A 57,671-nucleotide genomic window follows, 5' to 3' on the forward strand; every position below is an offset into this window, starting at 1 on the left:
TTTTCCTTGCCCTTACATGAACATCGCTTTGTTTCCAAAGCGGGTGCAAATATAAAACGAGTTTTGCTCTCCAACCAAATAAAATTTAAAGAAATTTTAATTTAATTTTTAAAAGCTTTCACAACTCTTAAACCCTATCAGTAGTACTATCAATGAACCCACACCCTCGTTTTGAAAGCGGCTGCAAACATACAACTACTTCTTGTTTCCAACCAAATTAAAATCATTAAAATTTTAATTTATTTTTTGAAGCAATTTCCGCTCGTAAGCCTCGTCATTAGTACTGTCAGTGAACATCCGCTTCCTCTGAAAGCGGCTGCAAATATACAGCTGTTTTTTAATTGCAGCCAAACTATTTGGGAAGAAAATTTAAGGAAATTTTAAAGTTTTTGATAACCGGCTGATCATCAATAATAAGCATCCAAAATTATCTGCTTCTTTTTCTCTGGGATACCTCTTTATTCCACTTATCACTCAACTCAAGGTATTCAAAATCCAGTGCAGACGCCTGTCTTTCTAAAATATTATCCCTGAAAGACCTTTGTAATATATCCTCAATAAGGAAGTCTTCCTGATTAGATTCCGGGTGATATTCTTCCTTAATAGATATGTCAAACATACTGGCAGTGGTATTATACCAGAAAGCTCTCCAACCACTCTTAAGCTCCTTTACCAGATCAAAGGCGGTAGTACCGGTTTGACGGTGGATCAATTTTACCAGGATCTGCCCTTCAGTTCGGGTAAGTTTCTTTAACTCTTCAGCAAATTCCTTTTCAATATAATTCTGAACCATTTTAGTATATCGCTTCCGGTCCCGTCTCGTTTTGATATCATCCAGTCTTGAATTTAATGACATCAACCTTTCCGAAGCAAGTTTTGCATAAGGATACACCTTTCTGGTCTTTCTCCTTAATATAAGGTATCGCCTTCTGTCCAGATCACTATCGAACTTAAGCTTCCTTAATAATACCACTTCCTCCAGATCGATCACTTCCCGGGGAATGGAATCTCCGGAGATGATCATATAGTACTTCTCAATGGTATCATTATATATAGTATCTCCAGAACGCTCGCCACGATTTGTCTGTGCCAGCGCCGGAACATTCCAAAGGATTATAAAAATGAATATATATCTTATCACGCTTTTCTTTATTTCTTATTCAGAAAGATATTTTACCAAAATCATTCCAAAATTAATCAATCGTTGGTTGCCCTCCATCTAAAACTTTTTAAATTCGTGGAAATTATGTTTTACAATGAAGAAAACTGAAATTCTAAACGAAGACTCCCTTAACTTTCTGGAACGTTACCTTAATAATGCAGCCCCAACCGGTTATGAGGCAGAAGGCCAGAAGTTATGGATGGAATATTTAAAACCTTATGTAGACGAATTTATTACCGATACTTATGGGACAGCAGTTGGAGTGATTAATCCCGATGCTAAATATAAGGTAGTAATAGAAGGACATGCTGACGAAATTTCATGGTATGTAAATTATATTTCAGACGAGGGTCTTATATATGTAGTGCGAAATGGAGGAAGTGATCACCAGATCGCCGCGTCCAAGCGAGTGAACATCCATACCAAAAACGGGATTGTAAAAGGAGTTTTTGGATGGCCGGCAATTCACACCCGAAATAAAGAGAAAGAACAATCTCCTAAAATGGACAATATCTGTATTGATGTTGGGTGTTCAAATAAAGAAGAAGTTGAGAAACTTGGAGTTCACGTTGGATGTGTGATCACTTATCCAGATGAATTCTTCATTCTTAATAAAGACAAGTTTGTTTGCCGCGCCCTTGATAACAGGATTGGTGGATTTATGATCGCGCAGGTTGCAAGACTACTTAAGGAGAAAGGTGAAAAATTACCATTCGGACTTTATGTAACCAATTCGGTTCAGGAAGAAATAGGTTTACGTGGCGCTGAAATGATCACGCACAGGATCAAACCAGATGTGGCTATAGTTACAGATGTAACCCATGACACCACTACTCCAATGATCGAAAAGAAAACCAATGGGCTGAATAAAATTGGAGACGGACCGGTTATTTCGTACGCTCCCGCTGTTCAAAATAAACTAAGAGAGCTTATAATTGATACCGCCGAGGAGAAAAAGATCCCGTTCCAGAGACTTGCCTGCTCCAGATTCACCGGAACCGATACCGATGCTTTTGCCTATAGTAATGGCGGAGTTCCTTCGGCATTGATTTCTTTACCTTTAAGGTATATGCATACTACCGTAGAAATGGTGCATAAGAATGATGTGGAAAACGTGATCAAATTGATCTATGAATCTTTACTAAAAATTAAAGAAGGAGATACTTTTAGTTACTTCGACTAAACTGAACATCCTATAATTATTTCTTAAACTCCCTAAATTCAGGGAGTTTTTCTGTTTTAAGGGCTTAAGTTTCACATATCTTTAAATGAAGCCGATGTTTTTTCAGCTTATATTTAAAATAAAAATTCTATGACCCTTTCGCCAGATGATGTAGAAACCATTATTGCTGAACCTCAGGAAGCAGTTAAACTTGCCAATTTGAGATATGTTTCAGAAAATCATTTATCCATTCAGCGAAAAAAGATAGGCCGCGGCTTTGCTTATTACCAGAAGGGTGAAAAAATCACAGATGCGGATACTTTAAAACGGATCAAATCTCTGGTGATCCCTCCGGCTTGGAAAGATGTTTGGATCACTCATTTAAAAAATGGTCATTTACAGGCGGTGGGGCGCGATGAAAAATCCCGCAAGCAATATATCTATCATCCAACCTGGTCCAATATCCGCAATCAAACAAAATTCTTTAAAATGACTTCCTTTGGAAAAATCCTTCCGAAGATTAGAAAGCAGGTAGATTCCGATCTTAATCTAGAGGGGATGCCTAAAAGGAAAGTTCTTGCACTTATCATCAGGTTAATGGAAGAAACACATATAAGGATCGGGAATTCGTATTATGCAAAAAACAATAAAACATACGGACTTTCCACTTTCCGAACCAAACATGTAAAAACGATTGAAGACGGTCTCAAGTTCGAATTTGTTGGTAAGAAAGGAAAAGAACACTCCATTACCGTGGAAGATCAGGGCCTGGTAGAATTGATCAATCAATGTGAAGAGATCCCGGGATGGGAACTTTTTAAATTCTATAATGAGAATGGTGAAAAACAAACCATCGATAGCGGTATGATCAACGAGTATATCCATGAGATAAGTGGCAGTATGTACTCAGCTAAAGATTTCAGAACCTGGTCTGCCACCAAGATATTTTTCGAAACCTTGCATGAAATTGGGTATACCGAAGATGATAAACAGCGAAAGAAGAATATTCTGGATGCTTACGATGCGGCAGCGGAAGGACTGGGAAATACACGCTCTGTTTGTAGAAGTTATTATGTACATCCCAAGATCATTGAAACCTATGATTCCGGAGAGATAAAGCCCTACTTTAAAAAAATTAAGAAGGATGCGGAGCCGGATTATGTAAGACTTTCTGAAACCGAAAAAGCAATTCATAAACTAATTAGTGATTACGAGATCAAAATTGAAGATTGAGATCGGTCGAAAATTGTCTTTTTTCAGATAACTTTGAAATATGACAAATTCCATTGCCAACAGAATAGCCGATTTTTTAAGCCACTTCCCTCCTTTTTCCCTGCTGAAGAATACTGAACGGGAAAAAATTGCCAATGAAGTTCGCGTATTATATTTCCCACCGGGGAAACCCGTCTTTTTAAAAGATGAAAAAGTACATAACCATTTTTATATAGTTCAAAAAGGTGCTGTAGATCTTCAAAAAGTAAATCAGGGCCAGGAACCTGAAACTATCGACAAATGTGATGAAGGTGATGTTTTTGGATTACGCCCCTTATTTGCAAAGGAAAATTATCAGATCAATGCAATTACAGACGAAGAAAGTGTGATCTACGCTATTCCTTCAGAAATTTTCAAACCCTATGCTATCAGTAACCCGCAGGTTGGGAATTTCTTAATGGAAAGTTTTGCATCGAATACCCGGAACCCATACTCCAACGAACACAGAGGTAAATTATTTACAGAAGAAGATGATATAAGCTTAAAAAGAGAAGCCCTTTTTGAATTACAGCCTATCCCCATTATTAAAAAAATAATCACGGTCACTCCCGAGACCAGCATACAGCAGGCAGCTTTGTTGATGTATAAGAGGAAAGTAGGATCTGTAATTGTTGTAGAAAATGAGTTACCGGTAGGAATAGTGACCGATGTGGATTTTCGGGAACAGGTAGCGACAGGCAAAATTTCGGTCCAAAGTCCTATTCAGGAAATAATGAGATCTCCGGTAATTTGCTATTCCAAAGGACTAACCATTGCCCAGGCACAGTTAACCATGATGAAGCATAATATCAACCATATATGCATCACCAAAGACGGGACGCCAAATACAAAAGTAAAAGGGATCGTTTCTGAACATGACATTATAGTTTCTCAGGGGAATAATCCGGCGGTTTTAATGAAGGCCATTAACAGAGCCAGCAGCACAAATAAGCTGAAGAAGATACGCAGCAAGATCATGTTGTTACTCGATGGTTATTTAAAGAGCAACATTCCACTAGGCCATATCTCCAACATCATTTTTGAACTGAATGACGCTACAATCAAACGAACCATCACCAGATGTATTGAAAAAATGAATAGTCCGGTGCCGGTAGAATTTACCTGGATGTCGCTGGGAAGCCAGGGACGAAAAGAGCAATTGTTACATACAGATCAGGATAACGCATTGGTATTTCAAGATGTTCCGGAAGACCAGCTGGAAGAAACCAGAGCTTATTTTTTAAAACTTGCCACGAAGGTAACCAAGCGACTGAATATAATAGGTTATAAATTCTGCCCTGCCGAGATGATGGCCAGGAATCCTAAATATTGCCTTTCGGAATCTGAATGGAAAGATCAGTTCTCGAATTGGGTAACCGCTTCAGGAAATGATGAAATATTGCTTTGCCAGATCTTTTTCGATTTTGACATTACCTATGGAAACGTCAGGCTAACGAATGCTATTTCCAATCACATCTTTGATATTTTAAAAGGAAACAAGAACTTCCTTAATCGGTTGGCGGCGCAAGCCCTCCGGAATCCATCACCTCTTGGGTTCTTCAGGCGATTTTTGGTAGAACAGGATGGCGAAAAGAAAGATCTTTTCGATATCAAAAAAAGAGGAATTATGCCTCTCACGGATGCTGCGCGTTTATTGATCCTGGAACATAGGGTAAAGAACATTAGTAATACTGCTGAAAGATTTGAGAAACTTGCTCGGCTGGAACCGAATAATCAGGAATTATATCTTGCCTGCGCCTATTCATCCAAAGCACTTATAAAATTCAGAACCCGGCAGGGGATTAAAAATAAAGACAACGGAAGGTTTATAAATCTGGGAGATCTTGGAAAAGAAGACAAGATCAAATTAAAGCGATGTTTTAAAACGATCAAAGAAGTGCAGGAGCTTATAAAAATAAGATACGAAACCACTTATTATTTATGATTAAGAACTGGTTTAAGAAAGGTAAAACATCCCGGGAACTTCCTGAGTTCTGGAATACCTATGCTGAAAAGTTTGAAAAGGATCTACCGGAAAATATTTCTGAAATTAAATTCGTGGTATTTGATACTGAAACCACAGGTTTTGATCATGATAAGGATCGCATTTTAAGTATAGGAGCCGTTATTATTCGGAAAAATGCCATTGACATTAAAGAAAATTTTGAAATCTTCCTGGAACAGACAACGTTTAACCCGGACACGGTTAAAATTCACGGCCTTATAAAGAACGAAAAGTTCGAAAAAGTTACCGAAATGGAAGCTCTGCAACAATTCCTTGGCTATATTGAAAATTCGGTACTGGTTGCTCATCATGCGGGATTCGATAAAAAAATGATCAACAAAGCTCTGGAAAGAAATGGGTTGCCTCGCTTGAAAAACAGGTTTCTTGATACAGCAATCATGTATAATAAGACACGCATCTTCACCAATTTTATAGATCAAAATAAAGTGTTTGGCCTCGATGAGATCGCTGAAGATTATAATATTGAATTAACTGACAGGCATACAGCATCGGGTGACGCATTTATAACCGCTCTCATCTTTTTAAAACTATTAGGAAAGATCAATTACAACAAGGTTTCCACCCAAAAATTACTCAAGTATAAATACTAAAAAAGCCCTTTAAAAAGGGCTTTTTATTATAAAGTATACAGGAGATTAGCCGTTGAGAGTATCGTAGTACTTCAACATCTTCACCACATCTTTTTCGGTTTTGATCTTATTATCATCAAAATATTTTTTCATCTCCCTGGATTTGAAAAAATCTTCAAGATCTTTCTCTTTCAGTCTTGTTTCTTTCAACATTTCTCCGTCAACAGAGAGATAATAGACCATCTCCACATCAATATCTGCAGGTTTATCTTTATCATATCCCGTTTTTGCCTTTTGAGGAGGAGTAACCTCTACCGTAGGCTGACCAAGGAACAATGATTTTTTACCTTTATAGAATTCAGCGAAATAAGCTTCAATGTTTCCGTTGTTGGTCTTAAGGTTATCTATGAAATAAGTGTAATCTCCAAAATTATAGGTAATGGTTTTAAGTTTGGGAAGCATGAATTCCTCATTCTTATTCTCCAATGGTTTAATTACAACCACATCTTCCAAAGCATTATAACGCATTAAAACATCCAGAGATCTGCCTTTATCATCATTAATTACACCTACGATAAAGTCTTTTTCATAATAAGGTGAACCAGTGAAAGTATCCGGTTCCTTCTCTTTCGTAAAGATAACCATCCCTCCATCGCTCATAAAGTTATTTGCTCTTTGTGCATTAACGCCAACGAATGCAAAAAGAAGCATTCCTAAAATTGTCTTTTTTAACATGTTTACTATTTTAATATAAATTTTATCAAATATGATGCCGAAGGTATCAATTATTTAATGAGCCATTAATGATATCGTCTACTACTTCGGGATTTAACAAAGTAGATGTATCTCCTAAATTGGAAGTATCATTGGAAGCGATCTTTCTAAGAATACGACGCATTATCTTCCCACTTCGGGTTTTTGGTAAACCTTCCACGAACTGTAGTTTATCCGGTTTTGCAATTGGACCTATTTTATCTGAAATCTGCTGCCTGATCTCATTTCTAAGATTATCCTGGTTTCTGCCTTCGCCGGTCTCTTTTAATATCACAAAGCCATACAGGGCATTACCCTTAACTTCGTGTGGAAATCCTACTACGGCAGATTCGGCTACGGCTGGATGTTCGTTGATTGCATCTTCTATAGGGGCCGTTCCAAGGTTATGACCTGAAACTATAATTACATCATCCACCCTTCCGGTGATACGGTAATAACCTACTTCATCTCTTAAAGCACCGTCTCCTGTAAAATATTTATCCTTAAATGCTGAAAAATAAGTATCTCTGTATCTATCATGATCACCCCAGATGGTTCTGGCCATGGAAGGCCATGGGAATTTTATACATAATCTTCCATCTACCTGATTCCCTTTAATTTCTTCTCCATTCTCATCCATAAGCACCGGCAGAATTCCGGGAAATGGCAAGGTGGCAAAAGTTGGCTTTGTTGGGGTAGCAAATGGAATTGGAGAAATCATGATCCCTCCGGTTTCAGTTTGCCACCAGGTATCCACTATAGGACTCTTATTTTTACCAATATTATTATCATACCAGTGCCATGCCTCTTCATTTATTGGCTCTCCAACGGTTCCGAGTACTTTTAGAGAGGACAGATCATATTTATCCACAAACTCGAGATTTTTCTTTGCCAGAGCCCTAATGGCTGTCGGTGCCGTATAAAACTGATTTACTTTATGCTTTTCCACGATCTCCCAGAACCTGCCAAAATCGGGGTAAGAAGGAACGCCTTCGAACATAACGGTAGTTGCGCCATTTAGCAAAGGACCGTAAACTATATAGGAGTGGCCGGTGATCCAGCCAATATCTGCCGTACACCAGTAAACATCATCATTCTGATAATTAAAAATATTTTTAAAGGTATAGGCTGAATAGACCATATAACCGGCGGTAGTATGCAGCATTCCCTTGGGTTTCCCGGTAGAACCTGAAGTGTATAATATGAATAACGGATCTTCTGCATCCATAATTTCAGGAGTACATTTATCTAAAGCTTTATCAAGCAAAGGTTGCAACCATTTGTCCCTTCCTTCTTTCATTTGGATATCGCTGCCAACTCTTTTTGCAACAAGTACCGTCTCTACATCCGGACAATCTTCCATTGCCTTGTCAACAATCCCCTTGAGATCTATGATTTTATCTCCGCGATAAGATCCGTCTGAGGTAATGACCATTTTACAGTCGGCATCATTGGTTCGGGTAGCCAGCGCTGTAGCTGAGAATCCTGCGAATACTACCGAGTGAATGGCTCCTATTCTGGCACAGGCCAATACAGCATAAGCCAACTCCGGAATCATAGGCAGGTAAATACAAACCCGATCCCCTTTTGCAATGCCGTTATCCTTTAAAACATTGGCAAATTTGCTAACCTGTTGATGCAGTTCTTCATAGCTTATCTTTAAAGTTTCTTCTTTGGGATCGTTAGGCTCCCAGATAATAGCAGTTTTTTTCCCATGTGCCAGTAAATGCCTGTCTATACAATTCTCTGTAATATTCAGTTTTGCATTTTCAAACCATTTTACTTCAGGCTTGGAAAAATCCCAGCTAAGTACATTATCCCATTTTTGTCGCCAGGTAAAATGTTCTTCGGCTATCTCCTGCCAAAAATTTTCAGGTTCCCGAACAGACTTTCTATATACCTGAAAATATTCTTCCAGGTTTTTAATGTGATAATTACTCATTGGATAAAGTGGTTTGAATTAAAAAAACCAAACCGGGGGGAACCGGTTTGGTTTCTAAAATTATTAAATCAAAGGCATTCAAAAAAAGAATTACCATTAAAATTAGCTTCTATTTTAGATAAGCTTCCACATTTTTTTGAATACGTGTTTCAATACTAGAAACATCTGCCTTTATAAATTTATCGCCGGTGATATTCTCATATAATTCAATATATCTTTCAGATACAGATTCGATATACTCATCGCTCATTTCCGGAACAGTCTGGCCTTCCAGCCCCTGAAAATTATTTGAGATCAACCATTGACGTACAAATTCCTTTGAAAGCTGTTTTTGAGCTTCACCTTTCTCCTGCCTTTCTTCATAGCCATTTTTATAAAAATACCTTGAAGAATCAGGAGTATGAATTTCATCTATCAAAACGATCTCGCCCTCACTGGTCTTCCCAAATTCGTATTTGGTATCCACGAGAATAAGGTCCTGCGCTGCTGCGATCTCGGTTCCCCGCTGAAATAGTTTTCTGGTATACTCTTCCAACTGCAGATAATCTTCTTTAGAAACTATTCCTTTTGCAATAATATCCTCTCTGGAAATATCTTCGTCGTGGTCGCCATGTTCGGCCTTAGTAGCAGGAGTAATAATAGGTTCAGGAAATTTGTCATTTTCCTTCAAACCTTCCGGCATTTTCACTCCGCATAATTCCCTTTTTCCAGCCTGGTATTCTCTAGCTGCGTGACCGGACATATAGCCTCTTATTACCATTTCTACTTTAAATGGTTCGCATTTTTTCCCTATCGCCACATTGGGATCTGGCGTTGCTACCAGCCAATTTGGGACAATATCGGCTGTTTTTTCCATCATTTTGGTAGCGATCTGGTTTAGGATCTGCCCTTTAAACGGAATTCCCTTTGGCATAACCACGTCAAAGGCAGATAGCCTGTCTGTAGCGATCATTAGCAGTCGGTCATCTTCCAGAGAATAAACATCCCTAACTTTTCCTTTATAAACCTGTTGTTGTCCAGGGAAATTGAAATCGGTTTTTATGATAGTATTACTCATAAAGAGTTTTTGCTATTTATATTAATCGTTGTGTTCTATAGTTTTGTACGCTGCGATAATTTTCTTCACGAGCTTATGGCGAATTACATCTTTATCATCAAGGTAGACTGTACCTACCCCCTTCACATCTTTAAGAACAAGCAGTGCTTCCTTTAATCCGGAAATCACCCTTCTTGGAAGATCTATCTGGCCAGGGTCACCGGTGATCATGAATTTAGCGCTCTTACCCATACGGGTTAAGAACATCTTCATTTGAGCATGGGTAGTATTCTGAGCCTCATCGAGAATTACAAAGGCATGATCTAAAGTACGTCCACGCATAAAAGCTAAAGGTGCGATCTGGATCACTCCTTTTTCTATAAAGAGCTCTAATTTCTCGTGGGGGATCATATCCCTTAATGCATCGTATAAAGGTTGCATGTAAGGATCCAGTTTTTCTTTAAGGTCTCCCGGAAGAAATCCAAGATTTTCACCTGCTTCCACAGCTGGTCGTGTAAGGATGATCCTTTTTACCTGCTTCTCTTTTAAGGCTTTTACCGCCAGGGCAACTCCGGTATAGGTTTTACCGGTACCTGCAGGTCCAATCGCAAATACAAGATCATTTTTTTTAGACAGCTCCACGAGTTTACGCTGGTTTACCGTTTGAGCTTTAATCACTTTACCACTAACACCATGCACTATGGTCTCACCACTTTCTTTTGAACTTTGATAATCCTGTTCGCTCTCACTGGTTAAAACCCTTTCGATGGCATTTTCATCGAGTTTATTATACTTTCCAAAATGATCCATCAACATCGAAAATCGTTTATCAAATTCTTCCAGCATTTCCTCATCCCCAAAGACACGTATATTATTACCCCTGGCGACGATCTTTAACTTGGGAAAGTACTTTTTTAAGAGTTCAATGTGTTCATTTTGCTGCCCGAAAAATTCACGTGGGCTAATTTCTGAGAGTTCAATAAGAAGTTCGTTCAAGTGCTATAGTTTTAGATGAAGCATTGTATTATTTTCAGTGAATATAAATTTGTCCTTCGTATTTCAATGTTCTAATTTTGAAACCGAATTGAAGGTACTTTTTACCCTCGTACTCCGGCGAATCACTAAAATTAAATTTATATTCGCCTTCTATACAAACTTAAGGAAAATAACGAGTTTCAGATAAAAAAATATTAACAATCGCCTATGGCTATCATTACTTTAACGACCGATTTTGGGGAGAAAGATTATTTCGCTGGGGCGGTTAAAGGAGCTATCTATAGTGAACTAAGCGATATAAAAATTGTTGATATTTCGCATTCTGTTTCGCCATTTCATATAAGTGAAGCTGCATACATCATCAAAAATGCCTATAAAAGTTTTCCAAAAGGCAGTATTCATATTATTGGAATAGATTCAGAACTTACGCCGGAGAACAAACATCTGGCTGTAAGGCTGGATGACCATTACTTCATATGTGCCAATAACGGGATACTTTCTTTGCTGGCTTCAGAAATACGGCCGGAGAAGATCGTTGAGATCAATATCCATGATAAGATCCAGTCTAACTTCCCCGTACTTGATGTTTTTGTAAAAGTTGCCTGCCATATTTCCCGTGGCGGTACTCTGGAAGTGATAGGTAAAAGCGTTAGTGAAATCAAACACCTTAAACAGTTTGAACCACTTATAAATTCTGAAAAAGATCAGATCCTGGGCCATGTTATCTATATCGATAACTACGGAAATGTGATCACTAATATTTCCCGAAAATTATTCGAAACGGTGGGTAAAGGAAGAGAGTTTAAAATTAGTGCCCGTAGGCTGAGTTTCTCTGAAATTTATGAGACCTACAGTCACGCCATCAATTTCAATATAGAAAAGGAAAAACGAAAAGAAGAAGACGGGAAGAAACTTGCCGTATTCAATTCAGCAGGATACATAGAGCTGGCCATGTATAAAAGCAATCCAAGCTCTGTTGGTGGAGCCGCAAGTCTTTTTGGCCTTGAATATCTTGATACCGTCACCATAAACTTTCAATAGATGTTTGTAAGAATCGTAAAAATGGGCTTTCAGGAGGATAAGATCGAAGAGTTCCTGGCCAATTTTGAAGAAAATAAAGAAAAGATCAGGAATTTTGAGGGATGTAAATTCCTTGAACTTTACCGGGATAAAGACAATACCACCCGTTTTTTCACGTATAGTTACTGGGAAGATGAAAACAGCCTGGAAAATTATCGAAATTCAGATCTGTTTAAAGGCGTTTGGGCGAAAACCAAAGTTCTTTTTAACGAAAAACCCGAAGCCTGGAGCGTGGATAAACTGGCTACTCTGGAGTAGTTGGAATTGAGGTGTGAGAAGGGAGTATTAAGATCTTTGAATTTTATAAGATTTCTCCCGTTGGTCCAAATGAATTTAAAAACCTAAGGTAATCCAGAACCAGACAACCTATTCTTGATAACTGATAATTGATAATTGAAACAATGCTTGCAATACTGAATAAAGAAATTCAATCCTTTTTTTCCGGGCTAACCGGTTATCTGGTGATAGGTCTTTTTTTACTCACCTGCGGTTTGTTCCTGTTTGTTTTTGACGGCAGTTATAACATCCTGGACAGCGGTTTTGCCGATCTGAAACCTTTTTTCAGCCTTGCTCCCTGGATCTTTATTTTTCTGATTCCTGCAATTTCCATGCGAACCTTTGCCGATGAAATAAAAATGGGTACCATGGAATTACTGCTTACCAAACCAATAGGACTTCACAAGCTTGTTCTGGGGAAATATCTGGGAGTTTTGGCCCTGATTATTCTGGCCATTATACCAAGTCTTCTATACATCTGGACTATTGGCACACTTGGCCGGCCGGAATGGAATCTGGATATGGGCGCCACTATAGGTTCGTATCTTGGTTTGCTTTTTCTGGGTGGTTGCTATGCGGCCATTGGCATTTTTGCTTCCAGCCTTTCTTCCAACCAGATCGTGGCTTTTCTTTTAGGGGTGTTTTTGTGTTTTATAACCTATTATGGATTTGAAGCCTTCAGCCAGACCAATATTTTTGGGAATTCCGGTTATATACTGGAATCCTTCGGAATAAGTTTCCATTACCAGAGTATTAGTCGCGGAGTATTGGATTCCCGGGATCTAATTTATTTTTTGAGTGTGATCTTCCTTTTTCTGAAACTAACTGAAGTAAAACTTTCAGTCTCAAATACCAGAAGATAATGACAGGGAAAAACTTCAAATCGGTTCTTATCATACTTCTGATCCTTATCGGGGTAAATTACCTGGCATCAGAATTTTACACCAGACTGGATCTCACGCAGGACAAACGTTACAGCCTCTCTCCTGCCGCCCTTGATATTATTAAAGACATCGAACAACCGGTGATTATAGATGTTTTTCTGGAAGGTAATTTCCCTTCAGAATTCCGCCGACTTCGCAATGAGACCAGACAAATGCTGGAGGAATTTTCAGCATATAACCGTAATATACAATTCAACTTTACAGATCCTCTGGCTGAAGGTGATGATGCCAATGCCATTGCTGAAGAATTCTATAAACTAGGCATGACGCCGGCGCGACTTAATGTCAAGGAAAATGGAAAAAACAGCGAAAGCATCATTTTTCCCTGGGCCATTGCTAATTTTAAGGACAAGACGGTAAAAATTCCTTTACTCAAGAATCAAATTGGTGCGACAGATGAGGAAAGAGTGAATGCTTCTGTGCAACAATTGGAATATGCCTTTGCAGATGGGTTGAGCAAATTGATCTATCCCCGTGAAAAAAAGATCGCCGTGATGCGTGGCAATGGAGAATTGCCTGATGCCCGGATAGCCGATTTTATTAAAACCATTCAGGAGTACTATTTTATGGCTCCTTTTACCCTGGATTCTGTTGCGACCAACCCGGGTAAAACTCTGAAAGACCTAACTCAATACGATCTCATCATAGAACCTAAACCCACCGAAGCATTTACTGAAAAAGAGAAATATGTGCTTGATCAATATTTAATGCAGGGAGGTAAAATGTTATGGCTGGCCGAGATGACCAATATGGAAACCGATAGCCTGTTTAACAAAAATGGAACGGCTATCGCCCTGCCTCGTGATCTTAATCTGGGAGATTATTTCTTTTCTTATGGGGTAAGGATCAATCCGGCTATTGTAAACGACCTGTATTCTGCCCCCATTATTTTAGCCAGTGGGACGGGCAACGACACCAGGTTTAACCCTTATCCATGGTTTTATAGTCCGCTTACAAGTTCACCCAATGATCATCCAATCATCAATAATATCGAGGCCGTAAAATTCGAGTATGCCAACCCCATCGACCTATTGAAAAATGAGGTTGAAAAAACCGTACTATTAAGCAGCTCACCTCGCTCCAGAGTAGAGGGTGTGCCGTTTATGATCGGGTTGGATATGGTGGGTAAAAAACCTGATTTAGAAACTTACAATGCCGGGGAAAAGCCATTGGCTGTGCTTTTGGAAGGGAATTTTAAATCTGTTTACAAGAACAGAATAAAACCTTTCCAGTTCGATAAGCATCGCGACCAAAGTACTGAAACCCAAATGCTGGTAGTGGCCGACGGGGATATTATTAAAAACGATCTTCAGGGTGGGAAACCACTGGAACTTGGCTTTCAGCGATACACCGGAAACACTTATGGAAACAAGGAATTTTTACTGAATGCGGTTAATTATCTGCTTGACGATAAAGGCCTGATAGATCTACGTTCCAAGGAAATAAACCTGGCATTTCTTGATAAGGAAAAAACGGCTGAGACCCGGGAAAAGTGGCAAATGATCAACATTGCGGGACCACTGCTTGTATTAGGTTTGTTTTGGATTGGGTATAATTACTACCGCAGGAAGAAGTATATAAAATAAGCTTATCTAAACCGGCAAGACTTCAACCGGGATCACATATTAACAATAAACAGCTTTACGCAATTCACAAGTATTTGATAACATGATAATTACATATTATTATCTACATTTTTCTGTTAATAAAAACTACCTCAACAGCCCTGTATTTTTGACTTATTCAAATATATTTGTAACTGATTCAAAATAAATCAATAAAAGCCGATGAAATTTATTGTATCCAGCAATTACCTGCTGAAACAGCTACAAATACTTGGAGGGGTTATCAATAATAGCAACACGCTACCTATACTGGACAATTTCCTTTTCGATCTTAAAAATGACGAACTAACCGTTTCTGCTTCAGACCTTGAAACTACAATGTCTGCCAAACTTAAAGTCGAATCTGATTCTGAAGGTAAAATTGCCGTTCCTGCGAAACTACTTTTAGAAACTTTAAAGACCTTTCCGGAGCAGCCACTTACTTTTGTAGTTGAAGATAACAATACGATCGAATTGAGTTCCAACCACGGTAAATATGCCCTGGCATATGCTGATGGTGAAGAATTTCCAAATCCGGTTGAACTTGAGGATCCAAGCAGTACCATCGTGGAAGCTGACATCCTTTCTTCTGCAATTTCTAAAACGATATTTGCTTCCGGGAATGATGATCTTAGACCGGTGATGAGTGGAGTTTTCTTCCAATTCAAGGAAGACGGACTTACTTTCGTTGCTACCGATGCTCATAAACTGGTAAAATATTCCAGAGAAGACATCCAGGCAAACGACACTGCAGAATTTATCATGCCTAAGAAGCCTTTAAATCTTTTAAAAGGAATTCTTGCCGGTAGCGAATCTGAAGTTCTAATAGAATACAACGATTCCAACGCAAAATTCACCTTTGACGAGACTCAGCTTATCTGCAGACTTATCGATGGGAAATACCCTAATTATGAAGCGGTAATTCCAAAAGAGAATCCTAATAAACTTACGATCGAAAGAAATCAATTCCTTAGTTCTGTAAGAAGGGTTTCTATTTTCTCAAATAAAACCACGCACCAGGTAAGACTTAAAATCGCCGGAGCCGAGCTTAATATTTCTGCAGAAGATGTGGATTACAGCAATAAGGCAGAAGAGCGTTTAACCTGTTCTTATCAGGGAGACGATATGCAAATTGGTTTCAACTCGCGTTTCCTTATTGAAATGCTGGGTAACCTGACGGCTGATGAAGTAATGCTTGAAATGAGCTTACCAAACAGAGCAGGGATACTTACTCCGGTTGATGGACTTGACCAGGGAGAAAAGATCACCATGCTGGTTATGCCGGTAATGCTGAACAACTAAGAAACTTAGATATCTATAAAAAAGCCTCTGCATTTGCAGAGGCTTTTTCGTTTTTTAAAGATCTGAATCTATTTAAAGAACTGGATGGTCAGTGGATAATATGGGATCTCATCATTACTTACTTTAATCGCATTCAGGATAGGTAAAACAAGTGCAAGTAGTCCAATCAAAACAAGTAACAATATTCCCAGTCCAAAGAGAATGATCAATGGGATACTAAGGATGGAATATAGAAACAGGCTTATCTGGAAATTGATGATCATTTTCCCATGCATGTCCATTCCTGCGACCTTATCTTTTTGGGTAAGCCATAATACCAGCGGAACTATAAAACCTCCAATCCCGGTAACCAGGTCGAGTAACTGACTTAGATGGGTCATGACCAATAACTGTTTATCTTCTCTCATTTTTAAAATTTTGATGGTTAGGTTCTATATTAAAGACGAAGCTTTTACAGGTTTGTTACAAGACGGGACGAAGCTGGGAATTCTTTTATAAATTTGCGGCATGAAATTGAATGATACCATAGTAGCACTTGCAACGCCTTCAGGAGCTGGTGCGATCGCAGTTATACGAGTTTCGGGACCACAGGCAATTGAGATTGTTGCTCCGCTTTTTAAGGCTAAAAGTAAAAAGCTTTTGGAGGAACAGGCTACGCATACTATCCATCTTGGGAATATCATGGATGGGGAAAGAACGCTGGACGAAGTGCTTGTTTCAGTATTTAGAGCGCCTAAATCCTATACCGGTGAGGAGACGATCGAGATCTCCTGCCACGGTTCTCCATTCATCCAACAGGAGATCATTCAATTAATGATAAGAAAAGGCTGCCGTTCTGCGGAAGCCGGTGAATTTACCCTTCGTGCATTCCTTAACGCGAAAATGGATCTTAGTCAGGCTGAAGCTGTAGCCGACCTTATCAATTCTGAAAATGCCGCGTCTCACCAGATGGCCATGCAACAGATGCGTGGTGGTTTTTCCAACGAGATCCAGAAGTTACGCGAGGAATTGCTGAATTTTGCTTCGCTTATAGAACTGGAGCTGGACTTTGCTGAAGAAGACGTGGAATTCGCTAACCGGGATCAGTTTCGGGAACTGGTTGCAAGAATACAAACCGTCCTGAAAAGGCTGATAGATTCCTTTGCTACCGGAAATGTGTTGAAGAATGGTATTCCCGTGGCGATTGTGGGAGAACCGAACGTGGGTAAATCCACGCTGCTTAATTCCTTATTAAATGAGGAGCGCGCAATAGTATCAGATATTGCCGGGACTACGCGAGATACCATCGAAGATGAAATGAGCATTGGAGGTGTTGGATTCAGATTTATCGATACCGCCGGGATAAGGGAAACCAAGGATGTTGTGGAAAGCATCGGGATCAAGAAAACATTTGAAAAAATTGGACAGGCGCAGGTGGTGGTTTATCTGGTAGACAGTTCTCAGATCGCCGTGAACCGGGAACGCATGCAGGAAGTGAGAATAGAGATCGAGAAGATCAAAAACAAATTCCCGCAAAAACCACTTCTGATCATCGCCAATAAGACCGACCGACTTGCTCCGGAAGAAGTCGATATTTTAAAAGCAAAACTTGAGGATATTTCCAGCCATGCAGAAAGGGCCGAATTTCTGCTATTATCTGCCAAGACAAATTCAGGCGTTGAAGAATTAAAACTCAGACTCCTCGAATTTGTAAATACAGGTGCACTTCGTAACAGTGATACTATAGTGACTAACTCCAGACATTATGCAGCACTTCTAAAAGCTCTGGAAGAGATCAACAAGGTAGAAGACGGTTTGAATGCCGATCTATCAGGAGACCTACTGGCAATAGATATTCGCCAGGCTTTGCATCATTTTGGAGAGATCACCGGAGAGATCACTAATGATGATCTTTTAGGGAATATTTTTGCGAATTTTTGTATTGGGAAGTAAGAAATGACCATAATTTAAAGTTTCTACCATTTCCTTAAAATACCCTATGAGCACGAATATTCGAATTATCCAAAAATCGCCACTAACGCATTAGTTAACAAGATTCCCCAACAACCATAACCAAAAATTGTATTAAAATTTTTATACCTTTTCCCCATGAAAATCATAGTATTTATAATGTCTTTTTTCAGCACAATTTTTGGAGCATTCGCCCAGACTGATAATGTAATAGAACTGCTTTCGCCGGCTGAATTCAAGTCCTGTACCAATCTTAAGGAGGTACAATTAATTGATGTTCGCACTTCACAGGAGTTTAATAATGGTTTTATAAATAATGCTACTAATCTGGATATTTATCAAAAACAGGCATTTTTAGAAGGTCTTGAATATTTTGATAAAGAAGAGCCCATTTATGTATACTGTCAGGTGGGAGGCCGAAGCAGAAGTGCAGCTCAAATTTTAAAGAAAGTTGGCTTTAAAAAGATCTATGACCTAAAAGGGGGTTACCAGAATTACCAGAGATAAAAACACCGGCACATTTTCACAATTCCGAATAGCCAACAACTTACTGCAATGATCCGGGTTTAAAACCTTCATTTAAGATATATCTTCTCTATTTTTTTAGAACATCCTGAATATCTTCAGATTTTTTGAACATCGCATTGGCAAACGGACATAAAGGTAAAATCTTGAGATCCTTCGGCCGGGCCATCTCCACAATCTCATAAAGCATTTTTTTTCCAATACCTTTCCCTTTAAATTTAGGTTCAACCTCGGTGTGGTCTATTATAATAAAATCATCATTTGCGATAGAATAAGTCATCACACCTGCTTTTTTCTCACCTGTTTTAGCCATCGCCTGGCCTTTATTGTCTCTTTCCTTTAAGGTAATTTCCATATAGTGTTGGGTTTATATTTTATTATTGGTTTAAAGTCAAACTACTAAGGATTTCTATTGTCTGTTTGTTGTATGTCTCTGCGAATGTTGGATAAAATAGTTTCGGTATAATTTAATTACAATTTGAAATATTATAGCTTTTTCGTTCAACAAATCATTTAAAATTTGATAAAAGTGTGTATTTTGGTAGATTATACTAAATCACAAAGCGGAGATTAAAAACTATTATGGGTAGACCTTCCACAAAACCGAAAGATCTTAGAGACGGTTATTATATCGAAGTAAGAAATAAAAACAAGAATTCAGGTGTGAAAATTCGTAGGGATACCGTGGAGCAGCTTAAACTTGCTATAGAGGAGTATAAGAACAGTAAAGATGTAATTGTTCTGGGCAAATCCACTAATGGTAAATTCACCCCAATTCCGGGTCTTTAATTCTATTTTTGTATTGGTAGCTGACTGATATTTCCATAAAAAAGAAGCTTGAGAGCGGGTAAAAGAACCTTTCTTTTTTTAAGCGGATTCTTCTGCTATTGGGTAGATTTCTATCAGCATCGAAGCTTTACCTCAGATTTACCATATAACGATGCTATCATTGATAGCAGTCGTACATTTAGAAGTTGAAGATTACCGCATTTTCACTTTTTCTGAAGAATTCATGGAACACAAGTGAATTTATTAAATTGAATGGTGATTAAGAGTTTTAATAATTCTCCTTCAAAATTTCTCTCCACTTGCCGGTTTCGGCATATTCCTTCAGCGTTTTGTTTCGTCCTTTGAGGAAGTTTGTCATATACGACTCCAGAAACAATTTATTTGCCACCCATCCCAGAATACCAAGCGGAGCTTCAAATTTAAAAAAATCTCTCATTAGGGTTCCATCGTTCGTTAGTTCGAAATAATGTTCATGCCGAATACTCTTAAAAGCTCCTTTTACCATTTCATCTACAAAAAAATATGGCCGGTCAAATTCTGTAACCTTTGTGGTAAGGCTTTGTTTGACCCCTAAATGTTTTCCGCTATAAGTAACAGTTTCACCTAAGCGAATCAATCCGCTAGTTCTTCCTGCAACCGCTTTTTCGCTGGAAGAGGTCACCGCTTCCGATTGAAAGTCGATACTTCGGGCCAGGTCAAATACTATTTCCTGCTTTGCTTTTATTATGGTATCTAACTGAATTACGGGCATATGATTTCATTTTAATTGTCCCCACAATTTAGGTAATTCAGTGAAATATTAGACATGCTTAACAAGGTGGAAGGTTAATCAATATTATTAACAGCTGTGAAATATGTCCTGAAATAAAACGAGCAAAAAACCGCCAGCAAGAACTGGAGGTTTTTTTTAAACTTAATTTGATAACTGACTAGTTATAATTGAATATAATTGACTTATCCGTTTTGTTTATAATAGCAAAAGAATATGGTTGAGTTTCTCCTTCGGTTTCTTCAATGTCATAAATTTTTTCAAAAGTGTTTATTGTAATATAATCTTCGGTTTCTACCATATCTTTAAATATAATAGCTATATCCTCTTCATATATAATTTCGCCAATTATCCCTACTATCATTTTTTCGTCAAAATTAACCTCTTCTATGTAATCCCCCAGAATATTAATATCACCATTGGTTGCTTCTTTCAGGTTTTCAAGGTCTGAATTTGATCTTAGAATATATGTTCCTGCCAAGTCTCCATACATTTTAAATGTAAAATTTCCCATACCTGCCCATTGGTATCTAACTTTTTTAATTTCGGGTTCTTTTGCGCATGAGGTGGTGAATAGTACTAACAGTAATAATAAGCTGGTAAAGGAATTTTTCATTTTTATTATTTAATATTTTTTGAGTAAAATTCAATATAATTAAAATCTAACACGTAATCTTAATATCGATATGGATCTGCTTAATAGAATTTAAATTTGCAGAACAGCACAGGTCCAGTAAACTATCAAAACTTCCTTAGAATACCCTCAATATTTCTTTTAAAAACATCCCAATTCTACTATATTCCCACCCGATTTAAAATTGAAGATCATGCCAGAGAATAATGTGACCGTTTATTTAGAAAACGTATTGAAGAACATGCCTTTAGATTGGTTGAAACTTACAACCCATCGACTGGATATTTATAATGAAGACCTGGCGAAAACCGAATTTCTGGAACGGTTTGAAAATTTATATAACACCAATAATTCTGAAAAGTCGGCACTTGGTGAATTACCTACAGCTTTTGATTATATCAGATTAGGGCACCCACTATCCACAGTATTGGAATGGGGAATTGCTAAGCTGAATGGTTTTAAACCAGATAACGTGATCAGTTTTTCATCTAAAACGACTCCCGTTTTAGCAGTTTTGAGAAAGAATTTACTTGAGGATAGAAATACGCAGATCGCATATACCGGTGAATTACCGGATTGTTTTGATTTTGAAACTTTAAAACATGTTTACGGCTATAATTTCGAGTTAAAGCAGGTGAAAAATGTAGCGGACATTTCCAGCTTCAGCGGCAGTACAGTTTTTATATCACAACAGGATGATCTGAGTGAAATAAAGCTTGCTTCAAATATAGATTTTCTGGTTAGTCTGCAGGGCGAACTGGGCAGCGTTATCGTAGTTAACGGAACTGAAAATGAGAATTACATTTCCGAAATTCAGCATGTAAGAAGGCGTGAAACCATCGCCATGACACCGGCCGATTGTTTTTCTGCGTTGAAACAATTATTGGGCAAGTCGGTTTCGACAGAGGCTAGCAATTTTGAAGCTAACAGAGAAAGTGTGGAGAAGTCGGTTCACGAGATCACCGCAACAGAATCTAAAGTGGTTCTTGGTTCCTGCGGACTTTCGGTTCAATATGCCATTATGATGGGGCTTATTGATGAGGCTCTTGAAAAACACCCGGGAAAAGAAATAAAGATCATTGTTCCTCCAAACTGCTATGGCGGCACCAATGATCAGGCGAGACGGGTTGCGGCATGTTTGGAAAATGTAGAGATCCTGGATCTTCCTGTGGATGGGAATAATAATATGGTTCAGAGCACAGATAAAGTACTGCAACAGGTTGCAAATGCAGATGCCGTTCCATTTATAATCGCAGAAATTCCTACCAACCCCAGAGTTGAAGTTCCCGATCTTGAAAAACTTAGGGAAGCTTTAAATAAAGAACGAAAAACTGCTTCCGGAGAGGTGGCGATAGATCCTGTATTCATTCTGGATCAAACCTTTTGCCCGAACGTACAATTTTGCGGAGAAGATGGGATCCTCTCCTTTATTCGAACTATTTCCTATGTGAGTGGCTCGAAATTTCCAAGTGGAGGGAAATGTACTGCCGGGTACGCCGTGGCCAACAAAAAGGCGGAATCCCTGATGCACAATATCGAAAAGCATATAAAACTTTGCGATAATGAAGCTACTGCCCTTCAGGTAGAAATACTTGCGGAGCAGCTGCCATCCATGAATCAGAGGATCAAAGATGCCTATAAAAATACCCGTGAGTTTGTAAACTTTATAAGAGAGGTTTTACCGGAAGCTAAGATCAATTTTGTTTCAGAAGAACTGGCGAATGAAGGCTTTACTCCTTCGGTATTTTCATTGGATCTACCTACCAAAGGAAATACTGATAAAGAGCGGGAGATCTATAAAAGAGCATTGAATCAGAAGCTTATAGATATGATGATCACTGAGATTCCCAATGAAAGTAAGTATTGTGTGAGTTATGGCCAGTTAAAAGGCTGTTACTGGACGATCCCGGCAACCTCAACACAAGGTACCACCAAGGAAGAGGACAAGGATTATATAGCCCGGGTATCGGTTTCACCAGATCTGGATATGGAACTGCATAAAAGGGTATTTTCAGATTTTGTAGCGCAGATCTAAGTACATCCTATAGTATTTTAAAAAGACGGCAGTCCTTCCTGGGATTGCCGTCTTTTTTTGATATTTATCTCTCACGCCAATTATTCCAGAACCATCCCCACTCCTATTTTTTCTAATAAATAAGGATTGTGATCGATGATAAGAATATCATTAGCTTCACTAAGCTTTTTAAGGATCGCATATAAAAGATCAATATCGGCAAAATGCAAGCCGGTGCTTGGTTCATCTAAAATATAAAGCGCATCTGTAATTTGGTCCTGCAGCCAGTTAAGTAATAATAAGCGCTGCTTTTCTCCTGAAGACAATGATTGTACCGGCTGGTCCAGGCTTAAATGAGCTAAGCCAATCTCTTCTAACTGACTCAAAAACTCAAGAGTTTTAGAGGGAGCATTTTTCTCTCCTAACCATTCCTTAAATTCCTTCAAATTCAGGGCAAGAACCTCAGCGATATTTTTGGAATCAACTCTACGAGCCAGGATATGCTTCTGATAACGTTGCCCGTTACAGGCTTCACAGATTTCGATCGCATTGGCCGCTACATCCAGGCTGGTTTCCAGATAACCCCTGCCTTTGCAATTAGGACACTGACTTGTTTTTGTCTTATATGAAAAGTCACGAGGCTTAAGTCCCGTTTCAGCAGCAAAAAACTTGCTTATTTCTTTCAGCAGATCCAGATACGAGACTAATAAAGTATTTGAATGCGAACGAAGTTTTTTAGACTCAAAATAATACGCGCCCGAATATCGTTTGGGAAATTCAATGCTTTCGCAATTAACAGGATTTCCCGTGTTTATACCTGGCATCAGGATCTTCTTTACCAAAGTGGTTTTTCCAATTCCAGACTTACCCCTAATGGCCGTGATCCCACCAACCGGGATATCCAGTGATTCTTTTACTAAGGTATGTTTGGCCAAATTTCTGATGGCAATAGTCTTATCTCCCCCTTTTAACTTTACCGGATTGGACGCCGATTTAAGGAAAGGATGACTGTCGGATTGTTTTAAAAATTTCTGAGGTGTGCCCTGATAAGTGATATTCCCACCCAGTTTTCCCGCTTGAGGTCCCATTTCGATCAGCTCATCTGCCGCCAGAATGATCTCCTTGTTGTGCTCGATCACCATAACGGTGTTATCCTTTTCAATGAGTTCTTTTAGGATATTGATCAAATCTGGAATATTGTCATTGGATAATCCTGCGGAAGGTTCATCCAGCAGATAGGTAATCCCTTTTAAGGGAGAGTTCAACTGTTTGATAAGTGCTACCCGTTGATTTTCTCCTCCGGAAAGAGTGGTAGAGTTTCGATTAAGTTGCAGATGATCTATATGTAGCTGCTTCGCCCGCTTAATAGTGTTCATTAAATAAGGCTGGATCTTAGAGATAAGTTTTTGATCTATTTCCTCTTTATGATCGGAAGTTAGCCAGTGTTCCAGGGCATTGAAATCCATGGATTTTATTTCATGAATGGATTTTCCACCTATCTTAAATTCTAATCGTTCGGGCTTTAAGCCACTTCCCTCACAATGACTACATTCTGCTGGGGAAAAGAGAGACTTCAGCTTTTCAATATTCTTATTTTTCCGGGTCTTAAAATATTCGTCTTTTAAATAATGGAAAAGTCCTTTCCATTGCATTTTTATTTCCTGAGTACCTTTCCTGGTTTTGGTTTTGAATCGCCAGTTGGTTTTCCACAGCGTATCGTCTGCGCCATTGAACAGAATATCTTTTTGTTTAGCTGTCAACTCCTTAAAAGCAGTTTCCAGACTAAACCCGTAGGCGGCACCCAACTCCTTTACGATCGCCATATACTGACTACCTGCCTGCCCATAATAAGCCAGAGCTTTGTTGTGCTCAAACAAACCATTAGCAATACTTTTATCCTGATCGAGCACTATTTTATCCAGATCTGGAAGCAAATCCTCACCCAGACCATCACAAACAGCACATTTCCCCAACTCATGATTATTAGAAAAATGACTGGCAGATAATTCTTTTTCTTCATACTGCGCTTTTCTGGAGAAGGCAAAACGCAGGATCTTATCTAACCCCGTTTGCTTGGAAATATCTGAACGCCCGGTAAAACTCTTTTCTTTTCGGGTAATGCAAATTGTTGGACTAAGGCCTTCAATGTGATCTACCTCCATTTGAAAATTCACTCCTACCCTGGATTGCTGATAAGCAGAAAATTGTTTGGTCATTTCCTGTTGTCCATAAGCATTCAGCGTATCTATTATCAAAGAAGATTTTCCTGAACCCGAAATTCCCGTGATCACAGTCAATTTACTTTTAGGTAGATCCAAATCCAGGTCTTTGAGGTAATGTGTTCTGGCTCCCCTTATGGAGATCCTGTCCAATCGCTTATCTGAAACTTCTTTCAGATTCAGGGTTTCGGCCTTCAGGGAATTATCCACCAGCGTATCACATGAAGCTTTAAAAAGCGAATGATTCTCAAAGCAAATAATACCCGCCGTTTGATCTTTAAGCTGATGCAAAGCTTTTAACAACTGCCGTACGTTTTGCTGATGCAAACCTATACTGGGCTCTTCAAGCAATAACAGGGTCTTTTTTGATTGTTTGGCGAAATGCTTTGTGAGTTTAATACGCTGTGCTTCCCCGCCAGATAAGGTGTTGGAAGGCTGGCCGAGTTTGATATAACCTAGCCCCAGTTGCATCATCAAAGACAATATTTTAGTTATCTTCTTCTCCTCACTGAAGAAATCAAAAGCTTCTTCTATACTCAGGTCATAGATGTCTGCAATATTTTTATCATTCCAATGCACCTGCAGCACTTCCGGCTTAAATCGCTTCCCATTACAGGTAGGACAAACCTGATTAATGGCGCCCATCACATTCATGGAAAGAGTAATCACCCCTGCCCCTTCGCAGGTTTCACATCTTCCGGTTTTGTTATTAAATGAAAAAGCTCCTTTGGCCAGTTTTAAGGATTTAGCTTCCGGAGATTTCGCCAGCAGATCCCGAATTTTATCGGCTAAGCCGGTATAAGTAGCCGGATTACTTCTCGGGGTCTTACCGATGGGCTGATCTGATACCTTCAGCATTTTTAAATTCTCTTTTTCAGTGTAGTTTGAAAGTATTTGCAGAAGCTGAGGAGTTTTTCGACTCACCACCGTCAATTCACCAATTTGAGGCTGAAATGAATCTGCTGCTTCGCTTTTAGGTTTCTTAGCAGATTCTGATGTTTCTTTTTTCAATTCGGCCAGAGTGGGACTTGAGAGGCCTTCCGCATTTAAAAATTCCTGGGTGGGTCCATTATAAATAATTTCACCACCATGCACTCCGGCAGCTGGTCCTAATTCCACGATCCAGTCGGCAGTCCGGATAAAATTCAGGTCGTGTTCCACTACCATGACCGTATTCCCCTTACTAATCAAACGCTTCAGGATATGAAGCAAATAATATTGATAATCTTCAGAAAGACCAATGGAAGGCTCATCAAATACATAAATAATTCCCTGCAGATTACTGTTCACCTGCCTGATCAATTTAATGCGCTGAGCATCACCGGAAGAAATCTCCATACTCGGAGTGCTCAATTGGTATTCTTCCATTCCCAGCCGAATGAGATCGAATAATTGCGTACAGATCTTCTCAACAAGAACCTGTTCTCCTTGTTTTAATTTCTGGTTTTTGAGCTTGTCATATAATTCGCTTAGAGGCAGCTCCATCCATTGCTGAAAATTCAGCCCCTTCCACTTATATTTAAGATGTTCAGCTTTAATACGTGCTCCCTTACAACTGGGACAAATACGGGAACTGGCAAATTTTAAGATGTTTGGATTACGGTCCCTTTTCAGAATATCTTTCATAATGGGAAGTATCCCTTTATAATATCCTTCCTCGCGAGGCTTTGCTTTCAAGCCTTCCCATCGAAGCCGCGATTCCAGGGTATGTTTCCCGAAAAAGACCTTAAGGTGATCACTCCCATTTAAAACCACATCCTTTTGTTCTTCCGATAAATCTTTCCAGGGCACGTCCACGCTAAAACCATGTGCCTTACATACTTTATTCAATTCATCAACTGTGATCTGAGAATATACGATATAGCCATTGGGTAAAGTAGTAACGATCGCTCCTTCCCTTAGGGTTTTGTTCTCATCTCCCACCAGTTTATCCAGGTCGATATATTCAGCCTCTCCAATGCCATGACAATGCTCACAAGCACCTTTTGGATGATTGAAAGAGAACAGTGATTTGCTCATGGTTTCTTCAGCTGAATAGCGGGCAAATAAAATTCTGAAGATCGAAGTAAGTTCTGAGAGAGTCCCGAAAGTTGTATTAACAGTCTGAAAGCGTTTGGACTGCTCCACCCTGATCACGGGTGGTAGTGCTTCAATATCATCCACCTCAGCCGTAGGAATCATTTGCGCATTTTGCTGATTATAAGCCGGTAAACTCTCTAAAAAGTAACGATAACCTTCATTGGCGATCACGTCCATGGCCAGAGAAGATTTCCCCGAACCTGATAAACCGGTCACAACGATGAGTTTATTTTCAGGAATGCTTAGATCTATATTTTTGAGATTGTTCTGGTGTGCATTTTTGATGCGCATAAAGGCTGATGGTTTCTTTTTCTGAAAAATAAATATAGAAAGATTAAAAGAGCTTAAAATCGGGTTAAAATGAGAAGAAAATAATTAGGATGCACTTTCAAACTTCACCTCATTAATTCAGAAAAATTATTCTCTTAGTGATAGTTACCCCTCATAAAGAGCAAGAACCTTTTTAAGCTCGGCCCGGGTATCCCATAACTCCTGTTTTATAGCAATCTGTTTGAGGCGTGCAGATATTAAACTCTTTTCACGAGTGTTGACAAGGAACACCGAACTTTCTCCCAGTTCCAGTTTCCTCTCTTCTGCTTTCAACATGCTGGTATAACTATCCACAAGTGCATTGATCATTTCTACCTGTTCTAGGTATGAGGCGAATTGCTCACGGAGAGATCTGATCTTATTTCGCAGTTCCAGTTCCTGGCTTATTAGCTCCAGTTCTGCATTCTCCAGTTTTAGTTGAGATAACTTTAGTTCTCCCCGTTCTTTTCTTAAGAATAGCGGAATACTAAAATTAAATCCTATCTTATAATTCTCATTCACATAGCCGCGAAAAATATCAGGATCAGCACTTAAAAAGTTGTACTCCAGATCCAGCTTTGGTAAGAGTTTATTGGCTTTCAATCTTTTATCTACATCCAATATTTCCAGTTTATATTCCAGTGACCTTAGCTTTGGATGACCGGCAAGCTCCTCCTCAAAAGATAATCCCACAATTTCCATAGAATCCTCCCCAAGCCCAGGTGATGGGTAAACCTGTTCCTGTAGCTCCAAAGGCGTGTTCTCATCTGCCCATAGAAAGGTGCCTAAATTCATGGAGGCTTTAAAAAATTCAAGTTGAGCCTGTTCCAGACTAAGCATCCTATCCTGAATTTGAATATTGGCTTCCAGGGTATCAATCGCAGGTTTATCACCCGCTTGGAAAGATTTTAATATTGCATTATAGCGCCTTTCGGCATTCTCTATAAAACTTTGGTAAAGATAAAGTTCCTTGTATTTCGAAAACCATTCGAAATATGCCAAAGAAGCTTCATACAGGATCACGTTAACCGCCAACTGCTGTTCTGCCCTTGTTTGCTGCCGATATGCTTTTGCCTTTTTCAAGGCAGCCATGCGCTCATTGATCCATAAACCCTGACCTACGGGAACAGAAATTCCCGCTGCAAATAAGCCCTCCTCAGGAACCTTATTCTGAGGATTAAGATAAACGCCTTCATTCTTTTCGAATTTCGCCTTGAGCACTACACCATACCAGGTTGGAATCTTAAAAGTGGAATTAAAAAGGTCGTAATATCGGCTATCCTTAAAGTCTTTCCGGTTATACCCCGCTTCGAGCTTAGGATCAAAACCACCTCTCGCTTTCAAAAGATCTGCCTCCCCCTGGTCGCCTAATAACTTTGCCTGTTTTACTACCGGATGGTACATTTTAACCATCTCCAGGTATTCTTCATAACCCAGGAAAAGACTATCCTGCTGCTGTGCCATTCCGAATAATGGCAGCAGAAAAAAAAGCCAAATTAACCTCATGTTCATACGTATCATTTGGATTCGGAATTTTCTGATTCAGGCTTATAATAATTAGGAGGGAAACCATTTAAATGTCTCCATATCTCATACCAGATTGGTACATCCTCAAGAAGCGCAAGCGTGTTTGCTCCAGAACCAACCCGCAGGGCGGTAGGCCAGGGATGATCTTCCTCATCTGGCGCCAGTAAGACCCTGTATTTCCCGTTCGGACTAATAAAATTCTCTATGGCAACTACCCTGGCTCCATAGGTTCCATAGGAAACATTGGGCCAGCCACTAAACACAATTGCCGGCCAACCGTCGAACCTAACTCTCACTTTTTCGCCTTTATGCAATAATGGAAGGTCCAGTGGTTTTACATAAGTTTCCACTGCCAGATCGTAAGTTGCCGGCATAATATTTACCAATTGCTCCCCTTCTTTGAAAGTTTCGCCTATTCCGGCTTTGATCGCTTTGTTGATATACCCATCCTGTGGCGCACGCACATAATAGAGGTCTTTTCGCATTTCATAATTCGTGTAAACATTCTGAAGTTTGCTTACCTCAGCTTCGGCATCAAAACGACCGGATTGGGCAGAAGATTTCTCACTTATGATCTTGGAAATTTTATCGCTGTATTCTGCTTTGGTCCTGTTGATCTCTATTTTCGCATTAATGATATCATTACGGCTGGCCAATAATTTATTTTCCTGAGATATCAATTTTGCCTGAGTCTCCTGTAGTTTCAGTTTTTTCTCTTCAACATCGGTCATGGCTTTCAAGCCTTCCTGTTGTAGTAACTGAGTTCGGTTAAACTGAGTTTCGGCAATATTCAAATTGGTCTTTGCGGCCTCTAGATCTATACTGTCACTTTTGGTTTTTAACCTGGCCTGCGCCAATTTATTCTTCGCCTGCTCAAGTTTTAATTCCCTTTCCTCCCGAAGTGCTGACAATTGTGAGTCTAAGGCGTTAAGCTTTTGATCATAGGAATTCAAAGAATTTGATTTAGCTTTTACCTGATCTCCGGTTCTTTCAATAAGTGCAGGGTCAAAATACTCGTCCTTAACCTCGGTAATATGAAGGATGGTATCTCCTTTTTTTACAAAATCACCTTCATTCACATACCACTTATTGATCTGTCCCGGAATTACCGACTGTATAGTTTGTGGCCGCTGTTCCAGCCCAAGTGTGGTCACAGAGCCGGTTCCCGAAATGGTTTGTGTCCAGGGTAGAAATAGCACGACTATCCCAAACAGCGCAAAGAATTTTAGAAACCGGTTAAAGTATTTAAAATACTTCTTATGAAAAACCTTCTTACCGGCTTTATACCGGGTAAGGTCTACCTTTTCGTTCAATGAATTATTTGTAATATTCAGCATGATCTTCAGGAGTTATTTTGAATAATACCCTTATCAAGCAGGATATGACGTTGACATTTCTCTTTCCATATATCATCGCGGCTTGAAACAATTATGGACCAGTCATTTTTTAAACCGAATAAATAATCAATGATCTTCTGTTCTTCCTCCTTATCAACCTGATGTAAAGGTTCATTGAGGATCAATAATTTTGGCTTTCTAATCAGGCTTCTGGCTAAAATGATCTTTTTAGCAATAGTATGGGGAAGCTGAAGTCCTTCCGGAAAAATAAGTGTTTCCAAGCCTTCAGGTTGCTCACGTACAAATTCCTTTAGACCGGTTTTCTCCATAATTTCAGAGATCTCCGCCTGCCCAATGGAATCATCTCCAAAAGTAATATTGTCAAGCAGGCTTCCTTCAAATAAGGACTCTTCAGAAAGGGATTGACCCACCAGCGAGCGATAATAATTAAGGTCCAGGTTTTTCAGGGAAATCCCGTTCACATAGATTTTTCCCCTGTGCGGTTCAATAAGTCCGGCAATAATCTTAAGCAGGATAGACTTCCCGGAACCATTGATCCCTCCCAGATAAATCTTTTCTCCGGAACGGATGGTAAGGTTGACATCTTTAAGGATTTCTCTTCCATCAAAACTTGTAAAACCTACGTTCTTCAATTCGATCTCAAGAGAGTGATTATCTGCAAAGCTCCTGTCCCCTCCAATAGGTTCCAGTTTCTTGTCCACCACTTCCCCTAATTTTTCCAGAGAGGTAAGCAGGTCGTAAAAATTCTCAAGCCCCATGATCATCTTTTCAACTGAACTTATGATCAAAAGAATGATGATCTCTGCTGCTACAAACTGACCGATATTCATTTGTTGATTTAAAACCAGAATTCCTCCAATCACCAACAGCCCGGCAGTTACCAGCGTTTTAAATCCAATCATCTGGATAAACTGTAACTTCAGGATCTGGAAATGGCTTTCGCGAGCATCAAGATATTTGCTTACCAGAGCATCATTTTTATTAATAGCATGTTGAGTTTTTCCGGAGATTTTAAAACTTATTAGGGTTCTGGCCACTTCCTGAATCCAATGAGCGATCCGGTATTTCATTTTAGACTCCTCAATACTGGTATTCAAACCTCTTCTTGCTGTAAATAAAAAAACCAGGTAGATAAGGAAGACCAGCAGGATACCATATAAAATAAAGAACGGATGATATAAAGAAAGCAGGATCAACCCAAATACGATCTGAAGGACTGCTGCCGGAAAATCCAGTACAAGTTTGGAGATTCCCTTTTGGATAGTGATCACATCAAAGAATCGGTTAGCAAGTTCCGGCGGATAAAAATTCTGAAGTTCAGACATTTTGATCTTTGGGAAGCGATAAGTAAATTCAAAAGAAGCCCTGGTAAAGATCTTCTGTTGAATATTTTCCAGGATCCGGATCTGCATTAACTGCAATACTCCCACGAAAGCAACCCCCATGGTTACCAGAAACACAAGAACGATCCAGGAAGTCGTAATTCGAGCACCCTGAATCAGGTTTACTATGGCCTGTATCCCTAGAGGCACCGAAAGGTTTACCAGTCCGGCGAAAATTGCATAATACAGGATCTGCAAAAAGTCTTTCTTTTCCAGTTTTAAAAGACCAATGAATCTTTGCCAGGTTGTGAGTTTATCTTCAGCCATGATCTTCCATTTTTAAAGTTTTTATCACCAGGTCTTTAAAGTATTCTGAAGCAGTAATATTCTGATTACAATTTGTGATCGATGCGAAATGATCTTTAAGAAAATGCTGATGAAGTGCACCATTCATGATCATACTGGCCATACTAAGAGAAAAACGATATTCCGGCGAAACCTCATTGATCATTTCGGAAATTCTTTTAACCAAACGCTTGTAGACCGAAAAATAGCCTTCCTTATTCTGGGAATCCACTTCTTTAGTCAGGTAGGACTTAGAAGATTCATTGATGATGATCTTGTATAAAGCGACCTCATTAATATGTAAAAACCGAAAATCTTCCACAACCGGATGAGTCATCACTTCCACACCTTTAAGTAATTTCTCATGAGCATTCGTTATCCCGTAAGTAGCCATGGTAAGTTGAAATTCCTTCCATCCCCAGAACCAGTTGGTGATATAAACCAGAAAATTATGCTTGTTCTCAAAATACCGGTAGATGGAACTCTCGTTCGAACCAATCTCCAATCCCAGCTTTTTGAATGTAAATTTTTCAAAACCTATGCGATCTATAAGGAGAATCCCATTCCCAACAATTCTTTGTCCCAGAGCACTGGATTCGGGGTCCTTGAGGTACAATTCCGGGTTCACCGAAATCTTTACATTCTTAAATAGTTCATCCACCTTTTTTCAATTTTCGGCAAAATTAATAGTATTACTATTATAACATGAAAGTTTATATGTTATTTAACTATTGTATAACTATTATTTTCAGCTAAATCCGGCAATTTACAGGCCTTGTAGAAAAGGCTTTTTAAAAAAATAAAGCCTTGCGAGACTGAAATTATCGCGCGCAGATATTCCTAAAGGACCGTAAATCCTTTAAGGGAGAATTAAATTTGAAAATCTAAACTTACTGGAGAGGAAAGAGTTATCCTTCTAACGTCACCTTAAGCGCCTTAATGGTTTCGTCGTTAAGAGGTTTAAAGATCACGTCCTTAACCAGACGATGTTTCCTGACAAAATCCAGTTCCTTTTGATTTGCAGATGCGGTAATTATATATATATCCGGATAGACGCTCAAATTATTTTTATCCAGCTCTTTTAAAAAATCTATCGCATCGAGCACCGGCATATTAAGATCCAATAAAAGTACAACCCCTTCATTTGCATCGTCTGCTTCGGTAATAGTCTTAAGAGCTTCTGTAGAAGTATTAAAATTGACCAGTTCGGTTTCAGAGAAATGTTTCCTGATCATTAATGATTGAATGGCATTCACAAGGGGCTCATCATCTACCAGGTAAATTCTGTCATACTTCATGCGTAATCTTTATCGAATTGAATTTTCGGCAAATATAACAAAGCAAGAAAACCAAATTGGTTATTCACGCAAATTAACATTTGTTACGGTTTTACTGGTGAAACACCGGGATGTTATAAAATCGAGAATTCTATCTCCCCTAAAGAAAAAGCTTGAACCCGCCATTTATCACAAAGCCATCAACCGGCGCATAAATATCTCTGAATTGTGGGTTTGAAATAGATCCGGTATAAATAGAATCAAATCTGGTTTGACGGGAATCGGTAAAGTTTTCAAAATTCAGGAAGATCGAAAAATCTTCCCAGATTTTTTCCATCATTAGACCAAATATCCAGTAGCCCTGCCCCGTTGCTCCATCGTTTAATTGTTGCGGACTAAAATAATAACCTTCCAATCCAATCTTAAGGCTTTCCTCCAGTTCATACATCAAAACATTATTGAGACGATGGCGTGAAACCAGCGGCATTTCGAAAGTATTTCCATCTTCAGTACGATCTACATCTGCAAAGGTGTACCCGGTAAAAAGCTTAAAATCCTTATAACCAAATTTTAAATTCGCCTCTATTCCCCTGCTTTCTATATATCCATTGGGTTGCTGATATTCAAATAATCCCGGTTGCGTATTTTCCAGAATTATTGGATTATCAATTTTCGTGTAGAAGAACAAGGTGTTGCTGGTAAAATCAATCACGTTAAATAATTCTGTCCGGTAATTAAAATCGAAATTTCCACCAATAGAATTTTCAGCTTCGGTTTTACTAACGTCTATAGGTAAAACATTCTGAAACTGAAGCCGTTCTGCATCTTCAGTAAAAACCGAAGGCGTTTTATATCCAAGTCCTCCTCCTATACGGGTGGTAAGCTTGTCGGTTAAAGTAAACATCGCAGAAACGCGTGGCAGAACAAACCAGCCATAATCATTCTGATAATCGGTTCGCAGGCCTGTTTCAAGCTGAAACCAATCTGCAGCATACCAGTTATTTTGCACGAAAGCCCCATAGGTGAAATGCGCATAATCCACCACCGGATCATTTGATAATTTGTCCTGATCAAACTTGTCTATCCATAAATTCAAGCCTCCGATCCATTCCATTTGTTTACTTCCGAATATTACAGATGCTTCGTTATATGATGCAAACTGGTTTCCGGAAAAAGCATAATCTCCGGTCTCAATCTTTCGATCAAAGAAACTGAAGCTGGTTTTTAAATTTAGTCGGTTATTTTCATTCCAGTTATGTTCCAGTCCGGACTGCAAGGTTGTACGATTCGTACTGTTTTTTTCGAAGAAAGGGTCTTCTACATCCTCCCCTTCAATATACTCTATATCGCCCCCGGTTCTTTCTTCAACCGTGGTATTTACTCCAATATCAAATTTGGTGTCATTCGAAAATTCATAGAAAATCCGTGGGTTGATGGTATAGCGATTAAATTCCGGGATGGCGGTAAGACCAATATCTGCAGGGTCATAAGGCGAACCAAGGTTATAAGAAGCGAAAACGGTGGCACCAAGTTTTCCGTAGGTATCAGAATAGAATCCGCTAATATCCAGCCCTAAGGCAGAAGTTGCATTTACCATGAAATCAAGGTCCCTTTCCTCGCCCGGCGTTTTGGAAATAAGGTTTACCAGACCTGCGATGGCACCCCCTCCATATAAAGTGGAAGAAGATCCTTTTATTACCTCAACCTGTTTAAGGTCCAAAGGAACGATTTGCAATAAGCTTAATCCGCCGGAAAATCCTGAATACATAGGGTAACCATCTTTTAGCAGCTGGGTATATTTACCATCCAGCCCCTGGATACGGATGCTGGAGTTTCCTGAAATGGCAGAAGTTTGCTGCGTCTGAATCCCCGTGGTTTCATTTAAAAGCATCCTGATATCACCTGGTTTCATATTCCCTTTTTCAGTAAGTTCTTCTCCAGAAATTACCTCAACCCGGGTTGGGAGATCGGCGATGGTACGGCGGGATCTCGTTGATTGTATGAGGATCTCATCCATTTCTTCCCCGCCGGGATGAAGGGAGATGTTTAGTGTATCCTTTTTTGCCCGGGGAAATTCCATTGCAACCTCTTTTGAAACGAATCCAACAAAGCTGAATACGATAGTTTGCTTACCATTCGGAATATTTTTTAAGGATAACCTTCCATCCAGATTTGCGGTAGCACCAATAGAAGTTCCTTTTATTACAGCATTCGCTCCAAGTAAGGGCATATCGTCTTCGGCGTTTTTTATAACCGCTTCCAGAGAATTTTGCCCGAAAGTATTTATAGTAAAAAGTAAGACCGAGAGTCTTAAAAGAATTTTGATCATTATGACAAAAGGATATATAAGATTTAAAAAAACAATTGGGAGTCTTCAGTACTAAACTCCGGTTAAAGCCAATACCAGTCGCGTATCTATCGATCGAAATGGCAATTTAACTGTACAAATTATTCGAAATTTGAAGATTATTCGGTTAAAGAAAACCTTCTGAACTTTTGGGGTTCAAAAGTAAGAAATTCTATAGAAACATACGGACTGAGAGCCGGGAGAAGTTAGGTCAAAACGGGTCTTCCATACCTCCTGATACAACTATGATTTTTTGAAGTTAAAAGATGCTTATTTGCAATTTTAGCAGATCTATTGAATAGGAAAATTAATTATCTTCAGTTAATTAATCTTCCACAAAATATGTGCTCTATCTCGCATTATTAAATTTTGTACCTGTACAACTTCTAAAAAAAGCTCAAAAATTACTGGGTTTTATTCAGGTATATCCCGGGTAAGTGAGAATGTATAATGGGTGATCCAATGGTACCCACACACTACAGAGATCCGCATTTTTTTCTCAATTCTGCCGTCCTACAGGGGCGACTAAATGAAAGTGATGCTTTCGATAAACCAATGGATTTTAAAAACAAGGACAAATTGCTGGTAGTTTTCGATGAGTCCGGAGAATACTTTAATTATACTTTTCAATATCGAAATGGAAATTGGGAATATGTGGAAGAGGATCCATTTGATTTAATGAATCATTTTAAAAAGATTCAAAAAGGAGAATGCTCTTAAATTTTAAATGAAAAGATTATCTGCATTCAATCATTGCATCTTTTACCAAAATTGGCCGTGCTCTCTTTTATTTTATTAAATGACTTTAAAATAGGTAAGCTATTTTATTGTTCATAGGCGTTCATCTTTGGTGGATTGGTAATTTTTAAAAACAGGTTTATATCGTTATATTGCTGGAAGAAGAAAAATCATAAGTTTTAACTAAAATATTATTCTTTGCAGAAGACTACAATTTTCAAGATCTCAGGAATTATTGGACTCATTGGATGTATCGCTGTACTCGCAGCCGACTTAATTGGAATAGCCGTACATGAAGCGCATAACCCTATCGCCAACACCATAAGCATGCTTGCAATTGGAAAATATGGCTGGATTCAGGATTGGGGACTGAATATACTGGCTATGGGATATCTTGCCATTGCTGCAGGCCTCTATACCTTGAAAAAAGATGGGCTTAAATGGATTATAAGTCTTATTATTCTGGTTTTGATTGCTGGGGATATTATCATGATCGCAGAGCATAATCAATATGCGGGAAGACCGGGCGAAAATATTCATCGCACCCTTGTTTATATCCTGGCAGGTTTATTTTTGGTTTTGACTTTTCTTATAAGTTCCGACATACAAACACTTAAACCTTCCCTGAAAAAATTTTCCCTCTGGATTGCAGGGATCTGGCTGGTAACTGCGCCGTGGCTCCCATATATTCCTGATGGATACAATGGTGCTTATGAACGATTGATTTGTTCGTTACTGGTTATCTGGCCTGCAGTGGTTTCTTACCACCTTATCCGTATTGCCATAGCCAAAGACAGTTAAGTATGTATGTATACTGAATTTATAAAATTTAAGCTTCTACTATAGTTTGAAGGCTGAAGCTCTACCTTAAAAACAATCCTCCATATTCCAATTTTAAAATCTCCATCAATAATGATAAGGATTTGTTAAGCGTGTTGTTTTGTAAAGGGTTCAGATTTATTCTCATTAAATTTAAATTCAAAAGCATAAATTTATATGGATCCTTTCCTTTTTTCGCTTGGTCTCATTATTACGCTGGCCACTATTTACGATATGATCATCACCATTCTTGCTCCCAGGGGAGCGGGAATTATCGCTGACAGGGTTTCGCGTTTTATCTGGAGAATTTCATTAAAACTGGCCGGTAAGGATGGGCGAAAGGAATTCCTGCGATTTATAGGCCCCCTGGTACTCATATTTATAGTAATTATCTGGATCCTTTTACTCTGGATAGGAAATACCTTTATCGTTTATTCAGATCCTGAAGCTTTGTGGTCTTCAGCAGAAAAAACCTTTATCACCAGCTTTATAGAAAAGGCATATTTTAGTGCTTATGTATTGTCTTCCATGGGGAACGGGGATTATACTCCTCATACCGATTTCTGGTTGCTTTACACGGGATTTATCTCCTATACCGGGGTGGTATTTATTAGTTTGGGAATATCTTTTTTACTTCCCGTAATTGAAGCTATTACACTTAAAAGACAGCTTAGCATCCTTATCCACAACCTTGGTAATACACCAAGAGCGATCCTGGAAAATTATCAGCATGATAATTTTAAAGATTTCACAGAGCGACTTGGTGACCTGGAACAATTACTGGTACAGATCTCCCAATATCATTTGGCTTACCCGGTGATTCATTACTTTCATTCAACTAAAACTTATGAAGCCCTGTCAGTTCAATTAGTAAGTCTGGACGAATGTATGTCCATCTTAAAATATAAGATCAATAATGAAAATATTGAGAATAGATCTAACCTTGAAAGAGCTTACAATGCGATGACTTATTATTTATCCACATTGGCTTCAGCTTTTATCACTCCGGAAGACGATGAACCGGAACACCCGGATGTATCTTACTTAAATGATTTTGATGCAGATAAAGTTAAGATGAGTGAATCGGATAAAAAAAACCTCGAAACCAGAAGAAAATTACTCCTGGCTTATTTACAGAATGACGGTTGGAGCTGGGATGTATTATACAGTACCCGGGAAGATATTAATGTTAGAAACTTTCAGAATTAATCCAATTCTTCATCTGCTTTGTTATCAATCTTGGAATTTACATATCCAAATACCAGGTTTATTACCAATACCATGATGGTAAAAGCAAAAAGCGGCAAATAAAGTCCGAACCCGGCAAGTGAACCCGCAGCAGCACTGCACCAGATGGTTGCCGAGGTAGCAAGACCGGTAACAGATTTGTTGTTTTTATCATGAAGGATCACTCCCGCTCCTAAAAACCCAACTCCTACTACTACCTGCCCAACAATACGGGTCATGTCTGTGCCGCTTTCATTAAGAAATAGTAAAGAGATAATAATAAACGTGGCCGCACCGAGGGAAACTAGAGTATAGGTTTTTAGACCAGCCGGCTTTCCTTTATATTTTCGTTCAAGACCTAACAATGCTCCACTTATAGAAGCAGCACCGGTTTTCAAGATAAATTCCCATACATCGATATCCATATCCATAATCAGGTTGATTTTATAACATCCAAAAACAGACTATTTCTTAAAGTTCCACTTTTTTATTCGAACTGGACATTCATTTAAACACTTTTCGAACTCCTTATTATCTTTAAAAGAACTTTGATCTAATACTTTGTACTCTGCATTAACACTAAAATTGTCGCTTCTAAAGATCCAGGGTTCTATAGTTATAAGTTCATCCTCCTTTTCCTTAATAAAATAGGTGGTATCCCTGATACTTGTATTTATTTCCAGTTTCCTGTTCATGGCCGGGATCGCATCCTGACATAAAATTAGGGAACACCTGTCTGCAAACACAAGAATTTGATAAGTATCCTTTACCTTTTTTACCGGCAGCTTATTTGCTTTAATAAGGCTTTGCTCCCGGGTATGCAGGGTTTCCAAAAAACTGGAGAGGCTTTTATTATCCTGAGCCATATCCTTGTAGATATATTGAATATGATGCAGAATTAAAATGGCAATCCACGTAGATTTTCGTTCGGCCTCTACCAAAAGTCGTTTTGAACGTTTGATGATCTCCTCCACTTTTCGCTCCTCAAGTAAAAAATCTCTTGGCATTCCTAAATCGGTTAAATAATCCTTCTCATCGAAGTCAAGTTGCCTGTCATCATGTTCTATTATAGCAGCCAGCGTGGCAACCCAGTTCTCATCCTTCAGCTCTTCAATTAATTCATTGGCGATCTGGCCGGCAAGTAATCCGTGAGCAGAATGAGAAAATATCTCCCAGCCTTTATTTTTGGTATTTACGATCATATGTCTTTATTCCTTTTCTAATATGATTTGGTGAGACTCCGTATTTAGATTTAAAGATCTTTGAAAAGTGACTTCTGCTGTTAAATCCTATGGCGTAAACGATCTCACTGATGGTCTTATTAGTCTTATTTAAAAGTTGCATAGCGGTTTCCAGTCGGCGCTGTTGTATATATTCATTTACTGAGGTATTAAATAAGATCTGAAAGCCTTCCTGAAGCTTCACTTCACTTATTCCCTCCTTTTCAGCAAGAGCTTTAATAGTTCCAAGTTCCGCCAGATTTTGATCTATGGAATTGACAACCCTGCGAATTCTGGAAAGGTCTTTTTGCCGGATAATTCGTTGTTTTTCTTCCTGTTGCTCATCATCCCGGTAAAGCATCAACATATATGATAACAGTTCAAGAGCCTTTGCACCAATAAAACAAACCCTTTCCAATCCGGTTGGTTTAAAAGTATTCAATTCACTCGCAAGATGAGCCATTTTAAGGCTATACTGGCTATGGTGATATAAGGTTCGAACGGCTTCGGTATCAGCGAAAATTCGTTGGTAAACTTCATCCTTTTCGTCCAGATCAAAACCTATTTGATCAATAAATTTTTTGCGGTTTACATCGAGTAGTATAACTTCCACCCTGGTATTTTCCGGAAAGTAGATCATATTTCCGCTATCCCTATGTGCTCCCAGAATTGTAGATTGGCCTTCCTGAATGCAATGAATGATATCTTCTCCCTTGAACCGGTGCTGTAGCTTTCCACTTAGTACATAGGCGAACTTAAAAGGGTGAACCTTTGCTCCATCATAAATAAAACATTGCTCATCCTTAAAATTGACGTCAAATTTAAATAGTCCTATTCCACTGGGAAAATTAATACCTGTAATTGTACCCTTTCCAAACCGGGATGGTATTCTAATGCTATATTCTCCGTAATTGTTATTTAAAGCAGTTTTAAACTCAGTGGCCAACCGATTAAATATGTCGTTTGCCGCAATATTTTGAATCGCTATGGTATTCATGTTCAGGGTATGCGTTAATCAAATACTAATTTATTAACACTATTACATACTACAGCGTTAGGTTCAGTTAAACCTTTCCTAATAAGGGGAAAATCGTTAAGTCTACGAGTAAAAACGCACAAAAAAAACCCTTTGAATTTTGAACTTTATAAAAAAAAATTGAAAAATGAATGCAAATCGTAATATAATGCGGGTAATAACCGGCACTATTCCTGTGGCCTTATTGGGATATTTTAGTATAACTGCACCCCATCTTCTAGAGATTTTTTTAATGGTTATAAGTATTTTTATGGCAATAATAGCTGTATCCCGATTTTTGTTTAGCAGGAAGATAAAGGAGAATACACCATACTACTCCAATGATAACAACCACCCCTTCGTATCTATTCATCTTGCTATTTGCAATGAACCTCCGGAAATCGTTTTAAGAACCATAAGACAGGCTTTAAAGATCGATTATCCCAACTTTGAAATTATAGTATTGGATAATAATACATCCAGAAAGGAATTATGGAAACCCATTGAAGATTTTTGTAATAAGCATCCTGATATTATTAAATTCAGGCATTATGACAAACTGGATGGCTATAAAGCCGGAGCCTTAAATGAATGTTTAAAATTGATTCAACCGGAAACAGAATATATTTTTACCCTAGATGCCGACTATAGATTAAAACCTTCCTGTTTAAAAATTGCATTAAAAGAAGTACGAAAAGATGATTTTGCAGTAGTACAATTTCCTCAAAATTATGTAGTGAATGGCCGAAAAATGGGACTTTTCAAAGAACTGGAGCATTTTTTCACGCTTTATGCCACAGGGGGAAATAATTCGTACTCGACACTTCCAACCGGAACACTAACATTTATTGAATTAAAAGCACTACAAAGTGTAAATGGGTGGCCCCAGGAAACACTTACTGAAGATGCCCGATTAGGAATTGAATTATTGTCTAAGAATTTTAAAACCAGATTTTCGAGTAAAAAGGTTGGAAAAGGTATTATGCCAGGAACGGTTCAGGATCTTAGAAAACAAAGGTATCGTTGGGTTTATGGTAATACGCAATGCCTTATGGATCTGCTGTATACCAAAATGAATTGGAAACGAAAATTTTCTGCAGCCATGCAGTTGCTTGCATGGATCAATCTTTTGGCATTCCCTATTATAAGTGCTTTATTGTATATGGTATTTTATATTGCGGGTGCTGTAGACCAGTTTAATTACCTCCCGGAAATTATCCTTTTACAGTTCGGCATATTTATAACCGGGAAACTGCTGTTAATGCTGAAAAATACCAGACGTTCCACCTTTCATACAGATCTAAAGGCATTTTTTATTCATCTTGCCCTGGCATTCGAAATGGCATTCGCATGCTGGTGTGCAGTTTTCTGTATTCCGAAGAAATTTATAACAACCAATAAATCCAATAAGGTTTCAAAGCTTAGCAGCGTCCCCTTGTTTATCCCTTCAATACTTGGAATTTTGACTTCATTTTTAGGCTTTCAGGGGGAAACCTTATTAGCTATAGTTAGTCTGCTAATTTTTAGTTTGTTTCTGGTTGGCAGTTTATACATGTTGCATGAATTTGAAGTTGAAAATAATAACCTGAAACTAAAACCATCTACCCCATGAAAATAGCTCTGTTAGCACATAATAAATTCCCTATTTCTGAACCCTATGCTGGCGGATTGGAAATGATCACTCATTTACTGGCTTGGAGATTAAAGGCTAAAGGTCATCAGGTACATTTGTATGCCCTAAGCGGCTCAGATCCTGAACTTGATATTATTCCCCTGGATACTCCGGAATTTGACTGGGAGGAGATCTCAAAATATTCTCAAAATATCCAATGCAACGAAATGCTGGAAGCTCAAATGATGTATTCTCACGCAATCCAGAAAATTACTGAAAGTGATTATGATATTATCCATAATCACAGCATGCATTACCTGCCAATTCAGTGGGGTGCAATATCAAATAAAAAGGTAATTAGCAGTTTTCACACTCCTGTTTTTAAAGACATTCACTTTGGCCTAGCCTCTACCAGAAATTTTAATAATGAATACTTTACGGTTGTAAGTCAAAACCTTGGAAAAATATATGAGCCTCTTTTACCTCACTACCATGTTGTTTATAACGGAATTGAAGTAAACCACTGGGATTTTTATCCTGAACCCATAAAAGACCAGGTATGCTGGGTGGGACGAATTTGTAAAGAAAAAGCGCCACATACCGCAATAGATATGGCCTTAAAGGCAAATAAAAAAATAATTCTGGCAGGACCAAATAGTGAAAGCACCTACTATAATGAACAATTTGCACCATTATTAGATCATGAGAATGTGACTTATGCCGGCCATTTAAAGCAAAGCGAATTGAACGTTTTAATGGGGCAATCTGAGGCTACCTTGTTTACCAGTGTGTGGGAAGAACCTTATGGTTTGGTTCTGGCTGAATCACTTGCATGCGGTACTCCGGTGATAGCCTGGAAGGTGGGTGCTTCTTCCGAAATTCTAACCGAGGAAAGCGGATTTGTAGTTCCTCCATTTGAGAAGGATAATTTTGTTAAGGCAATAAGCGAAGTAACCAGCTTGAATCGCCAAAATTGCAGAGATCGGGCAGAAGATTTCTGTGATGTCTCAAAAATGGTAGATGGTTACGAAGCTCTTTATTATAAAGCCTTAGATATGATTAAAGAAGTAAAAACTAATGAAGTATGTTAGCATATTATGCCCATCAACATGGGAGCGGACATTCAAAATTTGCTGATCTCTTTGCTGAGTTTTTCAAAAGTAAACAGATAATCTTAACCAGTTTTGACCATAAATTTAGCAGGAAAAGCAAGGTAATTATATTACCTAGTGAAAATCCTGATGGGACTACCAGAAAATCTAATCAGGTAGCTCCACCAGATTATTTGCATTATAGTCCTGTAGGGCAAAGATCAATTCAGCTAAGGAGTTCATTAATGCTTCAATCATTGTTGGAGCATAATACTCAACTTCTAATTGTTGATGTAAGCGCTGAAGTTGCTGCGCTGGCTCGGGCTGCCTCTTTTCCGTATGCATATGTAAGATTGCCCGGGGTACGGAATGATGAGGGACATCTTCAAGCGTTTAAGGCGGCTACCTTCCTTCTAGCCTACTATCCGGAACGTTTTGAGGATGAATCAGTTCCTGATTGGGTAAGAAATAAAACAATTTACCTGGGATTCATATTTGGTGAAAAATTGAAATATTCCCCAAAAACTCAATGTGAAGAAGTAACCAGTATCGTAGTAATTTCCGGTAAGGGCGGGAATGAGAATTTGAACAAGTATTTACCGCTATTGCTGGATAGGTTCCTTTCAGCACATATAAAGGTTCTGGGAATTTTTGAAGAACAGCATTGCAGTTCCAGATTAGAATTCGCTGGATTCGTAGATAAACCGGAAGTAGAAATTAATAAAGCTCAGTTAGTAGTAGCTAATTGTGGCTTAAATACGGTTTCAGAGTTAACGGGAATACCGGTCCCTTTTATTGCTATCGCCGAAAAACGGCCTTACGAAGAACAAAAGATCATGCAAAAAGCTTTGGTCAATCTTGATTTGGCCATAGATCCGCAAAAGATTTTTGAATTGAGTGATAAGGAGATCTTAAGTTATACGAAAACCTATAATACTAATGGAATGGAAAACTTGAAAACTTTTAAAACACTATTAGAAAATAACCTGTTCTCCCTCCCCTCATTACCCAAACTATTCAGAAAATCAAGAAACAACAAATGACAACTGATTTAAAATTTAGCGTGATCACCATAGTTAAAGGCAGAGCGCTACATCTCCAAAACTTACTTCAGGGAATTGAAAAAAGCTCCCTTAAACCAACCGAGGTGGTAATTGTTTCCATTGATGAGGATCCGGAAATCTCTGCTTTTGACAAACTTCCTTTAAATGTCTTTAGGATAAATTCTGAAGATGGACACTTACCCATTGGAAAAGCCAGAAATTATGGAGCAAAAAAGGCGAACAATGACCATTTAATTTTTTTGGATGTGGATTGTATCCCGTCCAGTACTTTTTTTGAACAAATCTTAACGCAGGCAATTTCATCTAAAACATTAATAATGGGAACTCCACGATACCTTACCAGAGAGTTGCCCAGAAATTATAAAGCTGATGACCTGGATAAATATAGCATTCATCATCCGCATAGACCTCAAATCAGCGGGTTGCAGAAGACCTCGGACTATATGCTCTTTTGGAGTTTAACCTTCTATATACCTAAAAATTTGTTTATAAAATTAGAAGGTTTTGATGAGCGTTATACCGGATACGGAGCTGAAGACACAGATTTTGCTTTAAAACTCAAACATACTCCCGGGTACTCTTTTTACCTTTCAGAAGCCTGTGTTTACCATCAACAACATCCGGTTTATAGTCCGCCGGTAAATAAGGTGGATGAGATCATTAAGAATGCTGAAATATTTTATAGCAAATGGAACCGATGGGTTATGGAAAACTGGCTTAAAGCTTTCGCCGAAAAGGATCTTATTAACTGGTCCATGGATGCTACTTCCATTAGTAAAACGGGAACGGTCACAGATAAATTATTGGAGGAATGTTATAAGCCTAACGCACCATTCATGTAACTCTAACTGATCTTTTAAAGTAGGGTCTTAGCCTTTTGACATCAACTTTCATATTCATACATTGTAACATCCAAAAATTAACAACAATGGAAAAATGGTTTGAGCTTTCCTCTACAACAATAATTGCTATATTTTTCACAGGCTTAGGTGTCTATGTAAGTATTATAATCTTTACCCGAATTTTTGGAAAACGCAGTTTTTCAAAAATGTCAAGTTTCGATTTTGCCATGACCGTTGCCGTAGGTTCCATGATCGCCACCACGGTTCTAACCAAATCTGTTAGTATGTATCATGGAATCGCTGCTTTATTCTTTATGTACCTATTTCAGGTACTCGTAGCATTGCTGAGAAGGTCAAAGATTTTCCAATCTCTTATAGACAACACTCCGGTACTTTTGATGGATAGGGATAAAATTCTATATGAAAATTTAAAAATGGCACGGGTTACTGAATCAGATCTCCGATCAACCTTGCGTAGAGCAAATGTGCTGAACAAAAGCGAAGTTAGGGCAGTAATCTTCGAAACTACCGGAGATATCGTGGTTATGAAAGCAAATGATACCAATCAAGAAATTGAAGACTGGCTCCTGCAGGATGTAGACAGAAAATAAAATTATTTGCTCAGAAATTTTTCTGCCGCCAGGGCTGCGTTGTAACCGCACATCCCATGAACCCCTCCTCCGGGTGGTGTTGAAGAAGAACAGATAAAAACTGAAGGATTCGAAGTTGTATAAGGTTTTGTGGTGACAATTGGCCTGGTAAATAGTTGAGAGAGGTCCTGGCTCCCGCCATTTATATCCCCTCCAATTAAGTTTGGATCGAGTACCTGGAGTTGTTTAGTATTTAAAGAGTTTTCTTTTATAATTAGGTCCTTGAACCCGGGTGCAGCTTTCTCTATCTGATCTTTAATGATTTCTGAACAATCCTGTGTACTTCCATTTGGTACATGACAGTATGCCCAGGCAGTATGTACACCTTCCGGGCTTCTGGAATCGTCATAAATGGTATGTTGCGCAACAATTACATAAGGTTTGGAAGAGACCTGATTGTTATGGATCATTTCTTCAGAAATTGTAATCTCTTCAGTAGAAAAACCCAGATGTACGGTTGCCGCCTTACGACACTTCTCATTCAAAAATGGAATTGGACCGGATAACGCCCAATCCATTTTAAAAACAGCTGTCCCGTATTTAAAGTTTTCAAGTCGTTTCCTGTATATGGAGCTTAGGTCAAGTCCATCAATTTTCAATAATTGTTTTGGGGTGACATCAAAAAGATAAGTTTTTGATGGCGGTAACTGCGACAAACATTCAACCTTTTTGTTCAGAATTAATTCACCTCCCAGGGCTTTATAATGCTGGATCAAAGCTGTTATAAAATTCCCCGCACCACCTTTTGGAAATGGCCAGTTATACTTATGAGCCATAATGGTAAGTACAAGGCCAAATGAGGCAGATGCAAGTTGAGACATGGGCAAACCCGAATGAGCTGCCGCGCCATATAGCAATAACTTTGCCCTTTCCTCCCTATAATAATGATCTGCCAGCATCTTTACCGAAGGAAAAGCCTTGAAACCAAATTTCAGGAATAAGGAGGGTTTATCAGGAAATCCCAGGGGACCCAAAATATCATTTTCGAGTTCATCCCAGCCATTTATAAGTTCTTCGAAGAGCTTAACGTAAGCGGTAGAATCATCATCAAATTGTTCTGCAGTTCTCGTGATATCTTTATAACAGGCTACGGCTTTCCCATTAGGCAAGGCATGTGCAAAAGGAATATCCGGGAATATCCATTCCAGACCATAATGTGAAAGGGGTAAACTTCTGAAAAATGGTGATCCAAAAGCCATAGGTAGAATAGCCGATCCCATATCATTTTTCACCCCGGGGATAGTAAGCTCTAAAGTTTTGGTCGCACCGCCGGGTTTGGACTCCTGCTCATATACAGCTGTTTTAAATCCTTGTTGTTGTAAATATGTAGCCGCTGCTAATCCATTTGGACCACTCCCAATTATTATAGCGTCGTATTTATCTTTCATCTTAGGCCGGTTGATTCAACAAGTTTGACTTTTTTCTAAATTAAGGAAGATCCTTCAGATCGATCGTATTTAAATATTCTTCAAATTTCATGCTTCCCAAACGTTCTCCAATCATATCATGATCCATGATGTAATTAAAATATTTCAGCTTATTTCCTGTTCCGGAGGTTAACAATTTGATCATGTCGGCTCCTGCTCCGGCAAGAGTAGAGGGAATAAAAAGCAGTTTCCCTCCTATTTTTTTCTGAATCATTTTGGCCATCTCCTTACGGGTATGGATTTCGGGCCCACCTACAGACTGAACCCTGGGGCCAGTCTCCAGCATATCGATGATAATTTTGGCCAGATCACCCTGATAAATACTATTTGTTCTGGCGTCACCAGATCCAATCACCGGGATTACTTTACGCTTAGCCATTATGAGCAGATCATTCAAACCTGAAAAAAATCCAACCGGCCGAATTATGCTATAGTTCAATCCTGAATTGACCAATAAATCTTCAGTTTCTTTATGAGATCCGGGTATTTCAAAGGAATTTGCTTCCATTGCGCCTTCCATACTTACATAAATAAAACGGCTAACCTTATTTTTTAGAGCATCTTTGATGAGAAGCTTATTGGCAACAAAATCACTTTCATGAAAGCTTCGGGAGGAAGGATTAAAAAGGCTGATACTTTTCCCAATTGCAGAAATAACTATATCGATATCCCGGGTAACATTCGTAAAATCTTCAGGAGATTCCTGCGAATTTACAACGACGATCTCATTAGCATAAGGTGCAAGTTTTTTCCTCCCCTCCCGGGAACCCGTTGTGGCTTTAAAATCAATTTTAAGTTTGGCGAGTTGTTTTACAAGTTGAATTCCTAAAGCACCGGACGCACCAGCAATTAATACCCGCATATTTATTTGTTTAAAGTGAATAAGGCAGGAGTTCGAATTATAAGTTCTGCCAGACAATTAAAATTAGGTCTTCGATATTTAAAAAGTTTTAAAATAAAATTAAATAAAATCCAGGCTTTTTAAAATGAAGTTAAGCTTTGCCTTTTATGGAATTCAGAAACCTAAAGTTCTCTAAAATAGTTTTGTAAAAGGCTAAAAGTTTAGAACTTAGGGCTGAAACAGTCAAAAAAAAAGAAAAAGTTATGAAAGTATTATTTGTATTGACATCTCATGATAAATTAGGTGATACCGGGGAAAAAACCGGTTTCTGGATAGAAGAATTTGCCAATCCTTACTATAGTCTTTTAGACAAGGGAGTTGAAATAACGGTGGCCAGTCCCAAAGGCGGTAAAGCTCCTATAGATCCAAATAGTGATACCGAGGAGAACCAGACAGAAGACACCCAAAGGTTCAAAAAGGATGAAGCTGCGCAAAAAGTCATCAATAACACGCACAAATTAAGTGAAATGAAATCTGAAGATTTTGATGCGGTTTTCTATCCCGGAGGTCATGGCCCTTTATGGGATCTTTCAAAAGATAAAGATTCAATTGCTTTAATAGAGTCCTTCAATAAATCTCAAAAACCTATAGGTTTTGTTTGCCATGCTCCTGCGGCTTTAAAGAATGTAAAAGGTGAAGATGGAGAACCCCTGGTTAAAGGAAAAAAAGTGACCGGATTTACAAATTCTGAAGAGGAAGCTGTTCAGTTAACCGATGTTGTTCCATTCCTGGTTGAAGATATGCTGAAAGAAAATGGTGGAATTTATTCCAAAGAATCAGACTGGAGTGAATATTCCCTGGTAGACGGAAATTTAATTACCGGACAGAACCCTCAGTCTTCTGGAGCGGTTGCTGAAGAAATTTATAAAATGCTTAACTAAGCGTTTTAAAGCATAATTTTAAAAAAGCCTGTACAGAATACAGGCTTTTTTTTATCTATTTTTTTGGTGGCAGGTCAAAAGCGATCGCCTCATGCTCAAAATGGTTTCGATGAGCGCCGTCACAAAAAGGTTTGGTTTTAGAAAGTCCACATCTGCATAGAGAAACCTGGTCTCTTCCCCCAAGGTCATATACATTACCTTCTTTATCCACGATCTCAAAATCACCCTGAACTTTTAATGAACCGTTATTATTAACTTTTAAAACTGTCTTCGCCATAATTTATTTTTTTGTATTCAACAGCGAATATAAACGATTTGGAATTTGCAGAAAGAGACTTTACTTGCAGAAAAAGAAAAAGTTCCCGGAGAGGAACTTTTTCGATAATTAAATTAACACTGGTAATACCCTAAATTTCTTCAGATTTTTTAAGCCGGTATGTTATTATTCATTTTAAAATGCAATAAATCAGTTATAGCAACTAATGTGGCTAAAACACACTTATTAGCTAACAAATCACGAATTCTTTTAAGGATTCCTTCAAAATTAGCCACTCTTATTGAAATATCCAAAATATGGACTGTTAAAGAAAGGATGCTTTTTTGAGGTTTTCTACTCTTTTAAAATACAAGAATCTACCCAAAGATTGAACTATTTAAATTATGAAAGACAAAGAATGAGCTTCCATTTTCAAAATTAATTCAGATTTTTGCCTGCCTATGAAAATCAGAGCGGTTTACGTTTTTATTATTTTACATCTCACCTTTATTGGTGTAGCTCTTTATGAAAATTCGGGAGATTACTTCAAGACAGCATTTCTTACGATCATCTCTGGAGTATTATCATATTTTTATTTACGAAGCGGCCATAAAAACAGGATCGCCTTTAAATGGCAAGGATTTTCAGAGATCTTATTTTGTATTGCCGGAGGCGTTCTCACTTATTTTCTACAGATAAAGTATAACCTATCGGCGGTATTAGCGGCAGCTTTAATTGGTTTGGCAGGTTCTTTTATTCCTGATCTTGATAGGAACAGAGATTTTTTAAAAAAACTTTCTCCGGCAGTGTATTGTGGAGCATTCGTGGGAATGACGTCCAGCTACTTTGCAAGTTATACCTTCGTAATTCTTGCAGCAACAGTTGCAGGAGTACTTCTGATAATGAGTAAAAACACTCTGTTGGGAATGGGAGGAAAACTGGGATCAGTTGCCTTTGGAGGGGTAGTATTGGTTTCAACAATCCTGTATCTATTATGATCTTAATTCTTTCAGTAATAATCTCAGGAATCTATGGCGCAATAGCCACCTACTTACTCAATCATGAATTTTCAATGGGTGCCGTAAGGGCTTCTGCATTAATTTCCTTTACCGGGGCGCTACCATTCCATTTTGTAACTGAACCATTTTATGGGGAATTAGGATCGGTAATTCCAATAGTGATAATGGGAGCCTCCTTTATAGGAATGGCTTCCAAAGAGATAGGAAATAACTTAAAAACCATGGGAGTATCCGGACTTTTATTCGGACTAATATTTTTAAGTACAGGAGATTTCTTTAATGGATATGGTGGCAGTTTGGGGACCACCGCTGCAATTGCGTTGGGTGCTACTTTGGGCTTGAAAAGATTAATCTCTCTCAAAAACTCACTTATCTAATATTTCCTTTTTTTCCTGCCTCTGTTCTTTTCTTCTGTCCTCATAGGGTTTTTAGTCATCATTTAGTATAAGTTTAACTCGGTTTATAACAGATTTTTTGTTGTTAACCGTATTTTTAATTTGTTACTTAAAACTGGCCAAAAAATGAAAACCTATCATTTAGAAATAAATGATGTAGACGATTTCATACCCGCCCTGGCTGAAAAGTTTGATATTGAGTATTCTGAACACATAGGAGAATTCTCTCTCATCATTCCCGATAAGGTTGGAGACGGAAATATTAGAGGAATTAATTTCCCTAATGGAATTGGACTCTATACATATCATCTTACCTTCAGGGAAAATATTGCAATGAGAATTTCCCATCCAGCTATTAAACCCATCCGCTTTATTTATTGTACCAATGGAGAACTGCAAAGTAGCTTTAACGATGATGAAGAAGCTAAAAATATCGAAAGTCATCAGTATTTAATAGCGGCACCTGAAAGTAACGAAACTCAGAACTTCTATTTTAAAAAAGATGTGGAGGTTATTTTATGCTATCTCGAAATAGACCGGTTAAAATTTCAGCAATATTTCTCTTTCGATCTTCATGAACTGGAACCTATATTCTACAAACTTTTCAGCGATATAAAAGCTAATGACCGTATTTGCAAGACGGGAAGCATTAGCCTGAAAACTGCAGAAATAATTAAGGAGATCAAGAATTGTGATCTTACAGGTTTTCCACGAATAAATTTTATTGGAGCAAAATCACTGGAGATCTTAAGTTTTATGCTAAACCGTTTTAAGAAACAGGATCAAAAAATTCAGGAGAGAGTACTCAGAGAGAAGGACAGAAAAGCGGTGCAAGCTGCAGTAGATTATCTGGACTCCAACATAGCGCAATCCTGTACCGTAAATGAACTCGCACAAATTGCAGGCGTAAATACCAATAAGTTACAGGAAGGCTTCCAGCGTATGTATGGAAAAACTGTAAATGAATATATCAGGGACATCCGCCTTACCAAAGCTTTGGATATGCTATCATCCGGAAATAAAAATGTGAGTGAAGTGGTATATGAACTTGGATTATCAAGCAGAAGTTATTTCTCGAAGATCTTTAAAGAAAAATACGGCGTCTCTCCAAGAAAGGTCCTTGCTGCCAAAGAGCTTCCCAGAGAAAAAAGCTAGCTAGACTCTGGTACCACGAGAGGTTTTCTTTTTAAATAATCATCTAAACTTAGTATCTTCAAACGCTATTTGAAACCATCAATATGAACAAAAAATTAAAAAATGGGTTGAGCATAATTGCTTTAACCGCTATTATAGGCTACTCTAATGGCCAGGAAAAAGAAACAATATCTATGGAAAATCCTTTACTACAGGAATGGACGGGACCTTATGAAGGGGTTCCACAGTTTGATAAAATGCAGGTGGATCTGATTAAACCGGCAATTAGAAAAGGAATGGAGCTGCATTTAGCCGAAATTGAGCGAATTACCAACAATCCTGAGAAAGCTACTTTTGAAAATACCATTGTTCCCATGGAACTTGCCGGGAAGGAATTAGAACGTGCTTTTACTTATTATGGCATTTATAGCAGTAATATGTCTTCGCCTGAATTCAGGGCTGTTCAAAAAGAACTGGCTCCTGAAATTTCAGAATTTTCATCAAAGATTAATCAGAATGAGAAACTTTTTCAGCGAATAAAAACGGTGTATGAACAGTCTCAAAAACAAGCTTTTGAACCTGCTAAGCAAAGGGTGATCGAACTCGTATATGAAGATTTTGCCATGCAGGGCGCCAACCTAAATTCTGAAGATAAAAAACGTTACGCTGCGATCAATAAACAACTATCAGAATTATACACCTCCTTTTCCAGCAATGTGCTTGCCGACGAGGAAAATTATGTAACCTACCTAACAAAAGAACAATTAGGGGGCCTGCCGGAATCGTATATTAAATCTGCAGCAGCAGCTGCCGAGGCCCGAGGTGAAAATGGCAAGTATGCGATTACAAATACCAGGTCTTCTATGGATCCTTTCCTTACCTATTCTACAGAACGGGAATTAAGAGAGAAGGTGTGGAAAAAATACTATTCCCGGGGAGATAACAATGACGAATTTGATAACAAAGAGATCATCTCCAAAATATTAAAATTAAGAGATGAGAGGGTGGAATTACTTGGTTATGAAAATTATGCGGAATGGAGATTACAAAACCGTATGGCTAAAAATCCCGGAAATGCCATGGACCTTATGATGAAGGTTTGGCCCGCAGCACTGGCAAGAGTTAAGGAAGAGGTTGCAGACATGCAAAAAGTAGCCAAGCAAGAAGGTGCAGATATCGAAATCAAACCTTGGGATTACAGGTTTTATGCGGAGAAAGTACGTAAAGAAAAATATGATCTGAACAGTGAAGAAGTAAAACAATATCTGGAATTAGGGAATCTTACTCAGGCACTCTTCTTTACTGCCGAAGAACTTTTTAATTTTAGTTTCACTCTGGTTGCAGAAGGCTCTGTACCAGTATTCCATGAGGATGTGAAGGTTTGGGAAATATCAGATAAAGACTCCGGAGAGATTATAGGTTTATGGTATCTTGATCCATATGCCCGTCAGGGAAAAAGATCGGGAGCCTGGGCTACGACCTATAGAGGATATACCAAGCTTACGGGTGAAAAACCGGTGCTTGCCTCTAACAACTCAAACTTTATCAAACCGGCTCCTGGCGAACCGGTATTGATATCCTGGGATGATGCAGAAACGTTTTTTCATGAATTTGGCCATGCCTTACATTTCCTTTCAGCTAATGTTGAATATCCAACTTTAAATGGAGGGGTAAGAGATTATACCGAATTCCAATCCCAGCTCCTGGAGCGTTGGCTGTCTACAGATAAGGTTATCAATCAATTCCTGAGACATCACGAAACCAACGAGGTGATCCCGGAATCATTGGTTAAAAAGATAAAGAAAGCTGCCACTTTTAATCAGGGTTTTGCGACCACTGAATTTTTAGCTTCGGCAATTATGGATATGAAATACCATACAACCGATCCTGAAAAGATTAACATGGAAAGTTTCGAGAAGGAAACTTTAAAAGAACTTAACATGCCCGAGGAGATCGTAATGCGTCATCGCACCCCACATTTTGGACATATATTCTCAGGTGAAGGCTATGCCGCGGGTTATTATGGCTACTTATGGGCAGATGTGTTAACGTCAGATGCTGCGGAGGCTTTTGCTGAAGCTGAAGGTGGATTTTATGATAAGGAGCTTGCACATAAACTGGTTAAATATCTTTTCGCACCAAGAAATGCTATGGACCCGGCTGAAGCTTACAGAAAATTTAGAGGAAGGGATGCCAGCATCGATGCGTTGATGAAAGACCGTGGCTTTCCTGTACCTTCAGAAAAGAAGTAATAGTCATAAATAAATTTATCATCTGAATGCCCCGCCATGTGCGGGGCATTTTTTATTTTCAGCCCCATGTACAAACATTTTAAGATCTATAAACCTTACGGTTATTTAAGTCAGTTTATCACCAACCAGAAAAAAGGCGGGAAGCACAAACTATTAGGGGAACTTGGAAATTTTCCAGCCGAAACCATGGCCGTGGGCAGACTGGATAAAGATTCAGAAGGGCTTTTGCTTTTAACCACCAATGGTAAACTAAGCGCAAAGATAACCGCGGGAAATAGCGAAAAAGAATATTATGTGCAGGTAGATGGCCAAATTACTGAAGCTGCTTTAGAAAAGCTGAATTCTGGTGTGGACATAAGTATTAACGGTGAAACTTACAGAACACGTGACTGTGTCTCCAGAATCCTTGAAACACCACCTGTTTTCCCTGCAAGAGCAAAAAAAATACGGGATGAAAGGCACGGCCCAACATCCTGGGTTAGTATAACGCTGACCGAAGGTAAATTTCGACAGGTAAAAAAAATGACTGCTGCTGTTGGTTTCCCTACATTACGTTTGGTTAGAGTACGAATTGGCAGGGAAACCTTAGAAAATATGCAAGCCGGAGAGGTGCAAGAACTTAAAGAAGTCGCTCTTTAATATCCTGCTGCTCCCCCATCATAACTTCTGGAATCTGCCGCTCCATAATATAAATTATTCTCGGCATCGATCATAATTCCCATGGCTCTCCCCTGAGAATCTCTGGAATCGGTTTCGTGTCCCATGCTTTTGTACAATTCCATCGTATCTGGTGAGAAGCCCCATTCTTCAAAAAAGGTTACATCTGGAAACCATTGGTGATGATATCTTGGTGACTCTATCGCTTTGGCTATATCCAGATCATAATCCACTACATTCAGAATTACAAGTAACACAGTATTAATGATCGTTCTTCCTCCCGGGGAACCAATTATAAGATAGGGTTTGTTGTCTTTGGTTAGTATAATTGGACTCATACTCGAAAGCATGCGTTTTTCTGGTTCGATCTGGTTTGGTAAGGTTCCAATCCTTCCTTGGCTATTTGTAAGCCCTGGAATAGCATTAAAATCGCCCATTTCATTATTCAGAAGAAAGCCTGCCCCCTCCACTACTATTTTCGAACCATATGAATGTTCCAAAGTATAGGTAATGGAAATCGCATTTCCATCCTTATCTATTACAGAAAAATGAGTGGTCTCGGGACTTTCATAAGCAAGATGAGCAGCATTAAATCTTGTAGAATCACTAACGGAAGCTTTTTTAAGCTCAATGGTCTTCCTTAATTCTTCAGCATATTCTTTTGAAGTTAACTTATCCAATGGCATATCCGGATTAAAGTTGGGATCTCCTAAAAATTGAGCTCTGTCTGCAAAGGCTCTTCTCATTGCTTCCGTAATGAGATGAATACTGGAGGCTGAATTATGGCCTTCTTCTTTTAGATTAAAACCTTCCAGGATATTCAGCATTTCAACTATCGCTACTCCCCCTGAACTTGGAGGCGGCATCCCTATTACTTCCAGCCCACGGTAATTACCTTTTATAGGTTCTACCTCTTCAGCTTCATAAACTTCAAGATCTTTTTTTGTGATCAAGCCATCATGCGCTTTCATAAAATCGGCTATAAGCTGCGCTGTTTTTCCCTTATAGAATCCTTCAGGGCCTTTATCCCTGATCCTTTTTAAAGTTTCAGCCAGATCATTCTGCACCAATATATCTCCTCGCTTAAGCGGAGTACCATCTTTTTTCAGAAAAACTTTGGCTGTAGAACTATATTCTTCCTTATTGTCAAAAACCCATTGAGAAAAATCGGCTAATCCGTGACTCACGGCAAAGCCGGATTGGGCAATTTTAATCGCCGGTTCCACTAATTTGGCCCATTCTAATTTTCCATATTTCTGGTGCGCTTTATAAAGTCCGGCAACAGTTCCCGGTACTCCCACAGAAAGTACTCCTTCGTGATTAGCGTTATCTTTAATTTTTCCGTCTTCACCCAGATACATTTCTCTGGTGGCAGCTAAGGGAGCTTTTTCTCTAAAATTAAAAGCGGTAGCATCTGCATTCGCCGGATGATAGACCATAAAACCACCACCACCAATATTTCCGGCAGAAGGTAATGTTACGGCTAGTCCAAAAGCCGTGGCCACCGTTGCATCCATGGCATTCCCTCCCTGCTTTAAAATATCTCTTCCTATTTCAGATGCCAGATAATGGCTACTTACCACCATCCCATTTTCTGCAGGAGTGGGGATTCTTCCCCCCTGTGCTAAAACGCCAAGAGAAATAAAACAAAGTACTAAAGTGTAAAAGCCGGTTAGAAATTTCTTATAAGCCATGTTCTATAATATTTAAAAAGCCCAACTAAATTGGGCTATTAATAATTTACGTGTTCTAATTTAAATGCCTTTTCAAAAAGATCAAAAGTTTCCTTTGCCTTTTTAACGGCAGACTCTATTTCCTTGCCGGAAAATTCCCGGTTGCGCAAAAATTTTAAATAATTATTCCACTCTTTGATGTTGGTTCTATTTGCATTAAAAAATTGTTGTTCCGGAAGCGTTTTTAAAGAGTCACAAAAGGATACCTCTTTTCCTATTATCATTCCACCCATAGCCGAGCCTTCCAACACGTAAGCCGCTCCAATGGCTTCAGCTTTATTTTCGCACTGAAACTTTAAGGGTGTTTCGGTTACATTAACCCTTAAAACTTCCAGATCCTTCTTCAGCTTTAAGTATTTGTTTGAAGCCTGTTCCGGAAGAAACTTTTTCACTTCTTTTTCACAGGCAGCGTAGGCAGCATAATTTTGAAAAAGCAGGCGCTTATATTCTTCAAGCGATATGGAGTGATCCATAATCTTATTGGCAAGATTATCTTTTTCTAAGGCTTTATGCTGTTCGCTCGTTGCGTTCCTTAAATTCTCAAGCATTGTCTTCGGAAACATTAAATCTGCTAATTGCTTCTCTAATTTTTTCAATGTTCTGCCTTTGCTCTTTATCATCGGCATTCATCTTTTCCAGGAAGCTATGAATCTTATTTACAGTGATCTTATTATCTCTTATCTTCTCTCTTAATTCATCTTTGGAAATAAGATTAAAAACCACTTTTTTAAGTAGTGGCTCCAGTTTTTCATAAAGATAATTCATATGCTTCTTGAGAATATAACCGGATGCTCCATTTAAGATGGTATGCGCAGCCAACTCTTCGTCGTGAATGGTTCCCGTAATAAATATGAAGGCGATGGTTTCATCAAACTCTTTTACAAGATTAAGAATATCAAGCCCCGTACAGGTAGGCAGATTATAATCTGAAAGCACTACATCTGGCGCAAAACTCACCAGTAATTCCTTACAGTCAAGAAGATTATCTGTGGTTTTAATAACCGGCTCCTTTACAATCTTGCTGATCTGCCTCTTTATGAGATAAATATCAGACTGATTATCTTCAACCAGAAGGATATTTAATTTTTTATTGATCATTCTGTTACGTATAAAAAACGAAAGTAACCTAAACTGAATAATTAACCAATCCAGAAAAGTTAAACATAGAAAA

The 57,671-nt window shown here is 38.6% G+C and carries 53 protein-coding genes (1 of these 53 running past the window's edge); 27 read left to right on the forward strand and 26 right to left on the reverse strand.

Annotated elements, in window-relative coordinates; translation table 11 throughout:
- Positions 1-427: 427 nt before the first annotated feature.
- On the reverse strand, positions 428-1,138 hold the full coding sequence (locus tag ACNKXV_RS00005; RefSeq protein WP_417906330.1) for a DUF4294 domain-containing protein: 711 nt from the start codon (positions 1,136-1,138) through the stop codon (positions 428-430).
- 118 nt (positions 1,139-1,256) lie between these two features.
- Between ACNKXV_RS00005 and ACNKXV_RS00010 the strand changes: the two genes are divergently transcribed.
- The 4 genes from ACNKXV_RS00010 to ACNKXV_RS00025 all read left to right on the forward strand — a co-directional run bounded on the left by ACNKXV_RS00010 (position 1,257) and on the right by ACNKXV_RS00025 (position 6,191).
- On the forward strand, positions 1,257-2,345 hold the full coding sequence (locus ACNKXV_RS00010) for a M42 family metallopeptidase (protein ID WP_417905643.1): 1,089 nt from the start codon (positions 1,257-1,259) through the stop codon (positions 2,343-2,345).
- 129 nt (positions 2,346-2,474) lie between these two features.
- Positions 2,475-3,557 (forward strand): DNA topoisomerase IB, encoded by a 1,083-nt coding sequence (locus ACNKXV_RS00015; RefSeq protein ID WP_417905644.1) that lies wholly within the window; start codon positions 2,475-2,477, stop codon positions 3,555-3,557.
- 40 nt (positions 3,558-3,597) lie between these two features.
- The gene (locus tag ACNKXV_RS00020; RefSeq protein WP_417905645.1) at positions 3,598-5,520 is read left to right on the forward strand and encodes a DUF294 nucleotidyltransferase-like domain-containing protein; all 1,923 of its coding nucleotides are present in this window, start codon (positions 3,598-3,600) and stop codon (positions 5,518-5,520) included.
- A complete protein-coding gene (locus ACNKXV_RS00025) occupies positions 5,517-6,191 on the forward strand; it encodes a 3'-5' exonuclease (RefSeq protein ID WP_417905646.1) in 675 nt (224 codons plus the stop codon). The genes ACNKXV_RS00020 and ACNKXV_RS00025 overlap by 4 nt, the downstream gene beginning before the upstream one ends.
- Positions 6,192-6,236: 45 nt before the next feature.
- Here the strand turns inward: ACNKXV_RS00025 and ACNKXV_RS00030 are convergent, their stop codons facing one another.
- The 4 genes from ACNKXV_RS00030 to ACNKXV_RS00045 all read right to left on the reverse strand — a co-directional run bounded on the left by ACNKXV_RS00030 (position 6,237) and on the right by ACNKXV_RS00045 (position 10,897).
- Positions 6,237-6,905, reverse strand: coding sequence for a hypothetical protein (locus ACNKXV_RS00030; RefSeq protein ID WP_417905647.1), 669 nt, complete (start codon positions 6,903-6,905; stop codon positions 6,237-6,239).
- A gap of 46 nt (positions 6,906-6,951) precedes the next feature.
- A complete protein-coding gene (acs, locus tag ACNKXV_RS00035; protein WP_417905648.1) occupies positions 6,952-8,865 on the reverse strand; it encodes an acetate--CoA ligase in 1,914 nt (637 codons plus the stop codon).
- A 109-nt stretch (positions 8,866-8,974) separates the two neighbouring features.
- Positions 8,975-9,922: a phosphoribosylaminoimidazolesuccinocarboxamide synthase gene (locus ACNKXV_RS00040; RefSeq protein ID WP_417905649.1), complete on the reverse strand. Its 948-nt coding sequence runs from the start codon at positions 9,920-9,922 to the stop codon at positions 8,975-8,977.
- A 21-nt stretch (positions 9,923-9,943) separates the two neighbouring features.
- Positions 9,944-10,897: a PhoH family protein gene (locus tag ACNKXV_RS00045; protein WP_417905650.1), complete on the reverse strand. Its 954-nt coding sequence runs from the start codon at positions 10,895-10,897 to the stop codon at positions 9,944-9,946.
- A gap of 207 nt (positions 10,898-11,104) precedes the next feature.
- Here ACNKXV_RS00045 and ACNKXV_RS00050 point away from each other — a divergent pair, with 207 nt between their 5' ends.
- The 5 genes from ACNKXV_RS00050 (at position 11,105) to dnaN (ending at position 16,103) form a co-directional block, all read left to right on the forward strand.
- On the forward strand, positions 11,105-11,938 hold the full coding sequence (locus ACNKXV_RS00050; protein WP_417905651.1) for an SAM hydrolase/SAM-dependent halogenase family protein: 834 nt from the start codon (positions 11,105-11,107) through the stop codon (positions 11,936-11,938).
- A complete protein-coding gene (locus ACNKXV_RS00055) occupies positions 11,939-12,235 on the forward strand; it encodes a putative quinol monooxygenase (protein ID WP_417905652.1) in 297 nt (98 codons plus the stop codon).
- A 143-nt stretch (positions 12,236-12,378) separates the two neighbouring features.
- On the forward strand, positions 12,379-13,116 hold the full coding sequence (gene gldF, locus ACNKXV_RS00060) for a gliding motility-associated ABC transporter permease subunit GldF (RefSeq protein WP_417905653.1): 738 nt from the start codon (positions 12,379-12,381) through the stop codon (positions 13,114-13,116).
- Complete coding sequence (gldG, locus tag ACNKXV_RS00065) at positions 13,116-14,783, forward strand: gliding motility-associated ABC transporter substrate-binding protein GldG (RefSeq protein WP_417905654.1); 1,668 nt, start codon at positions 13,116-13,118, stop codon at positions 14,781-14,783. The genes gldF and gldG overlap by 1 nt, the downstream gene beginning before the upstream one ends.
- A gap of 201 nt (positions 14,784-14,984) precedes the next feature.
- The gene (gene dnaN, locus ACNKXV_RS00070) at positions 14,985-16,103 is read left to right on the forward strand and encodes a DNA polymerase III subunit beta (RefSeq protein ID WP_417905655.1); all 1,119 of its coding nucleotides are present in this window, start codon (positions 14,985-14,987) and stop codon (positions 16,101-16,103) included.
- Between the two features lie 68 nt (positions 16,104-16,171).
- Here dnaN and ACNKXV_RS00075 read toward each other — a convergent pair whose 3' ends face one another.
- Entirely contained in the window at positions 16,172-16,510 is a 339-nt protein-coding gene (locus ACNKXV_RS00075) for a DUF4870 domain-containing protein (protein WP_417905656.1), read from the reverse strand.
- Between the two features lie 100 nt (positions 16,511-16,610).
- Between ACNKXV_RS00075 and mnmE the strand changes: the two genes are divergently transcribed.
- Entirely contained in the window at positions 16,611-18,035 is a 1,425-nt protein-coding gene (gene mnmE / locus ACNKXV_RS00080; RefSeq protein ID WP_417905657.1) for a tRNA uridine-5-carboxymethylaminomethyl(34) synthesis GTPase MnmE, read from the forward strand.
- Positions 18,036-18,191: 156 nt separating this feature from the next.
- Positions 18,192-18,560 (forward strand): rhodanese-like domain-containing protein, encoded by a 369-nt coding sequence (locus ACNKXV_RS00085; RefSeq protein ID WP_417905658.1) that lies wholly within the window; start codon positions 18,192-18,194, stop codon positions 18,558-18,560.
- Positions 18,561-18,648: 88 nt separating this feature from the next.
- Here ACNKXV_RS00085 and ACNKXV_RS00090 read toward each other — a convergent pair whose 3' ends face one another.
- On the reverse strand, positions 18,649-18,933 hold the full coding sequence (locus ACNKXV_RS00090) for a GNAT family N-acetyltransferase (RefSeq protein WP_417905659.1): 285 nt from the start codon (positions 18,931-18,933) through the stop codon (positions 18,649-18,651).
- A 227-nt stretch (positions 18,934-19,160) separates the two neighbouring features.
- On the opposite strand from ACNKXV_RS00090, the gene ACNKXV_RS00095 reads away from it, so the two are divergent.
- Positions 19,161-19,367: a hypothetical protein gene (locus tag ACNKXV_RS00095; RefSeq protein WP_417905660.1), complete on the forward strand. Its 207-nt coding sequence runs from the start codon at positions 19,161-19,163 to the stop codon at positions 19,365-19,367.
- A gap of 268 nt (positions 19,368-19,635) precedes the next feature.
- Here the strand turns inward: ACNKXV_RS00095 and ACNKXV_RS00100 are convergent, their stop codons facing one another.
- Both ACNKXV_RS00100 and ACNKXV_RS00105 read right to left on the reverse strand, forming a co-directional pair.
- Positions 19,636-20,118: an SRPBCC family protein gene (locus ACNKXV_RS00100; RefSeq protein ID WP_417905661.1), complete on the reverse strand. Its 483-nt coding sequence runs from the start codon at positions 20,116-20,118 to the stop codon at positions 19,636-19,638.
- Positions 20,119-20,296: 178 nt separating this feature from the next.
- A complete protein-coding gene (locus ACNKXV_RS00105; protein ID WP_417905662.1) occupies positions 20,297-20,752 on the reverse strand; it encodes a hypothetical protein in 456 nt (151 codons plus the stop codon).
- Between the two features lie 211 nt (positions 20,753-20,963).
- Here ACNKXV_RS00105 and ACNKXV_RS00110 point away from each other — a divergent pair, with 211 nt between their 5' ends.
- Complete coding sequence (locus ACNKXV_RS00110; protein ID WP_417905663.1) at positions 20,964-22,805, forward strand: PLP-dependent transferase; 1,842 nt, start codon at positions 20,964-20,966, stop codon at positions 22,803-22,805.
- 80 nt (positions 22,806-22,885) lie between these two features.
- Here ACNKXV_RS00110 and ACNKXV_RS00115 read toward each other — a convergent pair whose 3' ends face one another.
- The 7 genes from ACNKXV_RS00115 to ACNKXV_RS00145 form a co-directional block, all read right to left on the reverse strand.
- A complete protein-coding gene (locus tag ACNKXV_RS00115; protein ID WP_417905664.1) occupies positions 22,886-27,373 on the reverse strand; it encodes an ATP-binding cassette domain-containing protein in 4,488 nt (1,495 codons plus the stop codon).
- A 144-nt stretch (positions 27,374-27,517) separates the two neighbouring features.
- Positions 27,518-28,912 carry a TolC family protein gene (locus tag ACNKXV_RS00120; protein ID WP_417905665.1) on the reverse strand — a complete coding sequence of 465 codons (1,395 nt, stop codon included), beginning with the start codon at positions 28,910-28,912 and terminating at the stop codon, positions 27,518-27,520.
- On the reverse strand, positions 28,909-30,255 hold the full coding sequence (locus ACNKXV_RS00125) for an HlyD family secretion protein (RefSeq protein ID WP_417905666.1): 1,347 nt from the start codon (positions 30,253-30,255) through the stop codon (positions 28,909-28,911). The genes ACNKXV_RS00120 and ACNKXV_RS00125 overlap by 4 nt, the downstream gene beginning before the upstream one ends.
- 5 nt (positions 30,256-30,260) lie before the next feature.
- A complete protein-coding gene (locus ACNKXV_RS00130; protein WP_417905667.1) occupies positions 30,261-31,925 on the reverse strand; it encodes a peptidase domain-containing ABC transporter in 1,665 nt (554 codons plus the stop codon).
- Entirely contained in the window at positions 31,918-32,604 is a 687-nt protein-coding gene (locus tag ACNKXV_RS00135) for a TetR/AcrR family transcriptional regulator (RefSeq protein WP_417905668.1), read from the reverse strand. Before ACNKXV_RS00135 ends, ACNKXV_RS00130 begins: the two co-directional genes overlap by 8 nt.
- A 247-nt stretch (positions 32,605-32,851) precedes the next feature.
- Complete coding sequence (locus ACNKXV_RS00140; RefSeq protein WP_417905669.1) at positions 32,852-33,241, reverse strand: response regulator; 390 nt, start codon at positions 33,239-33,241, stop codon at positions 32,852-32,854.
- A 139-nt stretch (positions 33,242-33,380) separates the two neighbouring features.
- Entirely contained in the window at positions 33,381-35,549 is a 2,169-nt protein-coding gene (locus tag ACNKXV_RS00145) for a TonB-dependent receptor (protein ID WP_417905670.1), read from the reverse strand.
- Between the two features lie 480 nt (positions 35,550-36,029).
- On the opposite strand from ACNKXV_RS00145, the gene ACNKXV_RS00150 reads away from it, so the two are divergent.
- The 3 genes from ACNKXV_RS00150 to ACNKXV_RS00160 all read left to right on the forward strand — a co-directional run bounded on the left by ACNKXV_RS00150 (position 36,030) and on the right by ACNKXV_RS00160 (position 38,333).
- Entirely contained in the window at positions 36,030-36,287 is a 258-nt protein-coding gene (locus ACNKXV_RS00150) for a hypothetical protein (protein WP_417905671.1), read from the forward strand.
- A 216-nt stretch (positions 36,288-36,503) separates the two neighbouring features.
- Positions 36,504-37,106: a DUF998 domain-containing protein gene (locus ACNKXV_RS00155; protein ID WP_417905672.1), complete on the forward strand. Its 603-nt coding sequence runs from the start codon at positions 36,504-36,506 to the stop codon at positions 37,104-37,106.
- Positions 37,107-37,301: 195 nt separating this feature from the next.
- Positions 37,302-38,333, forward strand: a complete 1,032-nt coding sequence (locus ACNKXV_RS00160) for a hypothetical protein (protein WP_417905673.1) — start codon at positions 37,302-37,304, stop codon at positions 38,331-38,333.
- Here ACNKXV_RS00160 and ACNKXV_RS00165 read toward each other — a convergent pair.
- From ACNKXV_RS00165 to ACNKXV_RS00175, 3 genes are read right to left on the reverse strand one after another with little or no spacing between them, the layout of a single operon-like run.
- On the reverse strand, positions 38,330-38,782 hold the full coding sequence (locus ACNKXV_RS00165; protein ID WP_417905674.1) for an MgtC/SapB family protein: 453 nt from the start codon (positions 38,780-38,782) through the stop codon (positions 38,330-38,332). The genes ACNKXV_RS00160 and ACNKXV_RS00165 overlap by 4 nt on opposite strands.
- A gap of 33 nt (positions 38,783-38,815) precedes the next feature.
- Complete coding sequence (locus ACNKXV_RS00170) at positions 38,816-39,553, reverse strand: DUF3891 family protein (protein ID WP_417905675.1); 738 nt, start codon at positions 39,551-39,553, stop codon at positions 38,816-38,818.
- Positions 39,531-40,568, reverse strand: coding sequence for a helix-turn-helix domain-containing protein (locus ACNKXV_RS00175; RefSeq protein ID WP_417905676.1), 1,038 nt, complete (start codon positions 40,566-40,568; stop codon positions 39,531-39,533). The genes ACNKXV_RS00170 and ACNKXV_RS00175 overlap by 23 nt, the downstream gene beginning before the upstream one ends.
- Before the next feature lie 166 nt (positions 40,569-40,734).
- Between ACNKXV_RS00175 and ACNKXV_RS00180 the strand changes: the two genes are divergently transcribed.
- From ACNKXV_RS00180 to ACNKXV_RS00200, 5 genes are all read left to right on the forward strand, one after another.
- A complete protein-coding gene (locus ACNKXV_RS00180) occupies positions 40,735-42,198 on the forward strand; it encodes a glycosyltransferase family 2 protein (RefSeq protein WP_417905677.1) in 1,464 nt (487 codons plus the stop codon).
- Positions 42,195-43,289 carry a glycosyltransferase gene (locus ACNKXV_RS00185; RefSeq protein ID WP_417905678.1) on the forward strand — a complete coding sequence of 365 codons (1,095 nt, stop codon included), beginning with the start codon at positions 42,195-42,197 and terminating at the stop codon, positions 43,287-43,289. The genes ACNKXV_RS00180 and ACNKXV_RS00185 overlap by 4 nt, the downstream gene beginning before the upstream one ends.
- Positions 43,283-44,332, forward strand: a complete 1,050-nt coding sequence (locus ACNKXV_RS00190; protein ID WP_417905679.1) for a hypothetical protein — start codon at positions 43,283-43,285, stop codon at positions 44,330-44,332. Before ACNKXV_RS00185 ends, ACNKXV_RS00190 begins: the two co-directional genes overlap by 7 nt.
- Complete coding sequence (locus ACNKXV_RS00195; RefSeq protein ID WP_417905680.1) at positions 44,329-45,195, forward strand: glycosyltransferase family 2 protein; 867 nt, start codon at positions 44,329-44,331, stop codon at positions 45,193-45,195. The genes ACNKXV_RS00190 and ACNKXV_RS00195 overlap by 4 nt, the downstream gene beginning before the upstream one ends.
- Positions 45,196-45,281: 86 nt before the next feature.
- A complete protein-coding gene (locus tag ACNKXV_RS00200) occupies positions 45,282-45,806 on the forward strand; it encodes a DUF421 domain-containing protein (protein WP_417905681.1) in 525 nt (174 codons plus the stop codon).
- Between the two features lie 2 nt (positions 45,807-45,808).
- Here the strand turns inward: ACNKXV_RS00200 and ACNKXV_RS00205 are convergent, their stop codons facing one another.
- Positions 45,809-47,233: a phytoene desaturase family protein gene (locus tag ACNKXV_RS00205; RefSeq protein ID WP_417905682.1), complete on the reverse strand. Its 1,425-nt coding sequence runs from the start codon at positions 47,231-47,233 to the stop codon at positions 45,809-45,811.
- A 40-nt stretch (positions 47,234-47,273) separates the two neighbouring features.
- Positions 47,274-48,134 (reverse strand): SDR family oxidoreductase, encoded by an 861-nt coding sequence (locus ACNKXV_RS00210; protein WP_417905683.1) that lies wholly within the window; start codon positions 48,132-48,134, stop codon positions 47,274-47,276.
- Between the two features lie 242 nt (positions 48,135-48,376).
- Here ACNKXV_RS00210 and ACNKXV_RS00215 point away from each other — a divergent pair, with 242 nt between their 5' ends.
- Positions 48,377-49,054 carry a type 1 glutamine amidotransferase domain-containing protein gene (locus ACNKXV_RS00215; protein ID WP_417905684.1) on the forward strand — a complete coding sequence of 226 codons (678 nt, stop codon included), beginning with the start codon at positions 48,377-48,379 and terminating at the stop codon, positions 49,052-49,054.
- Between the two features lie 55 nt (positions 49,055-49,109).
- Here the strand turns inward: ACNKXV_RS00215 and ACNKXV_RS00220 are convergent, their stop codons facing one another.
- The gene (locus tag ACNKXV_RS00220) at positions 49,110-49,331 is read right to left on the reverse strand and encodes a CDGSH iron-sulfur domain-containing protein (RefSeq protein WP_417905685.1); all 222 of its coding nucleotides are present in this window, start codon (positions 49,329-49,331) and stop codon (positions 49,110-49,112) included.
- Between the two features lie 440 nt (positions 49,332-49,771).
- Here ACNKXV_RS00220 and ACNKXV_RS00225 point away from each other — a divergent pair, with 440 nt between their 5' ends.
- The 5 genes from ACNKXV_RS00225 to ACNKXV_RS00245 all read left to right on the forward strand — a co-directional run bounded on the left by ACNKXV_RS00225 (position 49,772) and on the right by ACNKXV_RS00245 (position 54,749).
- Positions 49,772-50,308 carry a hypothetical protein gene (locus tag ACNKXV_RS00225; protein WP_417905686.1) on the forward strand — a complete coding sequence of 179 codons (537 nt, stop codon included), beginning with the start codon at positions 49,772-49,774 and terminating at the stop codon, positions 50,306-50,308.
- Positions 50,305-50,706 (forward strand): hypothetical protein, encoded by a 402-nt coding sequence (locus tag ACNKXV_RS00230; RefSeq protein ID WP_417905687.1) that lies wholly within the window; start codon positions 50,305-50,307, stop codon positions 50,704-50,706. The genes ACNKXV_RS00225 and ACNKXV_RS00230 overlap by 4 nt, the downstream gene beginning before the upstream one ends.
- Before the next feature lie 144 nt (positions 50,707-50,850).
- Complete coding sequence (locus ACNKXV_RS00235) at positions 50,851-51,879, forward strand: helix-turn-helix transcriptional regulator (RefSeq protein ID WP_417905688.1); 1,029 nt, start codon at positions 50,851-50,853, stop codon at positions 51,877-51,879.
- A gap of 83 nt (positions 51,880-51,962) precedes the next feature.
- Positions 51,963-54,110: a M3 family metallopeptidase gene (locus tag ACNKXV_RS00240; protein ID WP_417905689.1), complete on the forward strand. Its 2,148-nt coding sequence runs from the start codon at positions 51,963-51,965 to the stop codon at positions 54,108-54,110.
- Positions 54,111-54,176: 66 nt separating this feature from the next.
- Complete coding sequence (locus ACNKXV_RS00245; RefSeq protein WP_417905690.1) at positions 54,177-54,749, forward strand: pseudouridine synthase; 573 nt, start codon at positions 54,177-54,179, stop codon at positions 54,747-54,749.
- Here the strand turns inward: ACNKXV_RS00245 and ggt are convergent.
- The 4 genes in view from ggt to ACNKXV_RS00265 are tightly spaced (at most 59 nt apart) and all read right to left on the reverse strand, a layout consistent with a single transcriptional unit that may run on beyond the window.
- Positions 54,746-56,461 carry a gamma-glutamyltransferase gene (ggt, locus tag ACNKXV_RS00250; RefSeq protein ID WP_417905691.1) on the reverse strand — a complete coding sequence of 572 codons (1,716 nt, stop codon included), beginning with the start codon at positions 56,459-56,461 and terminating at the stop codon, positions 54,746-54,748. The two genes, ACNKXV_RS00245 and ggt, sit on opposite strands and share 4 nt — an antisense overlap.
- A 38-nt stretch (positions 56,462-56,499) precedes the next feature.
- Positions 56,500-57,063 (reverse strand): biliverdin-producing heme oxygenase, encoded by a 564-nt coding sequence (locus tag ACNKXV_RS00255; RefSeq protein WP_417905692.1) that lies wholly within the window; start codon positions 57,061-57,063, stop codon positions 56,500-56,502.
- Positions 57,041-57,598 carry a response regulator gene (locus tag ACNKXV_RS00260; protein WP_417905693.1) on the reverse strand — a complete coding sequence of 186 codons (558 nt, stop codon included), beginning with the start codon at positions 57,596-57,598 and terminating at the stop codon, positions 57,041-57,043. Before ACNKXV_RS00260 ends, ACNKXV_RS00255 begins: the two co-directional genes overlap by 23 nt.
- A 59-nt stretch (positions 57,599-57,657) precedes the next feature.
- On the reverse strand, positions 57,658-57,671 hold the 3' portion of the coding sequence (locus ACNKXV_RS00265) for an ATP-binding protein (RefSeq protein ID WP_417905694.1). The gene runs 2,188 nt beyond the window's last position; 14 of the gene's 2,202 nt are visible here — the last part of the coding sequence; its start codon lies off the right edge, out of view — the gene reads right to left on this strand; its stop codon occupies positions 57,658-57,660.

Source organism: Christiangramia aquimixticola, assembly GCF_048285835.1.
Lineage (GTDB): Bacteria > Bacteroidota > Bacteroidia > Flavobacteriales > Flavobacteriaceae > Christiangramia > Christiangramia aquimixticola.

What these genes read in the sequence shown, in the direction of transcription:
- ACNKXV_RS00015 (WP_417905644.1), top strand. Translation starts at nt 2,475, where the DNA reads ATGACCCTTTCGCCAGATGATGTAGAAACCATTATTGCTGAACCTCAG.
- ACNKXV_RS00215 (WP_417905684.1), top strand. Translation starts at nt 48,377, where the DNA reads ATGAAAGTATTATTTGTATTGACATCTCATGATAAATTAGGTGATACC.
- acs (WP_417905648.1), bottom strand. Translation starts at nt 8,865, where the DNA reads ATGAGTAATTATCACATTAAAAACCTGGAAGAATATTTTCAGGTATAT.
- ACNKXV_RS00150 (WP_417905671.1), top strand. Translation starts at nt 36,030, where the DNA reads ATGGTACCCACACACTACAGAGATCCGCATTTTTTTCTCAATTCTGCC.
- ACNKXV_RS00240 (WP_417905689.1), top strand. Translation starts at nt 51,963, where the DNA reads ATGAACAAAAAATTAAAAAATGGGTTGAGCATAATTGCTTTAACCGCT.
- ACNKXV_RS00040 (WP_417905649.1), bottom strand. Translation starts at nt 9,922, where the DNA reads ATGAGTAATACTATCATAAAAACCGATTTCAATTTCCCTGGACAACAA.
- ACNKXV_RS00115 (WP_417905664.1), bottom strand. Translation starts at nt 27,373, where the DNA reads ATGCGCATCAAAAATGCACACCAGAACAATCTCAAAAATATAGATCTA.
- ACNKXV_RS00175 (WP_417905676.1), bottom strand. Translation starts at nt 40,568, where the DNA reads ATGAATACCATAGCGATTCAAAATATTGCGGCAAACGACATATTTAAT.
- ACNKXV_RS00105 (WP_417905662.1), bottom strand. Translation starts at nt 20,752, where the DNA reads ATGAAAAATTCCTTTACCAGCTTATTATTACTGTTAGTACTATTCACC.
- ACNKXV_RS00230 (WP_417905687.1), top strand. Translation starts at nt 50,305, where the DNA reads ATGATCTTAATTCTTTCAGTAATAATCTCAGGAATCTATGGCGCAATA.
- ACNKXV_RS00190 (WP_417905679.1), top strand. Translation starts at nt 43,283, where the DNA reads ATGTTAGCATATTATGCCCATCAACATGGGAGCGGACATTCAAAATTT.
- gldG (WP_417905654.1), top strand. Translation starts at nt 13,116, where the DNA reads ATGACAGGGAAAAACTTCAAATCGGTTCTTATCATACTTCTGATCCTT.
- ACNKXV_RS00195 (WP_417905680.1), top strand. Translation starts at nt 44,329, where the DNA reads ATGACAACTGATTTAAAATTTAGCGTGATCACCATAGTTAAAGGCAGA.
- ACNKXV_RS00010 (WP_417905643.1), top strand. Translation starts at nt 1,257, where the DNA reads ATGAAGAAAACTGAAATTCTAAACGAAGACTCCCTTAACTTTCTGGAA.
- ACNKXV_RS00140 (WP_417905669.1), bottom strand. Translation starts at nt 33,241, where the DNA reads ATGAAGTATGACAGAATTTACCTGGTAGATGATGAGCCCCTTGTGAAT.
- ACNKXV_RS00050 (WP_417905651.1), top strand. Translation starts at nt 11,105, where the DNA reads ATGGCTATCATTACTTTAACGACCGATTTTGGGGAGAAAGATTATTTC.
- ACNKXV_RS00245 (WP_417905690.1), top strand. Translation starts at nt 54,177, where the DNA reads ATGTACAAACATTTTAAGATCTATAAACCTTACGGTTATTTAAGTCAG.
- ACNKXV_RS00120 (WP_417905665.1), bottom strand. Translation starts at nt 28,912, where the DNA reads ATGATACGTATGAACATGAGGTTAATTTGGCTTTTTTTTCTGCTGCCA.
- ACNKXV_RS00095 (WP_417905660.1), top strand. Translation starts at nt 19,161, where the DNA reads ATGGGTAGACCTTCCACAAAACCGAAAGATCTTAGAGACGGTTATTAT.
- ACNKXV_RS00235 (WP_417905688.1), top strand. Translation starts at nt 50,851, where the DNA reads ATGAAAACCTATCATTTAGAAATAAATGATGTAGACGATTTCATACCC.
- ACNKXV_RS00205 (WP_417905682.1), bottom strand. Translation starts at nt 47,233, where the DNA reads ATGAAAGATAAATACGACGCTATAATAATTGGGAGTGGTCCAAATGGA.
- ACNKXV_RS00160 (WP_417905673.1), top strand. Translation starts at nt 37,302, where the DNA reads ATGGATCCTTTCCTTTTTTCGCTTGGTCTCATTATTACGCTGGCCACT.
- ACNKXV_RS00020 (WP_417905645.1), top strand. Translation starts at nt 3,598, where the DNA reads ATGACAAATTCCATTGCCAACAGAATAGCCGATTTTTTAAGCCACTTC.
- ACNKXV_RS00165 (WP_417905674.1), bottom strand. Translation starts at nt 38,782, where the DNA reads ATGGATATGGATATCGATGTATGGGAATTTATCTTGAAAACCGGTGCT.
- ACNKXV_RS00075 (WP_417905656.1), bottom strand. Translation starts at nt 16,510, where the DNA reads ATGAGAGAAGATAAACAGTTATTGGTCATGACCCATCTAAGTCAGTTA.
- dnaN (WP_417905655.1), top strand. Translation starts at nt 14,985, where the DNA reads ATGAAATTTATTGTATCCAGCAATTACCTGCTGAAACAGCTACAAATA.
- ACNKXV_RS00130 (WP_417905667.1), bottom strand. Translation starts at nt 31,925, where the DNA reads ATGGCTGAAGATAAACTCACAACCTGGCAAAGATTCATTGGTCTTTTA.
- ACNKXV_RS00170 (WP_417905675.1), bottom strand. Translation starts at nt 39,553, where the DNA reads ATGATCGTAAATACCAAAAATAAAGGCTGGGAGATATTTTCTCATTCT.
- mnmE (WP_417905657.1), top strand. Translation starts at nt 16,611, where the DNA reads ATGAAATTGAATGATACCATAGTAGCACTTGCAACGCCTTCAGGAGCT.
- ACNKXV_RS00055 (WP_417905652.1), top strand. Translation starts at nt 11,939, where the DNA reads ATGTTTGTAAGAATCGTAAAAATGGGCTTTCAGGAGGATAAGATCGAA.
- ACNKXV_RS00145 (WP_417905670.1), bottom strand. Translation starts at nt 35,549, where the DNA reads ATGATCAAAATTCTTTTAAGACTCTCGGTCTTACTTTTTACTATAAAT.
- ACNKXV_RS00225 (WP_417905686.1), top strand. Translation starts at nt 49,772, where the DNA reads ATGAAAATCAGAGCGGTTTACGTTTTTATTATTTTACATCTCACCTTT.
- ACNKXV_RS00220 (WP_417905685.1), bottom strand. Translation starts at nt 49,331, where the DNA reads ATGGCGAAGACAGTTTTAAAAGTTAATAATAACGGTTCATTAAAAGTT.
- ACNKXV_RS00110 (WP_417905663.1), top strand. Translation starts at nt 20,964, where the DNA reads ATGCCAGAGAATAATGTGACCGTTTATTTAGAAAACGTATTGAAGAAC.
- ggt (WP_417905691.1), bottom strand. Translation starts at nt 56,461, where the DNA reads ATGGCTTATAAGAAATTTCTAACCGGCTTTTACACTTTAGTACTTTGT.
- ACNKXV_RS00210 (WP_417905683.1), bottom strand. Translation starts at nt 48,134, where the DNA reads ATGCGGGTATTAATTGCTGGTGCGTCCGGTGCTTTAGGAATTCAACTT.
- ACNKXV_RS00085 (WP_417905658.1), top strand. Translation starts at nt 18,192, where the DNA reads ATGAAAATCATAGTATTTATAATGTCTTTTTTCAGCACAATTTTTGGA.
- ACNKXV_RS00180 (WP_417905677.1), top strand. Translation starts at nt 40,735, where the DNA reads ATGAATGCAAATCGTAATATAATGCGGGTAATAACCGGCACTATTCCT.
- ACNKXV_RS00025 (WP_417905646.1), top strand. Translation starts at nt 5,517, where the DNA reads ATGATTAAGAACTGGTTTAAGAAAGGTAAAACATCCCGGGAACTTCCT.
- ACNKXV_RS00255 (WP_417905692.1), bottom strand. Translation starts at nt 57,063, where the DNA reads ATGTTTCCGAAGACAATGCTTGAGAATTTAAGGAACGCAACGAGCGAA.
- ACNKXV_RS00260 (WP_417905693.1), bottom strand. Translation starts at nt 57,598, where the DNA reads ATGATCAATAAAAAATTAAATATCCTTCTGGTTGAAGATAATCAGTCT.
- ACNKXV_RS00125 (WP_417905666.1), bottom strand. Translation starts at nt 30,255, where the DNA reads ATGCTGAATATTACAAATAATTCATTGAACGAAAAGGTAGACCTTACC.
- ACNKXV_RS00100 (WP_417905661.1), bottom strand. Translation starts at nt 20,118, where the DNA reads ATGCCCGTAATTCAGTTAGATACCATAATAAAAGCAAAGCAGGAAATA.
- gldF (WP_417905653.1), top strand. Translation starts at nt 12,379, where the DNA reads ATGCTTGCAATACTGAATAAAGAAATTCAATCCTTTTTTTCCGGGCTA.
- ACNKXV_RS00185 (WP_417905678.1), top strand. Translation starts at nt 42,195, where the DNA reads ATGAAAATAGCTCTGTTAGCACATAATAAATTCCCTATTTCTGAACCC.
- ACNKXV_RS00030 (WP_417905647.1), bottom strand. Translation starts at nt 6,905, where the DNA reads ATGTTAAAAAAGACAATTTTAGGAATGCTTCTTTTTGCATTCGTTGGC.
- ACNKXV_RS00090 (WP_417905659.1), bottom strand. Translation starts at nt 18,933, where the DNA reads ATGGAAATTACCTTAAAGGAAAGAGACAATAAAGGCCAGGCGATGGCT.
- ACNKXV_RS00200 (WP_417905681.1), top strand. Translation starts at nt 45,282, where the DNA reads ATGGAAAAATGGTTTGAGCTTTCCTCTACAACAATAATTGCTATATTT.